The organism is Streptomyces sp. NPDC048481 (assembly GCF_043200075.1).
Classification (GTDB): Bacteria; Actinomycetota; Actinomycetes; order Streptomycetales; family Streptomycetaceae; genus Streptomyces.
Genome location: NZ_JBICXC010000004.1, coordinates 226,630 through 281,656, shown reverse-complemented (window position 1 = coordinate 281,656; position 55,027 = coordinate 226,630). Strand labels below are relative to the sequence as shown.

The 55,027-nt window shown below is 74.2% G+C and carries 52 protein-coding genes (1 of these 52 cut by a window edge); 29 read left to right on the top strand and 23 right to left on the bottom strand.

Going from position 1 to position 55,027, the window contains the following annotated elements:
• Window positions 1–122 precede the first annotated feature (122 nt).
• The 3 genes from ACGFSH_RS15355 to ACGFSH_RS15345 all read left to right on the top strand — a co-directional run bounded on the left by ACGFSH_RS15355 (window position 123) and on the right by ACGFSH_RS15345 (window position 2,652).
• Window positions 123–632 carry a flavin reductase family protein gene (locus tag ACGFSH_RS15355; RefSeq protein ID WP_393348614.1) on the top strand — a complete coding sequence of 170 codons (510 nt, stop codon included), beginning with the start codon at window positions 123–125 and terminating at the stop codon, window positions 630–632.
• 217 nt (window positions 633–849) lie between these two features.
• Window positions 850–1,638, top strand: a complete 789-nt coding sequence (locus ACGFSH_RS15350; protein WP_393348612.1) for an electron transfer flavoprotein subunit beta/FixA family protein — start codon at window positions 850–852, stop codon at window positions 1,636–1,638.
• Between the two features lie 51 nt (window positions 1,639–1,689).
• On the top strand, window positions 1,690–2,652 hold the full coding sequence (locus tag ACGFSH_RS15345; protein WP_393348610.1) for an electron transfer flavoprotein subunit alpha/FixB family protein: 963 nt from the start codon (window positions 1,690–1,692) through the stop codon (window positions 2,650–2,652).
• A gap of 62 nt (window positions 2,653–2,714) precedes the next feature.
• Here ACGFSH_RS15345 and ACGFSH_RS15340 read toward each other — a convergent pair whose 3' ends face one another.
• Window positions 2,715–3,473, bottom strand: a complete 759-nt coding sequence (locus tag ACGFSH_RS15340; protein WP_393348608.1) for an endonuclease/exonuclease/phosphatase family protein — start codon at window positions 3,471–3,473, stop codon at window positions 2,715–2,717.
• A 363-nt stretch (window positions 3,474–3,836) separates the two neighbouring features.
• On the opposite strand from ACGFSH_RS15340, the gene ACGFSH_RS15335 reads away from it, so the two are divergent.
• Window positions 3,837–5,141, top strand: a complete 1,305-nt coding sequence (locus tag ACGFSH_RS15335; protein ID WP_393348606.1) for a DUF6986 family protein — start codon at window positions 3,837–3,839, stop codon at window positions 5,139–5,141.
• Window positions 5,142–5,249: 108 nt separating this feature from the next.
• Here the strand turns inward: ACGFSH_RS15335 and ACGFSH_RS15330 are convergent, their stop codons facing one another.
• The 3 genes from ACGFSH_RS15330 to ACGFSH_RS15320 all read right to left on the bottom strand — a co-directional run bounded on the left by ACGFSH_RS15330 (window position 5,250) and on the right by ACGFSH_RS15320 (window position 7,505).
• Window positions 5,250–5,636, bottom strand: a complete 387-nt coding sequence (locus ACGFSH_RS15330; RefSeq protein ID WP_393348604.1) for a VOC family protein — start codon at window positions 5,634–5,636, stop codon at window positions 5,250–5,252.
• An 86-nt stretch (window positions 5,637–5,722) separates the two neighbouring features.
• Window positions 5,723–6,460, bottom strand: coding sequence for a hypothetical protein (locus ACGFSH_RS15325; protein ID WP_393348602.1), 738 nt, complete (start codon window positions 6,458–6,460; stop codon window positions 5,723–5,725).
• 7 nt (window positions 6,461–6,467) lie between these two features.
• Complete coding sequence (locus tag ACGFSH_RS15320; protein ID WP_393348600.1) at window positions 6,468–7,505, bottom strand: LacI family DNA-binding transcriptional regulator; 1,038 nt, start codon at window positions 7,503–7,505, stop codon at window positions 6,468–6,470.
• Between the two features lie 230 nt (window positions 7,506–7,735).
• Between ACGFSH_RS15320 and ACGFSH_RS15315 the strand changes: the two genes are divergently transcribed.
• Window positions 7,736–8,680 carry an ROK family protein gene (locus tag ACGFSH_RS15315; protein WP_393348598.1) on the top strand — a complete coding sequence of 315 codons (945 nt, stop codon included), beginning with the start codon at window positions 7,736–7,738 and terminating at the stop codon, window positions 8,678–8,680.
• 416 nt (window positions 8,681–9,096) lie between these two features.
• Here the strand turns inward: ACGFSH_RS15315 and ACGFSH_RS15310 are convergent, their stop codons facing one another.
• Window positions 9,097–10,041, bottom strand: a complete 945-nt coding sequence (locus ACGFSH_RS15310) for an ADP-ribosylglycohydrolase family protein (RefSeq protein WP_393348596.1) — start codon at window positions 10,039–10,041, stop codon at window positions 9,097–9,099.
• Between the two features lie 329 nt (window positions 10,042–10,370).
• Between ACGFSH_RS15310 and ACGFSH_RS15305 the strand changes: the two genes are divergently transcribed.
• Window positions 10,371–10,565: a hypothetical protein gene (locus ACGFSH_RS15305; protein ID WP_393348594.1), complete on the top strand. Its 195-nt coding sequence runs from the start codon at window positions 10,371–10,373 to the stop codon at window positions 10,563–10,565.
• 140 nt (window positions 10,566–10,705) lie between these two features.
• Window positions 10,706–11,749 carry an NUDIX domain-containing protein gene (locus ACGFSH_RS15300; protein ID WP_393348592.1) on the top strand — a complete coding sequence of 348 codons (1,044 nt, stop codon included), beginning with the start codon at window positions 10,706–10,708 and terminating at the stop codon, window positions 11,747–11,749.
• Between the two features lie 266 nt (window positions 11,750–12,015).
• On the opposite strand, the gene ACGFSH_RS15295 is transcribed toward ACGFSH_RS15300, so the two are convergent.
• Entirely contained in the window at window positions 12,016–13,371 is a 1,356-nt protein-coding gene (locus tag ACGFSH_RS15295) for a dipeptidase (RefSeq protein WP_393348590.1), read from the bottom strand.
• A gap of 201 nt (window positions 13,372–13,572) precedes the next feature.
• On the opposite strand from ACGFSH_RS15295, the gene ACGFSH_RS15290 reads away from it, so the two are divergent.
• From ACGFSH_RS15290 to ACGFSH_RS15280, 3 genes are all read left to right on the top strand, one after another.
• Window positions 13,573–14,886 (top strand): geranylgeranyl reductase family protein, encoded by a 1,314-nt coding sequence (locus tag ACGFSH_RS15290; RefSeq protein ID WP_393348588.1) that lies wholly within the window; start codon window positions 13,573–13,575, stop codon window positions 14,884–14,886.
• Window positions 14,887–15,173: 287 nt separating this feature from the next.
• Window positions 15,174–16,415 carry a histidine kinase gene (locus ACGFSH_RS15285; RefSeq protein WP_393348586.1) on the top strand — a complete coding sequence of 414 codons (1,242 nt, stop codon included), beginning with the start codon at window positions 15,174–15,176 and terminating at the stop codon, window positions 16,413–16,415.
• A gap of 14 nt (window positions 16,416–16,429) precedes the next feature.
• Entirely contained in the window at window positions 16,430–17,095 is a 666-nt protein-coding gene (locus ACGFSH_RS15280) for a response regulator (protein WP_393348584.1), read from the top strand.
• Here ACGFSH_RS15280 and ACGFSH_RS15275 read toward each other — a convergent pair.
• The gene (locus tag ACGFSH_RS15275; RefSeq protein ID WP_393348582.1) at window positions 17,056–17,343 is read right to left on the bottom strand and encodes a DUF6332 family protein; all 288 of its coding nucleotides are present in this window, start codon (window positions 17,341–17,343) and stop codon (window positions 17,056–17,058) included. The genes ACGFSH_RS15280 and ACGFSH_RS15275 overlap by 40 nt on opposite strands.
• Window positions 17,344–17,426: 83 nt before the next feature.
• Window positions 17,427–18,935 (bottom strand): MFS transporter, encoded by a 1,509-nt coding sequence (locus ACGFSH_RS15270; protein ID WP_393348580.1) that lies wholly within the window; start codon window positions 18,933–18,935, stop codon window positions 17,427–17,429.
• An 85-nt stretch (window positions 18,936–19,020) separates the two neighbouring features.
• Here ACGFSH_RS15270 and ACGFSH_RS15265 point away from each other — a divergent pair, with 85 nt between their 5' ends.
• A complete protein-coding gene (locus tag ACGFSH_RS15265) occupies window positions 19,021–19,425 on the top strand; it encodes a MarR family winged helix-turn-helix transcriptional regulator (RefSeq protein ID WP_393348578.1) in 405 nt (134 codons plus the stop codon).
• 13 nt (window positions 19,426–19,438) lie between these two features.
• Here ACGFSH_RS15265 and ACGFSH_RS15260 read toward each other — a convergent pair whose 3' ends face one another.
• Window positions 19,439–20,185: a maleylpyruvate isomerase family mycothiol-dependent enzyme gene (locus ACGFSH_RS15260; RefSeq protein ID WP_393348576.1), complete on the bottom strand. Its 747-nt coding sequence runs from the start codon at window positions 20,183–20,185 to the stop codon at window positions 19,439–19,441.
• A 113-nt stretch (window positions 20,186–20,298) separates the two neighbouring features.
• On the opposite strand from ACGFSH_RS15260, the gene ACGFSH_RS15255 reads away from it, so the two are divergent.
• From ACGFSH_RS15255 to ACGFSH_RS15235, 5 genes are all read left to right on the top strand, one after another.
• The gene (locus tag ACGFSH_RS15255; RefSeq protein WP_393348575.1) at window positions 20,299–20,877 is read left to right on the top strand and encodes a hypothetical protein; all 579 of its coding nucleotides are present in this window, start codon (window positions 20,299–20,301) and stop codon (window positions 20,875–20,877) included.
• A 90-nt stretch (window positions 20,878–20,967) separates the two neighbouring features.
• On the top strand, window positions 20,968–21,807 hold the full coding sequence (locus tag ACGFSH_RS15250; RefSeq protein ID WP_393348573.1) for a hypothetical protein: 840 nt from the start codon (window positions 20,968–20,970) through the stop codon (window positions 21,805–21,807).
• A 123-nt stretch (window positions 21,808–21,930) separates the two neighbouring features.
• Window positions 21,931–23,859: a molecular chaperone HtpG gene (gene htpG / locus ACGFSH_RS15245; RefSeq protein WP_393348571.1), complete on the top strand. Its 1,929-nt coding sequence runs from the start codon at window positions 21,931–21,933 to the stop codon at window positions 23,857–23,859.
• A gap of 122 nt (window positions 23,860–23,981) precedes the next feature.
• Complete coding sequence (locus ACGFSH_RS15240) at window positions 23,982–24,863, top strand: SIS domain-containing protein (RefSeq protein WP_393348569.1); 882 nt, start codon at window positions 23,982–23,984, stop codon at window positions 24,861–24,863.
• A gap of 9 nt (window positions 24,864–24,872) precedes the next feature.
• The gene (locus tag ACGFSH_RS15235; RefSeq protein ID WP_393348567.1) at window positions 24,873–25,715 is read left to right on the top strand and encodes a ketose-bisphosphate aldolase; all 843 of its coding nucleotides are present in this window, start codon (window positions 24,873–24,875) and stop codon (window positions 25,713–25,715) included.
• Here the strand turns inward: ACGFSH_RS15235 and ACGFSH_RS15230 are convergent.
• Complete coding sequence (locus ACGFSH_RS15230) at window positions 25,702–26,841, bottom strand: methyltransferase (protein ID WP_393349153.1); 1,140 nt, start codon at window positions 26,839–26,841, stop codon at window positions 25,702–25,704. The two genes, ACGFSH_RS15235 and ACGFSH_RS15230, sit on opposite strands and share 14 nt — an antisense overlap.
• A 77-nt stretch (window positions 26,842–26,918) precedes the next feature.
• Between ACGFSH_RS15230 and ACGFSH_RS15225 the strand changes: the two genes are divergently transcribed.
• From ACGFSH_RS15225 to ACGFSH_RS15215, 3 genes are all read left to right on the top strand, one after another.
• On the top strand, window positions 26,919–27,581 hold the full coding sequence (locus ACGFSH_RS15225; RefSeq protein ID WP_393348565.1) for an alpha-ketoglutarate-dependent dioxygenase AlkB family protein: 663 nt from the start codon (window positions 26,919–26,921) through the stop codon (window positions 27,579–27,581).
• A gap of 28 nt (window positions 27,582–27,609) precedes the next feature.
• A complete protein-coding gene (locus ACGFSH_RS15220; protein WP_393348563.1) occupies window positions 27,610–28,854 on the top strand; it encodes an ROK family protein in 1,245 nt (414 codons plus the stop codon).
• A gap of 126 nt (window positions 28,855–28,980) precedes the next feature.
• Window positions 28,981–29,871 carry an NAD(P)-dependent oxidoreductase gene (locus ACGFSH_RS15215; RefSeq protein WP_393348561.1) on the top strand — a complete coding sequence of 297 codons (891 nt, stop codon included), beginning with the start codon at window positions 28,981–28,983 and terminating at the stop codon, window positions 29,869–29,871.
• Between the two features lie 498 nt (window positions 29,872–30,369).
• On the opposite strand, the gene ACGFSH_RS15210 is transcribed toward ACGFSH_RS15215, so the two are convergent.
• A complete protein-coding gene (locus ACGFSH_RS15210; RefSeq protein ID WP_393348559.1) occupies window positions 30,370–30,558 on the bottom strand; it encodes a DUF1272 domain-containing protein in 189 nt (62 codons plus the stop codon).
• A gap of 323 nt (window positions 30,559–30,881) precedes the next feature.
• Here ACGFSH_RS15210 and ACGFSH_RS15205 point away from each other — a divergent pair, with 323 nt between their 5' ends.
• Complete coding sequence (locus tag ACGFSH_RS15205; RefSeq protein ID WP_393348558.1) at window positions 30,882–31,157, top strand: SHOCT domain-containing protein; 276 nt, start codon at window positions 30,882–30,884, stop codon at window positions 31,155–31,157.
• Between the two features lie 107 nt (window positions 31,158–31,264).
• On the opposite strand, the gene ACGFSH_RS15200 is transcribed toward ACGFSH_RS15205, so the two are convergent.
• Together ACGFSH_RS15200 and ACGFSH_RS15195 are read right to left on the bottom strand one after the other, a co-directional pair.
• A complete protein-coding gene (locus tag ACGFSH_RS15200; protein WP_393348556.1) occupies window positions 31,265–31,801 on the bottom strand; it encodes an ATP-binding protein in 537 nt (178 codons plus the stop codon).
• 216 nt (window positions 31,802–32,017) lie between these two features.
• On the bottom strand, window positions 32,018–32,341 hold the full coding sequence (locus ACGFSH_RS15195; protein ID WP_329406915.1) for a hypothetical protein: 324 nt from the start codon (window positions 32,339–32,341) through the stop codon (window positions 32,018–32,020).
• A gap of 344 nt (window positions 32,342–32,685) precedes the next feature.
• Between ACGFSH_RS15195 and ACGFSH_RS15190 the strand changes: the two genes are divergently transcribed.
• On the top strand, window positions 32,686–33,810 hold the full coding sequence (locus tag ACGFSH_RS15190) for a PLP-dependent cysteine synthase family protein (protein WP_393348554.1): 1,125 nt from the start codon (window positions 32,686–32,688) through the stop codon (window positions 33,808–33,810).
• Between the two features lie 71 nt (window positions 33,811–33,881).
• On the opposite strand, the gene ACGFSH_RS15185 is transcribed toward ACGFSH_RS15190, so the two are convergent.
• Both ACGFSH_RS15185 and ACGFSH_RS15180 read right to left on the bottom strand, forming a co-directional pair.
• A complete protein-coding gene (locus tag ACGFSH_RS15185) occupies window positions 33,882–34,352 on the bottom strand; it encodes an SRPBCC family protein (protein ID WP_393348552.1) in 471 nt (156 codons plus the stop codon).
• 51 nt (window positions 34,353–34,403) lie between these two features.
• Window positions 34,404–35,234: a DeoR/GlpR family DNA-binding transcription regulator gene (locus ACGFSH_RS15180; RefSeq protein ID WP_329406906.1), complete on the bottom strand. Its 831-nt coding sequence runs from the start codon at window positions 35,232–35,234 to the stop codon at window positions 34,404–34,406.
• A 289-nt stretch (window positions 35,235–35,523) separates the two neighbouring features.
• Here ACGFSH_RS15180 and ACGFSH_RS15175 point away from each other — a divergent pair, with 289 nt between their 5' ends.
• Entirely contained in the window at window positions 35,524–38,055 is a 2,532-nt protein-coding gene (locus ACGFSH_RS15175; protein ID WP_393348550.1) for a hypothetical protein, read from the top strand.
• Window positions 38,056–38,072: 17 nt separating this feature from the next.
• Here ACGFSH_RS15175 and ACGFSH_RS15170 read toward each other — a convergent pair whose 3' ends face one another.
• From ACGFSH_RS15170 to ACGFSH_RS15155, 4 genes are all read right to left on the bottom strand, one after another.
• Window positions 38,073–40,520 carry a right-handed parallel beta-helix repeat-containing protein gene (locus ACGFSH_RS15170; RefSeq protein ID WP_393348548.1) on the bottom strand — a complete coding sequence of 816 codons (2,448 nt, stop codon included), beginning with the start codon at window positions 40,518–40,520 and terminating at the stop codon, window positions 38,073–38,075.
• A gap of 107 nt (window positions 40,521–40,627) precedes the next feature.
• Window positions 40,628–41,233 carry a hypothetical protein gene (locus ACGFSH_RS15165; RefSeq protein ID WP_393348546.1) on the bottom strand — a complete coding sequence of 202 codons (606 nt, stop codon included), beginning with the start codon at window positions 41,231–41,233 and terminating at the stop codon, window positions 40,628–40,630.
• A gap of 181 nt (window positions 41,234–41,414) precedes the next feature.
• Window positions 41,415–42,239, bottom strand: coding sequence for an MOSC domain-containing protein (locus ACGFSH_RS15160; protein ID WP_393348544.1), 825 nt, complete (start codon window positions 42,237–42,239; stop codon window positions 41,415–41,417).
• Window positions 42,240–42,282: 43 nt separating this feature from the next.
• Window positions 42,283–42,732 (bottom strand): DUF6643 family protein, encoded by a 450-nt coding sequence (locus ACGFSH_RS15155; RefSeq protein WP_329406897.1) that lies wholly within the window; start codon window positions 42,730–42,732, stop codon window positions 42,283–42,285.
• A 297-nt stretch (window positions 42,733–43,029) separates the two neighbouring features.
• Here ACGFSH_RS15155 and ACGFSH_RS15150 point away from each other — a divergent pair, with 297 nt between their 5' ends.
• Window positions 43,030–44,355 carry a TerD family protein gene (locus ACGFSH_RS15150; RefSeq protein WP_393349151.1) on the top strand — a complete coding sequence of 442 codons (1,326 nt, stop codon included), beginning with the start codon at window positions 43,030–43,032 and terminating at the stop codon, window positions 44,353–44,355.
• A 22-nt stretch (window positions 44,356–44,377) separates the two neighbouring features.
• On the opposite strand, the gene ACGFSH_RS15145 is transcribed toward ACGFSH_RS15150, so the two are convergent.
• Window positions 44,378–45,571 (bottom strand): glycosyltransferase, encoded by a 1,194-nt coding sequence (locus ACGFSH_RS15145; RefSeq protein ID WP_393349149.1) that lies wholly within the window; start codon window positions 45,569–45,571, stop codon window positions 44,378–44,380.
• Window positions 45,572–45,610: 39 nt separating this feature from the next.
• Between ACGFSH_RS15145 and ACGFSH_RS15140 the strand changes: the two genes are divergently transcribed.
• Both ACGFSH_RS15140 and ACGFSH_RS15135 read left to right on the top strand, forming a co-directional pair.
• A complete protein-coding gene (locus ACGFSH_RS15140; RefSeq protein ID WP_393348542.1) occupies window positions 45,611–46,396 on the top strand; it encodes a glutamate racemase in 786 nt (261 codons plus the stop codon).
• Between the two features lie 88 nt (window positions 46,397–46,484).
• Window positions 46,485–47,060, top strand: a complete 576-nt coding sequence (locus tag ACGFSH_RS15135) for a hypothetical protein (protein ID WP_393348541.1) — start codon at window positions 46,485–46,487, stop codon at window positions 47,058–47,060.
• Window positions 47,061–47,086: 26 nt separating this feature from the next.
• Here ACGFSH_RS15135 and ACGFSH_RS15130 read toward each other — a convergent pair whose 3' ends face one another.
• A complete protein-coding gene (locus tag ACGFSH_RS15130) occupies window positions 47,087–48,127 on the bottom strand; it encodes an O-antigen ligase family protein (protein WP_393349147.1) in 1,041 nt (346 codons plus the stop codon).
• A gap of 458 nt (window positions 48,128–48,585) precedes the next feature.
• Between ACGFSH_RS15130 and lnt the strand changes: the two genes are divergently transcribed.
• The 3 genes from lnt to ACGFSH_RS15115 all read left to right on the top strand — a co-directional run bounded on the left by lnt (window position 48,586) and on the right by ACGFSH_RS15115 (window position 51,420).
• Window positions 48,586–50,196 (top strand): apolipoprotein N-acyltransferase, encoded by a 1,611-nt coding sequence (lnt, locus tag ACGFSH_RS15125; RefSeq protein ID WP_393348539.1) that lies wholly within the window; start codon window positions 48,586–48,588, stop codon window positions 50,194–50,196.
• A gap of 38 nt (window positions 50,197–50,234) precedes the next feature.
• Complete coding sequence (locus tag ACGFSH_RS15120; RefSeq protein WP_393348537.1) at window positions 50,235–50,714, top strand: NUDIX domain-containing protein; 480 nt, start codon at window positions 50,235–50,237, stop codon at window positions 50,712–50,714.
• Between the two features lie 73 nt (window positions 50,715–50,787).
• Window positions 50,788–51,420: a hypothetical protein gene (locus ACGFSH_RS15115; protein WP_393348535.1), complete on the top strand. Its 633-nt coding sequence runs from the start codon at window positions 50,788–50,790 to the stop codon at window positions 51,418–51,420.
• Between the two features lie 79 nt (window positions 51,421–51,499).
• On the opposite strand, the gene ACGFSH_RS15110 is transcribed toward ACGFSH_RS15115, so the two are convergent.
• Window positions 51,500–52,720 carry a metallophosphoesterase gene (locus ACGFSH_RS15110; protein WP_393348533.1) on the bottom strand — a complete coding sequence of 407 codons (1,221 nt, stop codon included), beginning with the start codon at window positions 52,718–52,720 and terminating at the stop codon, window positions 51,500–51,502.
• A gap of 460 nt (window positions 52,721–53,180) precedes the next feature.
• Between ACGFSH_RS15110 and ACGFSH_RS15105 the strand changes: the two genes are divergently transcribed.
• Window positions 53,181–54,056 (top strand): universal stress protein, encoded by an 876-nt coding sequence (locus tag ACGFSH_RS15105; protein WP_393348531.1) that lies wholly within the window; start codon window positions 53,181–53,183, stop codon window positions 54,054–54,056.
• A 111-nt stretch (window positions 54,057–54,167) separates the two neighbouring features.
• Here the strand turns inward: ACGFSH_RS15105 and ACGFSH_RS15100 are convergent, their stop codons facing one another.
• Window positions 54,168–55,027, bottom strand: the 3' portion of a protein-coding gene (locus ACGFSH_RS15100) for a class I SAM-dependent methyltransferase (RefSeq protein WP_393348529.1). The gene runs 22 nt beyond the window's last position; 860 of the gene's 882 nt are visible here — the last part of the coding sequence; the start codon falls outside the window, past its right edge; it ends in the stop codon at window positions 54,168–54,170.

The window sequence follows — 55,027 nt, the reverse complement described above, 5'->3', positions numbered from 1 at the left end:
TCTGAGGAACCCCTTCTGCGCGGACCGGCCCACCGGGACCTGCTCCGTGTCGCGAGCGCGCGCTGTCCGGTTCGTTGAGCGCCCACGGCCCGACCCGCGACTTCCCACACAAGGACGACCTCATGACGGCCCCGCCCGGCCTCGGCCTCGCCCAGCAGGCCTCTCCCGACCTCCTGCGCTCCGTCTTCCGGCGGCACGCGGCGGGAGTCGCCGTGATCACCGCCGCGGGCGAGAGCGGCCCGGTCGGCTTCACCGCCACCTCCCTCAGCTCGGTGTCGGCGGAGCCCCCGATGCTCTCCTTCGGCATCGGCACCAGAGCCTCCAGCTGGCCCGCGGTGTCGCGGACGGACCACGTCGGGGTCCACATACTCGGCGAGCACCAGCAGGCGCTGGCCGCCACCTTCGCCCGCAGCGGCGCGGACCGCTTCGGCGCGCCGACGGTGTGGCGCGAGGGGCCCGAGGGGGTGCCGGTGCTGGACGACGTGCTCGCCTGGCTGGTGTGCCGTGTCGTCGCACGCGTCCCCGCTGGGGACCACCGCATCGTGGTGGCCGAGGTGGTTCTGGGCGATCCGACGGGCACGGGCCGACCGCTGCTGTACCACCAGGGGCGTTTCACGGCTCTGCGGGATTGATCACTGGGCGGCCGTCCTGCGCGTGCGCCGGGTTCCGATTACGCTGCGTTGCACAGGTCACAGTTCAAAGCGCTTGCTTAGCGGGAACCAACTGGGTGTACTGACGAGTAATATTTCGGTCGGAGCGCAGGCCGCCCCAACCGGGATCGGCCGCCAGAGACGCCTATGCTGCCTGGAAGAAGGCAGCCAGAACTGACGATGCAGTAGGAGAGCCGGCGTGAGCTTGAGGATCGTTGTCACTGTGAAGTACGTGCCCGACGCCACCGGCGACCGGCACTTCGCCGATGACCTGACCGTCGACCGGGACGACGTGGACGGTCTGCTCTCCGAGCTCGACGAGTACGCGGTCGAACAGGCGCTGCAGATCTCCGAGAACTCCGACGACGACGTGGAGATCACCGTCCTGACGGTGGGCCCCGAGGACGCCAAGGACGCGCTGCGCAAGGCTCTCTCCATGGGCGCCGACAAGGCGATCCACGTCGAGGACGACGACCTGCACGGCACCGACGTCATCGGCACCTCCCTGGTGCTCGCCAAGGCCATCGAGAAGGCCGGCTACGACCTGGTCATCTCCGGTCTGGCCTCCACCGACGGCACCATGGGCGTCGTCCCGGCCCTGCTGGCCGAGCGCCTGGGCGTCCCGCAGGTCACCCTGCTCTCCGAGGTCTCGGTCGAGGGCGGCACGGTCAAGGGCCGCCGCGACGGCGACGCCGCCTCCGAGAACCTGGAGGCCTCCCTGCCGGCCGTCGTGTCGGTCACCGACCAGTCCGGCGAGGCGCGTTACCCGTCCTTCAAGGGCATCATGGCCGCCAAGAAGAAGCCGGTGGAGTCCTGGGACCTGTCTGACCTGGACCTGGAGGCCGGGGAGGTCGGCCTGGAGGGCGCGTGGACCAAGGTCGACTCCGCGACCGAGCGTCCCGCCCGCACCGCGGGCACGATCGTCAAGGACGAGGGCGAGGGCGGCAAGCAGCTCGCCGAGTTCCTCGCGGGCCAGAAGTTCATCTAAAGGCCCCACGCCGACCGCCCCTCAACTTCGTTTCGCAGGAGAGCAAATCCCATGGCTGAAGTCCTCGTCTACGTCGACCACGTGGACGGCGCCGTCCGCAAGCCCACCCTGGAGCTGCTGACGCTGGCCCGCCGCATCGGCGAGCCGGTCGCCGTCGCGCTCGGCCCGGGCGCCGAGAACACCGCCGCCGCGCTCGCCGAGCACGGCGCCGTCAAGGTCCTCACGCACGACGCCTCCGAGTACGCCGACTACCTCGTCGTACCGAAGGTGGACGCGCTCCAGGCCGCCGTCGAGTCGGTCTCCCCGGCCGCCGTCCTCGTCCCGTCCTCCGCGGAGGGCAAGGAGGTCGCCGCGCGCCTGGCGCTGCGCATCGGCTCCGGCCTCATCACCGACGCCGTCGACCTGGAGGCCGGCGCCGAGGGCCCGGTGGCCACCCAGTCGGTGTTCGCCGCGTCCTTCACCACCAAGTCCCGCGTCTCCAAGGGCGTTCCGGTCATCACCGTCAAGCCGAACTCGGCCGCGGTCGAGGCCGCTGCGGCCGCCGGCGCCGTCGAGTCGCTCAGCGTCTCGTTCTCGGCCCAGGCGACCGGCACCAAGGTCACCGGCCGCACGCCGCGCGAGTCGACCGGCCGCCCGGAGCTGACCGAGGCCGCGATCGTGGTCTCCGGCGGCCGCGGCGTCAACGGCGCCGAGAACTTCGCGCTGATCGAGGCCCTGGCGGACTCCCTCGGCGCGGCCGTCGGCGCCTCCCGCGCCGCCGTCGACGCCGGCTGGTACCCGCACACCAACCAGGTGGGCCAGACCGGCAAGTCGGTCTCGCCGCAGCTCTACATCGCCAACGGCATCTCCGGCGCCATCCAGCACCGGGCCGGCATGCAGACCTCGAAGACGATCGTCGCCGTCAACAAGGACGCCGAGGCCCCGATCTTCGACCTGGTCGACTACGGCGTCGTCGGCGACCTGTTCGACGTCGTCCCGCAGCTCACCGAGGAGATCAACACCCGCAAGGGCTGATCCCCGCGGTCCCCGACCGCCCGAGGCCCCCGTGACCGCCCAGGTCACGGGGGCCTCGGCCGTCACAGGCTCACGGTCGCCCGCACCGGGAGATGATCGCTCGGGTACCGGCCGTCGACGGCGAACGTGTCGGTCCACTCCCGGTGGACGGTGACGCCGGGCGTCGCCAGGATCCAGTCGATGCGGTCCCCGCCCGGAACCAGCGGCCCGTACCCGTGGAACGTGGCGTACGCCCCCTCCCGCGCGCGTGCCGTGTCCCAGGTGTCCACCAGACCCGCGGCGAGCAGCGTGCCGTGGACCGCGTCGTCGTGCGCGACGGCGTTGAAGTCGCCGGTCAGCAGCAGCGGCAGCGCCGGGTCGAACCGGGCGATCCGCTCGGCGATCAGCGCGGCGGCGCGCACGCGCGCGTACCGGCTCGCGTCGTCGAGATGCGTGTTGAGGACGACGAACTCCCGTCCCGCGTCCCACAGGTCGCGGAAGCGGACCCAGGTGACCATGCGGGGATGGCCGCCGCCCCAGGTGTCGGAGCCGCGCACCGCGGGGGTGTCGGACAGCCAGAAGTGCTCGTGTGCGGTCGGGACGAGGCGGCGCGTGTCCCAGAAGACGGCCACGGCCTCGTCGTCGCGTCCCGCGCGGGGGACGCCGATCCGGTCGTAGTGCGGCCCGAGATCGGCCGCGATGTCGCGCAGCTGACGCCGCCGGCCCTCCTGGGTGCCGATGACGTGCGGGGCCGCGCGGTGCAGCAGGGCGCTCACCACCGGCCGTCGTGCCGCCCAGCCGTCGCGCTTCCAGCGGGACGCGCGGCGGAGGTTGAAGGTCATCACCTCCAGCGGCGGCGCGGGAGTCCACGGAAGCGCTCCCTGCGACGCGCTCTCCCGCCGTCCCGCCGGGTCTGACCGCCTGCCGAACAGCCGGAGGGCGGCCGTGACGGCCGCGGCGGCTCCTGCGGGTCTCCGCCCCGCCCGCCGGTCCGGACCGCTCGTGCCCGTCATGTGTCCTCCTTGCCTCGTGAGTCAGGATGAAGGGGGAGGCCCCGCGCGCGGAAGAGGGCCGGGCGCGGCGGCGCCCGGCGGTGAGCGGAAGGGACCACGCGGTGGACGGGGTGTTGACCCGCCGGAAGCCGCACGGATAACTTCACTGTGCGGATTGTTGATTCCGTACAGCGGAAAACAGGAGGGTGTGGCATGGGTCAGGGCCAGCAGGAGACGGTGGCGACGAGTCTCGCGGGCGCCGTCAGCGACGGGATCAGCGCCTCCCTCGCCCCGGTCGACGCCGAACTGGAGCGCCGCTACCCCGGAGACCCCGGCACCCGCCAGCCCGTCCACACCGTCTACGTCCCCGGTGACGTCTTCGAAGCCGGCACGATCCGCGCGTGGGGGGACCGGGCCCTCGCGGCCCTCGACGAACACGCCCCTGACGCCGCCTCCTTCGCCGCCTGCCTCGGCCTGTCCGACGACCTCGCCGAGCCCGTGTACACGCGCGTGCGGGCCAAGCTGGAGCGGGAGCCCGTGGAAGACCTCCGCGTCGACTTCGAGGACGGCTACGGCCCCCGCCCCGATGCCGAGGAGGACGCGGCGGCGGCCCGCGCCGCCCGGCTGATCGCCCGGGCCTGCGCCGAGGGCAGTGCCGCCCCCTGGATGGGCATCCGCATGAAGTGCATGGAGGCCGCGGTGCGCGACCGCGGCATCCGCACGCTCGACATCTTCCTCACCGGTCTGGCGGAGGCCGGCGGCCTGCCCGACGGGCTGGTCCTGACCTTGCCGAAAGTCACCTACCCCGAGCAGGTCACGGCCATGGTCCGGCTCCTGGAGGCCTTCGAGAAGGCGCGCGGACTGGACGCCGGACGGCTCGGCTTCGAGATCCAGATCGAGACCAGCCAGGCCATCCTGGCCGCCGACGGCACCGCGACCGTGGCCCGCATGATCCAGGCGGCCGAGGGGCGGGCCACCGGTCTGCACTACGGCACCTTCGACTACAGCGCCTGTCTCGGCGTCTCCGCCGCCCACCAGGCCGGCGACCACCCCGCGGCCGACCACGCCAAGGCGGTCATGCAGGTCGCCGCGGCCGGAACCGGCGTACGGCTCTCGGACGGCTCCACGAACGTGCTGCCCGTCGGCCAGGCCGAGCAGGTCCACGACGCCTGGCGGCTGCACTACGGCCTCACCCGCCGGGCCCTCGCCCGCGCCTACTACCAGGGCTGGGACATGCACCCCGGCCACCTTCCCACCCGCTACGCGGCGGTCTTCGCCTTCTACCGCGAGGGCTTCGTCCAGGCCGCCGACCGCCTCTCGCGCTACGTCCACCGTGCCGGCGGAGACGTCATGGACGAACCGGCGACCGCCAAGGCCCTCAGCGGCTATCTGCTGCGCGGCCTCGACTGCGGCGCCCTCGACCTCGCCGAGGTGACCGGGGCGACCGGACTGTCCCGCACCGCCCTGGAGGGCTTCGCCGCACCGCGCCGGGGCGATCTGACGGCGTCCGCGGGCTGACGCGGGCCCGAGCGGCGGCGCCGGGCGGGAAGGGCGCGGAGGCCGCGGAGACCGACGGCCGGACCGGAGGCCGGACGCCCCGGTCCGGCCGCCGGCCGTCGGCGGGGGCTACGCCGGGAAGGTGTACGGGGTGGTGATGATCTCCATCCCGTGCCCCGACGGATCCATGAAGTACAGACCCCGGCCGCCGTGGTTGTGGTTGATCTCGCCGGGCCGACTGCCCTGCGGATCCGCGAAGTACGTGATCCCGGCCCGCTCGATCCGCTCGAAGGCGGCGTCGAACTCGTCGTCGGACACGAGGAACGCGTAGTGCTGCATGACGATGGACTCCGCCGGGACGGTGGCGAAGTCCAGGGTGACGTTGTTGCTCGTGCCGACGGGAACGAACGGGCCCCACCCGGCTCCGACTTCGAGTCCCAGAACGTGGGCGAGGAACTCGGCCGCCTCCCGGTTGTCGCGGGAGTGGACGATGGTGTGATTCAGCTCGACTGACATGTGTGGAATGCCTCCGTAAGGCAAACTCACGGGCGCCTCCATGCCTCACCCGGCCGGTGACCGACACGCGACGCCGTCCCGTCACCCTAACGGACGCGCAGATGCTCCAGACCGGAGACGGTCACCCGATTCTCCTGCGCGAACAATCGCGTGCCCCGCTCGCACAGGCCCGCGTCGGACCGGGCCCGACGGCAGAACTCCTCCGGCGTCCCGCCGAACAGCCCCCTCAACGCCGCTGATTCAGCGAGGAGTTCGGCGATGAGAGCACGCTGGTCCCGATGGCGGCGCGGGGCGCCCGAACCGTCGTGCAGGACCCCGTGATGATTCACGTAGGCGAAGCAGCCCAGCAAGGCCTCGCCGTTCTCCTGCTCCACCCGGACCTGCGGCGCGGGCAGCAGGACCCGGTCGTAGTTCGGCTCCGTGGCGTCCATCGTGGCGAGTTGCTCCGGGTCCAGCCAGATGACGAACAGCTGCCGTACCGTGCCCGGAGAGCCGACGGGCGACGCGGAGACGTATCCGTGCCGGCTGATGTGCGCCGACACGCCCACGTCGATCCCCGTCACCCGCGCCCGCACCATCGGGACGGGCGAGGAGACGCCGGACTCGGCCATCTTGTGCCGGAGTTGGGCGGGACTCGCGTTGGAGCCGACGGCGACCACCGGGGTCCGGCCGGGGTGCGTGAGGCGGTCCAGCGGCAGCAGCCGGTCCCCGTCGAGCAGCCCGGAACCGCTCGGCCGGACGCCGGGGTAGCGCAGCGGATGGTCGCGGGGCGCGTCGGCCAGCCCCAGCGCCTCCAGGGTGTGGTGCTCGTCACGGGCGTCCACGGGCGGCTCAGTCGGCCGGCGGCAGCTCGCCCGAGCCGCGGGTGATGAGCCGGGTCGGCAGCTCGATGCGCTCGGGGACCAGCAGCGTGCCGTCCAGCTGCCGGAACAGGCGCTCGGCGGCGGTCCGGCCGAGCGCGGCCGCGTCCTGCGCGACGACGGTGACCCCCGGCTGGAGCAGATCGGCGAGCTCAAGGTCGTCGAAGGCCACCAGGGCGGTCCGGCGGGTGTGCTCGGCGAGGACCCGGATCACGGTGACCGTCACCCGGTTGTTGCCCGAGAAGACGGCCGTGACCGGCGCGTCCCCCGACAGCATCTCCTCGGCCGCGCGCCGCACCCGCGCCGGGTCGGTGGCGCCCAGCGACATCCAGGCGTCCTCCACCGCTATGCCCGCGTCCTCCATCGCCGCCCGGTAACCCCGCAGGCGCTCCGCGGCGGTGTGGATGCGGGGCATGTCACCGATGAAGCCGATCCGGCGGTGCCCCTGGGCCACGAGATGGGCCACGCCCGCGCGGGCGCCGCCGAAGTTGTCCGACAGCACGCAGTCGGCGTCGATGCCGCCCGCCGGCCGGTCCACGAACACCGTCGCGACCCCGGCCCTGATCTCCGGCTCCAGGTACCGGTGGTCGTCACCGGCCGGGATCACGACCAGGCCGTCCACCCGGCGCGCGCACAGCGCCAGCGCCAGCTCCTGCTCGCGGTCGGGGTCCTCCGCGCTGGAGCCGTTGATGAGCAGCGCGCCGTGCGCGCGGGCGATCTCCTCGACGGCCCGGCTCAGCGGCCCGTAGAACGGGTCCGCGAGATCCTCCAGGACCAGGCCGATGCTGGCGGTGCGGCCCTTGCGCAGCACACGGGCGCTGTCGTTGCGCCGGAAACCGAGCGCGTCGATGGACTCCTGGACCCGGCGCTCCGTCTCGGGCGTCACCCCCGGCTCGCCGTTGACCACACGGGACACCGTCTTGAGGCCGACTCCGGCCCGCGCCGCCACGTCCTTCATCGTCGGACGGTTGCCGTAACGGCTCTCGGGGCGGCGCTGCGTCTCCGGCACGATGCTGTGTCCTGTCCTGTCGTCCGCGGGAGGCCGGCATGCCCGCCGTCCTGTCGGATCTCGCGGACGGGGTGCGCCGCCCCGGGGTTTGTATGAGGATGTGGCGTCGAGCATAGAGCCTGGACAACGTTGTCAGATGCGGGAGAGACTGTCCACCGCAATCCGGCCCGCGTCCCCCAGCCGCAGGACCGGACAGCCCATTTCCAGGTGGACGGGGAGAACCCAGACCTATGCACACCGACCTAGTGGCCGCGCTCGACATCGGCGGCACCAAGATCGCCGGAGCGCTGGTGGACGGCGACGGCACGATCCTGGCCCGCGCCCAGCGCCCCACGCCCGCCCGGGAGGACGGCGACACCGTCATGCGGGCCGTCGAGGCGGTGCTGGGGGAGCTGACCGTCTCGCCGCTGTGGGAGCGCGTCCACGCCGTCGGGATCGGCAGCGCCGGGCCGGTGGACGCGACGACCGGCACCGTCAGCCCCGTGAACGTGCCCGGCTGGCGCGCGTATCCGCTGGTCGACCGGGTCCGGGCGGCGACCGGGAACCTGCCGGTCGAGCTGATCGGCGACGGCGTGGCGATCACGGCGGCCGAGCACTGGCAGGGCGCGGCCCGCGGCCACGACAACGCGCTGTGCATGGTGGTCTCCACCGGCGTCGGCGGCGGCCTCGTCCTGGGCGGACGGCTGCACCCCGGCCCCACGGGCAACGCCGGGCACATCGGCCACATCAGCGTCGACCTCGACGGCGATCCGTGCCCGTGCGGGGCGCGGGGCTGCGTGGAACGCATCGCCAGCGGCCCCAACATCGCCCGCCGGGCACGGGAGAACGGCTGGACGCCCGGACCCGACGGCGACGCCTCGGCCGCCGCCGTGGCCGCAGCCGCCCGCGCGGGCGACCCCGTCGCGCTGGCCTCCTTCGAACGCGCCGCCCAGGCCCTGGCCGCCGGCATCGCCGCGACGGCGACTCTCGTCGAGATCGACATCGCGGTGATCGGCGGCGGCGTGGGCAAAGCGGGCGACATCCTCTTCGCCCCGCTGCGCCGGGCCCTCCGCGACTACGCGACCCTCTCCTTCGTCCGGCGCCTGACGGTGACGCCCGCGCAGACCGGCACGGACGCCGGCCTCGTGGGAGCGGCCGCGGCCGCACTGTCGAGAGGACCGGCGGCAGGGGTCTGAGGGCGCGGGGCTCAGGGACCTTTTGAAGGAACGTTCCACCTTGCGGGGCGTCTGTCTGTCGGCCTCGTCGGCCTCGTCGGCCTCGCCGGCTGGTCGGTTGGCAGGCAGGACCGCCCCGCCCGGTCGGCCGGCTGCGCCGCCTGGCTGGCCGGGGGCCCGTCAGGCCGGGGGTCGGTGTGTCTGTTCGGCCGAGTGGCGCCTGCCCGTATCTGCGTTCACCCGCCGTGCGGCCACCGGTTCGCCCGGCTGGGCATCCGCCCGGTGGCCGCCTGTCGGCGGTCCGGGTCGCGGCCGGCCCTCTTGCTGCCGTCGAGGTGCGCCCCCGTCCGCCCGAGCCGACGGCGAGGGGGCGGTTCTCCGGTGGACGTTCGGGCGGCGTCCGGGAGTGGTGGCTTCGGTCGGCTCTCGCGACCGGTTCAGTCGCCCGTCGGGACGGTCGGGACCGGCGTTGCGGGGGCCGTCCAGCCGCTCCAGGCCGGGATGGGCTCCTGGGCCCGGCGCCAGGCGGACGGGACGGCTGCCGTCCCGGTGCGGGCCGCGACCACGCCTCCCGCGATGGCGCAGGTGGTGTCACGGTCGCCCCATCCGCCAACCGTCTGCCACAGGGCCTCGACGAGGTCGTCCAGGTGCCCGGCGGCGGACCAGAGGGCGAACGGCACCGTGTCCGGCGCCGAGATCAGCGTCCCCGAGCCCAGCACGGACGCGGCATGCCGCACCGAGGTGTGCCCGGGCAGTCCCGCCGCCACCAGCAGGCCGGAGCGCACGTCGCCGTCCGGCACGTGCCCGGCGACCTCGCGCAGGAGGTCCTCCCGTGCCGGGGCGTCCGCGCCGGCACCGGCGGCCGCCAGCGCGGCGGCGACGGCCACCGCCACCGCGCCCGCGACCGCCTCCGGGTGCGCGTGCGTGGTCAGCGCCGACAGACGGGCCTGCTCCCGGACCACCGCCAGGTCGCCGTGGAACCAAGCCCCCAGCGGGGCGACCCGCATCGCCGCGCCGTTGCCGTAGGAGCCCTGTCCGCCGAACTGCCCGGTCGTCACCGCCCGGTGGTCCTCCCCGGCGGCGATCCGGCGCAGCACGCCGTGCATGGACGGCCCGTACTTGCGGCCCGGGTCGCGGCCGTACTCGGCGGCGAACTCCCGCGCGAGGCCGTCCGGACGGACCTCCCCGTGCGTCGTCAGATGGGCGAACAGGACGAACGCCATCGCCGAGTCGTCCGTCCACGGCCAGGGCGCCGGACGCGGCTCCCGGGCCGCCCACAGAGTCTCGGTCGGCTCGTCGGACCGGGTGAACCAGCTGTCGCCGAAGGCATCGCCGGCGACGAGACCGTCCAGACTGGCGTGGGCGTGCTGCGGACCGGTCATGACAAGGCTCCTCACGGACGTGACGGCGGGGCGATCGCCGCATTCTCGCCGCAGGCCCTGCCGCCGGGCGAACGGATTACCCCACGCGCGGGGAACATCTCCGTATCGCGCGGGCCGAGCCGGTGGAACGCTCGGCCGGATCGCCGGATCGCCGGATCGCCGGATCGCCGGATCGCCGCATCGTGTGCACCGTGCGCGTCGCACGGACCCCGCGCATCGGACGGACCGCGACGACCGGGCGGATCTCGTGGACCCCGCGCGCCCCGCGGATCGGGCGGATTCGGGGGATGGTGCGTGACCCCGCGCGTGTGCGCGCAGTTGATCCGCACATGAAGAAGCGCAGCATGCTCGCCATCGCCTCCCTCGCCACCGGCTTCGTCGTCGCGGCGATCACCCCCTCGCACGGTCTGGGCGCCGAGGACCTCGACGGACTCAACGTCGGCGACACCCTCAGCGCGCTCGACCACACCGTGGCCAGCGACAGCCTGGCGGTCGACGACGGCGCCCTGGGGCAGAACGACTGACGGCACGCCACCTGAGTCACGGCGCCGGCGCCCCGAGGGGGGTGCCGGCGCCGTGACGTTCGGACGCCCTCAACGGGAACTGGTTTCCGTGGCAGGGTGGAGCGGGCAAGCCACAGGGGGCCAACAGAAGAGGGGGAACCGTGACCGTCGTCTGGATCAACGGCGCGTTCGGTGCGGGGAAGACCACCACCGCACGGGAATTGATCGACCTGATCCCGAACAGCACGCTCTTCGACCCCGAGGTCATCGGGGCGGCGCTCCCGCACCTGCTGCCCGCCAAGCGCCTGGCCGAGGCCGGCGACTTCCAGGACCTGCCGATCTGGCGTCGGCTGGTGATCGACACCGCGGCCGCACTCCTCGCCGAGCTGGGCGGCGTCCTCGTCGTTCCCATGACGCTGCTGCGCGAGGAGTACCGCGACGAGATCTTCGGCGCTCTCGCCGCCCGCAGGATCCCCGTCCGGCATGTGCTCCTCGCCCCGGCGGAAACGATCCTGCGCGAGCGAATAGCCCGGCGGGAGGTCCCCGCCGACCTTCCCGACGGCGAGATGCGGGTCCGGCAGTGGTCGTACGACCACATCGAGCCCTACCGGACCGCCCTCGCGACCTGGCTCACCGCCGACGCCCATCCGGTCGACAACGGAGCCCTCACCCCGCGGGAGACGGCCGCCCGGATCGCCGAGGCCGTCGGCAGCGGCGCCGTCGCCGCGTGCGACATCGTGCAGACCCCCGAGCCCACGGCGGAGACGGTGGCCGCGGGCGTGCTCCTCTTCGACGAGCACGACCGGGTCCTGCTGGTCGACCCGACGTACAAGCCCGGCTGGGAGTTCCCGGGCGGGGTGGTGGAGCCCGGCGAGGCGCCCGCGCGCGCGGGCATGCGCGAAGTGGAGGAGGAGACCGGGATCCGGCTGGCGGACGTGCCCGCCCTGTTGGTCGTCGACTGGGAAAGACCTGTGCCTCCCGCCTACGGCGGTCTGCGCATGCTCTTCGACGGCGGTCTGCTCGACCGGTCGGCCGTCGCCGGGCTCCTGCTGCCCGGCCCCGAACTGCGCGCATGGCGCTTCGTGACGGAGGAGGAGGCCGCCGCTCTCCTCCCGCCGGTCCGCTACGAGCGCCTGCGCTGGGCGTTGCGAGCCCGCGAGAACCGGTCCGCGCTCTACCTGGAGGCCGGCGTTCCGCAGGGCTGAGCGCTCCGCACCAGCCACCCCGGACCGGGAACCGGCCGCACGGACCACACCCCGGTGGACGCCCGGGGTCCGCGTCGTTCGCGCGTCCGCCCGAGTCGCCCCGGCCCTGGCTCCGGACCGCGCTCACCCCGCCGCCGACCACTTCGGCCCCCCCGGGGCCGCCGGACTCCCGCTCCCTCGTCGACGCCGGCGGAGGAGGGAGTGCGCGGAGGGCCCCGTCCGTCGGACGGGGCCCTGAGCCGACGCGGGTCGGGTGACGGGTGGGGTCAGCTCGCCGCGTAGGCGCGCAGGAACAGCGCCTCGGCCACCGACAGCCGCTCCAGCTCCTGCGGAGAGACGCTCTCGTCGACCGCGTGGATCTGCGCCTCGGGCTCGCTCAGGCCGATGAGGAGGATCTCCGCGTGCGGGTAGAGGGAGGCGAGCGTGTTGCAGAGCGGGATGGAGCCGCCCTGGCCCGCGTACTGCATCTCCTGGCCCGGGTAGGCGACCGCCATCGCCTCGGCCATCGCCGCGTACGCGGGGCTGCCGGTGTCGGCGCTGAACGGCTGCCCCTGGCCGACCTGTTCGGTGCTCACCCGGGCGCCCCACGGGGTGTGCGCCTCCAGATGGGCCTCCAGCAGCTTGGTCGCCTGCGCCGCGTCCACGCCCGGCGGCACCCGCAGGCTGATCAGCGCGCGGGCGCTCGCCTGCACGGAGGGCGTGGCGCCCACGACCGGCGGGCAGTCGATGCCGAGGACGGTCACCGCGGGGCGGGCCCAGATCCGGTCGGCGACCGTGCCGGAACCGATCAGCGAGACGCCGTCCAGCACCTTGGCGTCCTGGCGGAACTGCGCGTCGTCGTACTGAAGCCCTTCCCAGCGCGAGTCGTCGCTCAGACCGTCGACCGTCGTCGAACCGTCCTCGGCGCGCAGCGAGTCCAGGACGCGGATCAGCGCGCCCAGCGCGTCGGGAGCGGCCCCGCCGAACTGGCCGGAATGCAGGTTGCCCTCAAGGGTGTCGATCCGGACCCGCATCATGGTCATGCCGCGCAGCGTGGAGGTGACCGTGGGCAGGCCCACCCGGAAGTTGCCCGCGTCGCCGATGACGATCGTGTCGGCCGCCAGCAGGTCGGGGTGCTGCTCGGCGTACCGCTCCAGCCCGCCGGTGCCCTGCTCCTCGGAACCTTCCACGATCACCTTGACGGTCACCGGGACGCCGCCGTCGGCCTTCAGGGCGCGCAGCGCGAGCAGGTGCATGATCACGCCGCCCTTGCAGTCGGCGCTGCCTCGCCCGTACCAGCGCCCGTTCCGCTCGGTCAGCTCGAACGGGGGAGTGGTCCAGGAGGCCTCGTCCAGCGGCGGCTGCACGTCGTAGTGCGCGTACAGCAGGACGGTCTTCGCGCCCGCGGGGCCGGGCAGGCAGCCGTACACCGACTGGGTGCCGTCGGGCGTGTCGAGGACGGCCACGTCCTGGAAACCCTCGGCGCGCAGCGCGGCGCAGATCCAGCCGGCGGCCGCCTCGCTCTCGCTCCTGGGGAACTGGTCGAAGTCCGCCACCGACTTGAAGGCCACCAGTTCGGTGAGCTCCTCCCGCGCCCTCGGCATCAGCGAGGCGACGGTCTCGGCGATCGGATTCGACGGCATGGGCACGCTCCTTGTGGGTGCGACGTTGTACTGGGTGGCACTGGTCCGTTCGAGGGACCGTGCGAGCGTACGCGTTGCCGGGTGGGGGCGCGCACGCCGCCGATCCTGCCACAGCGGACCGTCATCGGGCCGTGGCGATCTCCGCCGTAGGATGCGGGGGACAGGTGCGGCAAGCAGCTTGATCGGGAGCAGTAGACCATCGTGAGCAGCGAGAACTCTTCGGCGGACGACGAGAACTCTTCGGCGGACGCCCGGCAGGTGTGGGACGTCGTCGTGGTGGGCGCGGGACCCGCGGGGGCTTCGGCCGCCTACGCGGCGGCGGTCACCGGGCGGCGGGTGCTGTTGCTGGAGAAGGCGGAGCTGCCCCGCTACAAGACGTGCGGCGGCGGCATCATCGGTCCCTCGCGCGACGCGTTGCCGCCGGGCTTCGAGCTGCCCTTCCGCGACCGGGTGCACGCGGTGACGTTCTCGAACAACGGGCGCTTCACCCGGACCCGCCGCTCGCGGCAGATGCTGTTCGGGCTGATCAACCGGCCCGAGTTCGACCAGCAGCTCGTCGAGCACGCCCAGAAGGCGGGAGCGGAGCTGCGCACCGGCGCGACCGTGCAGCGCGTCGAGCAGCACGGTTCGTCGGTGCCGGACCGGCGCGCGGTGGCGGTGGTCCTCCAGGGCGGGGAGACGCTGCTGGCGCGCGCGGTGGTCGGGGCGGACGGCAGCGCCAGCCGCATAGGGGCGCACGTCGGCGTGAAGCTCGACCAGGTGGATCTCGGCCTGGAAGCGGAGATCCCGGTTCCCGACACGGTCGCCGAGGACTGGAAGGGGCGCGTCCTCATCGACTGGGGGCCGATGCCCGGCAGTTACGGCTGGGTGTTCCCCAAGGGCGACACCCTGACCGTGGGCGTGATCTCCGCGCGTGGCGAGGGCGCGGCGACCAAGCGCTACCTGGAAGACTTCATCGGGCGGCTCGGCCTCGCCGGTTTCGAGCCGAGCATCTCCTCCGGCCATCTCACCCGGTGCCGGGCGGACGACTCCCCGCTCTCGCGCGGGCGGGTGCTGGTCTGCGGGGACGCGGCGGGTCTGCTGGAGCCGTGGACGCGCGAGGGCATCTCCTTCGCCCTGCGTTCGGGGCGGCTCGCCGGCGAGTGGGCGGTGCGCATCTCGGAGGCCCACGACGCGGTGGACGCGCGGCGCCAGGCACTGAACTACGCCTTCGCGGTCAAGGCGGGACTCGGCGTGGAGATGAGCGTCGGCAAGCGGATGCTCGCCGCGTTCGAACGCCGTCCCGGACTCTTCCACGCGGCGCTCACCGGGGTGCGCCCGGCCTGGCGGGCGTTCACCGACATCACCCGCGGCAGGACCACGCTGGGCGAACTCGTCCGCTCGCATCCGATGGCCCAGCGGGCGCTGACCGCGATGGACCGGCGGCAGGCGGCGGTGTCGCCGGCGACGCAGCCGTCGTCCCGGTCGTCGTCGCAGCCTGCGGCGGAGTCCTCCGCGGAGGACGGCGAGTCCTGACCGGCCCCCGTTCAGGTCGCCCCGCCCCGGTCTCCTGCCGGGTGCGTGACCGACGGGCGGCGGCGGAGCCCCGGCCGTCGCACGTCCCGCGCCTTGTGAGGCAGCGGTCCCCTGACGTCCTCCTGCCCCCCGTTTCCTCGTCCCCGTTTCCCCCGTGCGCCATTCGCCGCTGGCGACATACGGGTCGCTGCGGGCGTCCACCGTCCACGCGTACGTCCAGGGGAGTACGGCCGCGCACCTCGCCCGGCGGACGTCCGGGCCGGTCCGGGGCGTCTAGCGTGGCCCGTATGGACGATGAGCGGGTGCACGGGCCGGGCGGCCCGCAGAGGCGGCGGCGCCGGCCGTCCCCGTGGCCGCCCCCCTGGGCGGGCCGGGAGGGCGCGGAGCCGGACGCGGGGCGTCTGCCCTGGCGGTCCACCGCCCTGATCACCGTGCTGGTGTTCGCCGGGTCGGCGTTCGCCGCCCGCGCTCAGCAGGACCAACGGGCCCCGCTGGACCTCTTCGCGCGGGTGCTGCTGGTCGTCGCCTGCGCTCTGCTGCTGGGGCGGCTGCGACGGCCGGTGGCCGTGGTGTTCGGCACGGCCGCCGTCGTGGCGGTCTACCTCGGCGCGGGGTACGCGTACGGGCCGGTCTTCCTCACCGTGGCGGTGGCGTGCTGCTCGGCCGTGGTGTCGGGGCACCGCCGGGCCGCCTGGACCGCCCTGGGCACACTGTGGGCCGTCCACCTGCTGGTGGCGCACTGGCTGTACCGGTGGCTGCCGCCCGCCGGGGACGACCCCGCCCCGTTCTGGCAGGAGATCGTCGTCGCCGGCTGGGCCGTGGCGATCGTGGCGATCGCGGAACTCGCCCGGATCCGCCGTGAGCAGTGGGCCCGGGAGCGGGCCGAACGCGCTCAGGCGGCCCGCCGGCGCGCCGGTGAGGAGCGGCTGCGCATCGCGCGCGAACTCCACGACGTCCTCGCCCACAGCCTCTCGGTCATCAACGTGCAGGCGGGCGTCGGCCTCGCGCTCCTCGACTCCGACGTGGAGCAGGCGCGCACGGCGCTCACCACCATCAAGGCCGCCAGCAAGGAGGCGCTGGGCGAGGTGCGCCAGGTGCTGGACACCCTGCGTACGCCGGGCGACGCACCGCGCGCTCCGGCCCCCGGGCTGGACCGGCTGGCGGAGCTGGTGGAGCAGGCGGCGCGCGCCGGGCTCACGGTCGACGTCACCGGTCGTGCGCCCCGGCTGCCGCCCCACACCGATCTCGCCGCCTTCCGCATCGTGCAGGAGGCCCTCACCAACGTCGTCCGCCACTCGGGCTCGCGTCACGCTCGCGTGCGGGTCGAGGACCGCGGTTCGACGCTGCGTCTGCGGATCGACGACGACGGGCCGGCGACCGGTGCGGAGGCGGGCGGCAGCGGCAACGGTCTCGCCGGGATGCGGGAGCGGGCCGCCGCGCTGGGTGGCACGATCGAGGCGGGGCAGCGGCCCGACGGCGGGTTCCGCGTGCTCGCCGTGCTGCCGACCGGGGCCGGGGGGAACCAGTGAGCGAGGGAGGACCGGTGATCCGCGTACTGCTGGCCGACGACCAGTCGTTGGTCCGGGCGGGGTTCCGGGCGCTGCTCGGCGCGCAGCCGGACATCGAGGTCGCCGGCGAGGCCGCCGACGGTGCCCAGGCGGTGCGCGCGGTGCGGGAACTGCGGCCCGACGTCGTGCTGATGGACATCCGGATGCCGCTGCTCGACGGACTCGCCGCCACCCGCCGGATCACCGAGGACGACGCTCTCGCCCAGGTCAAGGTGGTCATGCTCACCACCTTCGAGCTGGACGAGTACGTCTTCGAGGCGATCCGCGCGGGGGCGTCCGGCTTTCTGGTCAAGGACACCGAGCCGGAGGAACTCCTGCGTGCCGTGAGGGCGGTGGTCGCCGGGGACGCGCTGCTCTCACCGGGAGTGACGCGCCGGCTCATCGCCGAGTTCGCCGCCCGTTCCAAGGAGCCGGCGGCCGCGGGCGCGCTGGCCCGGCTCACCGAGCGGGAGCGGGAGGTGATGGCGCTGGTCGGGATCGGCCTGTCCAACGAGGAGATCGCCCGCCGCCTGGTCGTGAGCCCGCTCACCGCCAAGACCCACGTCAGCCGCACGATGGTGAAGCTGGGCGCCCGGGACCGGGCCCAACTCGTGGTCCTGGCCTATGAGTCGGGGCTGGTGCGGCCGGGCTGGCTCGGCTGACCGCCGCCGCGGAAGCGGACCAGGACCGAGACCACGCGGACCGTGAACACCAGGGGAGCGAGCACCAGACCGCTTCGCAGCGACAACTTCTCCGCCAGGGGCGGCAGTTCGAACAGCAGCGCCGGTCCGGCCGCCGCCCCGAACAGCACCGCCGCCGCGAACGCCGCGCTGAACAGCGCGTATCCGATTTCGACGGTGATCGCGTCCCGCTCGGCCTGCGACCGCCGCCGTCCCCCGTGACCGCTCATGGGAAGAGTGTCACAGGGCTGCGCCCGGCAGGCCGGTCCGGCCCGCCGGGCGCACGCGCCGGCCGACGACGCGCGGGGCTCGGTCAGTCGCGTGCCCCCGCGGCCGCCGTCTCCTTCGCCTCCGGCCGGGCCGTGCTCGACCCGGCGACCACCACCGAGCCGGGGGAGCGGCGGGTGCGCAGACCGGGGAGGGTGATGAGCAGGCCCGCGGCGGCGATGACCGTCACGACCGTCAGTCCGGGCCGGTAGCTGTCGAGGACGGCCTGCGGGGTGGGGTCGGCGGGGGCGCCGGCGGTCACCACGGCGGTGACGACGGCGAGGAAGACCGCCCCGCCCACCTGGACCGACGTGTTCAGCAGACCGGAGACCATGCCCTGTTCACGGTCCGCGACGCCGTTGGTGGCCTGGATGTTGAGCGAGGGGAAGACCAGCGCGCAGGCCGCGCCGATCAGCAGCATCGACGGCAGGATGACGGTCGCGTACACCGGGTCGAGATCGACGCGCAGGAACAGCGCGTACCCGGCGACCATGAGCGTGAAGCCCGCGGCGATCAGCCGGGGGGTGCCGAACCGGTCGACGATCGAGCCGACCTTGGTCGAGGAGACCGCCACCAGCGCGCCGGCCGGCAGGAAGGCGAGCGCCGTGTGCAGCGCCGACCAGCCGAGCAGCGTCTGCATGTACAGGGTGGCCAGGAACTGGAAGCCGACGTACGAGCCGAAGAAGGCCATGGCGCCGAGCTGGGCGCGGACCTGGCTGCCGGAGCGCAGCACGCCGAGCCTGATCAGCGGACCCGCCGAGCGGCGCTCGACCGAGACGAAGACGGCCAGCAGGACGGCGACCGCGAGGAAGGACAGCAGCGTGCGGGCGGACGTCCAGCCGGACTGCGGGGCCTGCACCACCGTGGAGACCAGCAGCAGCATGGACGCCGTGCCGAGGACGGCGCCGGGGACGTCGTAGCCGTCGTGGTCCTTCTCCCGTTCGCTGCGCGGCAGCAGCTTCAGGCCGGCCGCCAGCGCGGCCAGGGCGATCGGCGCGGGCAGCAGCATGGTCAGCCGCCAGCTCGCCTCGGTGAGCAGGCCGGAGAGCACCAGCCCCATCGAGAAGCCGGTGGCGGCGCAGGTGGTGTAGATGGAGAGGGCGCGGTTGCGCAGGGGGCCCTCCGGGAACGTCGTGGTGATGATCGACAGGCCGGCCGGGGCGGTGAAGGCCGCGCTCAGGCCCTTGACGAACCGGCTGGCGATCAGCAGCGGTCCGGAGTCGACGAGGCCGCCGAGCAGGGAGGCCAGCGCGAAGACCCCGAGGGCGACCAGGAACACCTGGCGGCGGCCGAGCAGGTCGGCCGCGCGGCCGCCGAGGAGGAGAAGACCGCCGTAGCCCAGGATGTAGCCGCTGACGATCCACTGAAGGGTCGAGGTGGAGAGCCCGAGGTCGGAGCCGATGGACGGCAGGGCCACGCCGACCATGGACACATCCAGCGCGTCCAGGAACATCGCGGCGCACAGCACCAGCAGGGTGCCCCACAGGCGGGCGTTCCAGCGGCCTTCTGGCCCCTCGGGGAGAGGGGGCGCGGAGGAGGAGAGCGGAGAGGTCATGGCGAAGACACTACATGCGCATGCATTGAATGCAAGGGCATTTAATTCTGATGCAATGAATTCTGTTCCCTGCTACGGTGCGCCCATGGCGGCGACGGAGAGCGAGCCCGACGACGGACGGACGCTCGTGCGGCAGTGGCGGGACATGCTGGCCCTGCACGCGCGCACCCAGTGCGAACTCGACCGGGCGCTGCACCGGCACGGCCTGTGCGGAAGCGACTTCGAGGTGCTGGACGTCCTCGCCGGATCGCGGGCGCCGGACGGCTCGTGCGCCTACCGCGTCCAGGAGATCGCCGAGCGGGTCCACCTGAGCCAGAGCGCGCTGTCGCGGCTCGTCGCACGGCTGGAGAAGGACGCTCTGGTCGAGCGCCGGCTCTGCGCCGAGGACCGCAGAGGGGTCCGGGTCGCGCTGACCGCCAAGGGCCGCACCCTGCACGCCGACGTGCGGCCCGTGCAGCGCGCCGTGTTGGCGCGCATGCTCGCCGACTGACGGCCGGGAGCGCTCAGATCACGCCGGACGTCTCCCGCCACAGCGCCGCGAGCGAGGCGTCGCCGGACACGGCGGGCAGCGGCAGCCGGTTCCACAGCGACAGGCAGAGAGCCGCCGCCGGACCCGACACCTCGCAGTCGGCCGTCCCGTGCGCGCCGCGTTCCGTCACCGGCGGTCCGGCCGACAGACGCACCGTCCACACGGCGTCGGCGAGGTCGGTCGCCCGCACCCTCAGGACCGCGGGTTCCGGCGTGCGCACCCGGCTCTTGGGGCGCGCGTGGAAGCCGCGCAGCAGTTCGTCGATCCCGTCGGCCGCGAACCCGGCGTCCGTCTCGCGCGCGATCTCCGCGACGTCACGTCCGCGCGCCGCTTCGGCGTCCACGCGGTGCACGGCCGTCTCGTGCGCCTGCCGCCGCGCCCAGAACGCGAGCGGCGAAGGAGCGGGCAGGAAGTGCCAGCACTCCACGTCGGGCGACGCCCCGGACAGGGTGTCGACCAACCGCACGAGCCCTTCGCGGAACCAGTCCAGCAGCGGCTCGCCGTCGAGGTCCGGCTCCTGCCCGAACGGCCGGAACGAGGTGTGGCCCACGGCGACGAACGACGTCGCCCAGCGATGCACCGTGCCGGTGTGCCGCAGCAGATCCCTCACCTGCCACTCCGGGCAGGTCGGCACCTTCGCGTCGGGCCCGGCCTGCGCCGCCGCGGCGGCCAGCGCGCGCCCCTCGCGGTCCAGGACGCGTATGAACTCGGCAGTCTCCATGGCGGGAGTCTGCCGGACGACGTGCGATCACGAGCGAAATTTCTCGTCCTGCCGGTGGCCGCCCGCCGCGGTGCGCCCACGACGGACACGGCGCGGGGTGGGATCATCGGGGGATGCGGATGAGCGGACCCCGGCTGCGGGCCCGGGCGGGAGCGGTCCTTGCGGCGGGCGCGCTGGCGGCGTGCGGCGCGCCGGAGGGCGGCGCGGCCACGCCGCCCCCCGCGACGGCGACCCGGGTCTCCCCGCATCCCGCGCCCCGGTTCGACGCGGAGATCACGCTGTCGGACGGCCGTCACGTGGGCGTCGCCTACGTCGCCGGACGCGGCCTCGCCGAGCGGCACCGGAGCGCCACGGGGGAGTGGAGCCCGCCGCACCTCGTGTACACGACCCGGACGGACCGGTGCGGGAGCGTCGTCCTGAAGGCGTTCGGCGACACCGTCACCGTCATCGCGGACTGGGGCGACTACTGCTACGACGGTGAGCCGCCCACGGAGTCGGTCGCCGCCGTCGGCACGAACGACCTCACCCACTGGGACACACACCTCACCGCGGACTTCGACGGCTGGACGAAGGTCCACGCCGCCGGCGACGCACAAGGCCTGCTGTTCACCAGGGACTCCACCGAGTCGTCCACCCGCCTCCGGTGGAGCCGTGCCGACGGGTTCGCACGGGTGGAGGAGATTCCGCGCTGATCCCGGCGTATCCCCGGCGCACCCCCGCACGGCCACTAGGATTCCGCGACGCGTCTCCATGTCAGCCGCGACCCCGGGGGAACCGAACTCATGAACGCCTGGAACCAGCAGGGCGGCCGACCGCCCTACGACCCGTACCACCCCTACGGCCCGTACGGGCCTCCACCGCCCGTGCCCCGGGTGGGGTGGGTGCGCCGGACGTGGCGGGCCGTCGGTCCCATCGCGGCCGGCCGCAAGGTCTTCCGTCCCTCGCGCCCCGGCCGCGTCGACGATCCGGCGGTCGCCCGCATGCAGCGCGTCCGCACCGCCGTCGGACTGGCCGCGGTGGTGTGGGTGACGTTCTCCTACAAACTGGCCGCCTCCGTCACGGACCTCGCGGACGACCGCCTCGACCAGTCCTGGAACTCCGTCCTCGTCCTGTCGGTGACGTTCCCGGTGGTCGTCGGCGTGCTCATCGGCATGGCCCGTCCACCGGCGCGGCGCGAACTGCTGCGGCGGGCCCGCAAGCCGCTCGGCTCCATCCTGGCGCTGATCGGCAGTGTGGCCCTCTTCCCCGCCGCCGTGCTCACCGGCCTCCTCGACGGCAAGCTCGCCACCGGCGCGGTGACGACCGTGCTGACCGTCGTCGTCGCCGTGCTCATGCTGGTGTGGGTCCTGCCGTTCGTCGCCTACGGCATCGGGATGTCCCTCGTGCACGTGTTCCGCACCGCGGACATCCACGAGACGGTCCCGCCGCTGCTGGCGCTGGTCCTCGTATGGGAGATGGCGCTCGTCGACGTGCTGACCGGGGCGTACGAGGGCGTGCCGGGGCCGCTGCGGATCCTGCTGGTCCTGGGCGCCCCCTGCTCCGTGACCGCGGTCGCCCTGTGGGAACTGCGCCGGCTGCGCGTCGGCTACGGCCTCACCCTGCGCGGCGCGCTCATGCGCTGACGGCCGCCGGCCGGCGCCGCCGGCCACCGCGGCGAGAATGCCGGTCGGCCCGCCCTGACTTGGTGTTTTACAGTGGCTGTCGCCAGTCCAGGAGACTCCGGAACTGTGAGGTACACGCACATCATGTCGACCGAAACGTTTGAGTTCCAGGTTGAGGCCCGCCAGCTGCTCCAGCTGATGATCCACTCGGTCTACTCGAACAAGGACGTCTTTCTCCGCGAGCTCGTCTCCAACGCCTCCGACGCGCTGGACAAGCTGCGCCTCGCCGCGCTGCGGGACGACACGCTCGACGCCGACGTCTCCGACCTGCACATCGACATCGAGACCGACCCCGAGGCCCGCACCCTGACGGTGCGCGACAACGGCATCGGCATGTCCTACGACGAGGTCGGCCGGCTGATCGGCACCATCGCCAACTCGGGCACGGCCGCGTTCGTCAAGGAACTGCGCGAGGCGCAGGACGAGGCCGGCGCCGAAGGGCTCATCGGACAGTTCGGCGTCGGCTTCTACTCCGGCTTCATGGTGGCCGACGAGATGACGCTGCTGACCCGGCGGGCCGGCGAGGGCCACGGCACCCGCTGGTCCTCGCGCGGCGAGGGCACGTACACCCTGGAGCGGGTGGACGACGCTCCCCAGGGCACGACGGTGACCCTCCACCTCAAGCCCGCCGACTCCGACGACCAGCTGCACGACTACACCTCGGAGTGGACGATCAGGGAGATCGTCAAGCGCTACTCCGACTTCATCACCTGGCCGATCCGGATGGTCCCGAAGGCGGCCGCGGGCGACACCCCCGAAGACTCCGACGACGAGGCCGCCGCCCCGCGCGAACCCGAGACGCTGAACTCGATGAAGGCGCTGTGGGCGCGCTCGCGCGAGGACGTGTCCGACGACGAGTACCACGAGCTGTACAAGCACATCAGCCACGACTGGCGCGAACCGCTGGAGACGGTCCGGCTCCAGGCCGAAGGCACCTTCGAGTACCAGGCGCTGCTGTTCGTCCCCTCGCACGCCCCGCACGACCTGTACAACCAGGGCTACAAGCGCGGAGTGCAGCTCTATGTGAAGCGCGTCTTCATCATGGACGACTGCGAGGCGCTGCTGCCGCCGTACCTGCGCTTCGTCAAGGGCGTGGTCGACGCGGCGGACCTCTCGCTGAACGTCTCCCGTGAGATCCTCCAGCAGGACCGGCACATCCGGATGATGCAGCGCCGCCTCACCAAGAAGGTCGTCTCCACGGTCAAGGACATGATGACCGCGGCCCCCGAGCGCTACGCCACCTTCTGGCGGGAGTTCGGCGCCGTCCTGAAGGAAGGGCTGCTCACCGACGCCGACAACCGCGACGCCCTCCTCGCCGTCTCGTCGTTCGCGACGACGCACAGCGAGGACGAGCCGACCACGCTCAAGAGCTACGTGGAGCGGATGAAGGAGGGGCAGGACGCCGTCTACTACCTGACCGGCGAGTCCCGGGAGAGCATCGAGAACTCCCCGCACATGGAGGCGTTCCGCGCCAAGGGCATCGAGGTGCTGCTCCTGACCGACCCGGTCGACGAGGTGTGGGCCGACGCGGTCGGCGAGTTCGAGGGCAAGCCGCTGCGGTCCGTGGCCAAGGGCGAGGTCGACCTCGGCGGCGAGGACGACGAGAAGGCCGACGGCGAGCGGGAGAAGCAGGGCGAGGAGTATGCGGCCCTTCTCGGCTGGATGAAGGAGCACCTCGACGACGACGTCAAGGAGGTGCGGCTGTCCTCGCGCCTGACCGTGTCGCCGGCCTGCATCGTCTCCGACGCGCACGATCTGACCCCGGCGCTGGAGAACATGTACCGCGCCATGGGACAGGAGGTGCCCCGCGCCCGCCGCATCCTCGAACTCAACCCGGACCACGTGCTGGTGAAGGGCCTCAACCAGGCGTACAAGGAGCGCGAGGACCGCACGGGCCTCGCCGAGACCGCGGAACTGCTGCACGGACTCGCGGTCCTCGCCGAGGGCGGCCGCCCGAAGGAGCCCGGCCGCTTCGTGAAGCTGGTCGCCGACCACCTGGAACGCGCCCTGTAGTCCCCGCGCGCCGAGCCGGGCGGGCGGCGGCCCCCGCCCGGCTTCGGAGCGCCCGCACGGTTGTAGAGGCGGGAAGCCCGGCCCTACCGTGCAGGCACGACTCCGTCGGCGAGAGGTGGGGCATGACGCACGTCGAGGACGAACTGACCGACCAGCCCGCGTGCTGGAGCCGGGCAGCGGCCCAAGCCGACGCCTGCGCGAAGGAGTTGCCCGAGCCGGGGGAGCGGGTGGCGATCGTGGGCTGCGGCACCTCCTGCTTCATGGCCCGGTCCGCGGCGGCGCTGCGCGAGAGTGCGGGACACGGCGAGACGGACGCCTTCGCCGCCTCGGAGTTCCCTTACGGCCGCCGCTACGACCGGGTCGTCGCCCTGACCCGCTCCGGCACCACCACCGAGATCCTCGGCCTGCTCGCCCGGCTGCACGGACGCACCCGCACCACCGCGATCACCGCCGACCCGGACAGCCCGGTGACCACCGCCGCCGACCACGTGATCGTCCTGGACCGTGCCGACGAACGCTCCGTCGTGCAGACCCGGTTCGCCACCACCGCCCTCACCCTGCTGCGCGCCCGCGTCGGGCTGCACACCGACGCCGTCGTCGAGGACGCCCGCACCGCGCTCGCCGAGCCATTGCCTCAAGGCCTCACGGAGTGCCGGCAGTTCACCTTCCTCGGACAGGGCTGGACGGCCGGACTCGCCGACGAGGCCGCCCTGAAGATGCGCGAGGCCTCGCTGTCCTGGACCGAGGCCTACCCCGCCATGGAATACCGGCACGGGCCCATCAGCATCAGCACGCGGGGCACGGCCGTCTGGATGTTCGGGAAGGCGCCGCACGGCCTGGCCGACGAGGTGCGCGCCACCGGCGCGCTGTGGCTCGAGGGCACGCTGGACCCCCTCGCCGAACTGGTGCGGGCCCAGCGCCTCGCCGTCGCCGTGGCCGCGGCGCGCGGCCTCGATCCGGACCGGCCCCGCCACCTCACCCGCTCGGTGATCCTCGCCCCCTGAGGAGGTGCGATGCCCCTCACCACCACCGGCGAACTGGTCACCCGGGCCCACGCCGCCCACACCGCCGTCGCGGCCTTCAACATCGTCGCACTGGAACACGTCGAGGCCGTCGTCGCCGGGGCGGAGGCGGCCGGCGTCCCCGTCGTGCTCCAGATCAGCGAGAACGCCGTCGCCTTCCGGCAGGGGCAGGTGCTGCCGCTGGCCCGTGCGGCCGCCGTCGCCGCCGAACAGGCCCTCGTGCCCGTCGCGCTGCACCTCGACCACGTCCGCAGCGACCTGCTCCTCGGCCAGGCGGCGGAGGCGGGCTTCAGCTCCGTCATGTACGACGCCTCCCGGCTCCCCTACGAGGCCAACCTCGCCGCCACCCGCTCGGCCGTCGAGCGGGCGCACGCCCAAGGACTATGGATCGAGGCGGAGTTGGGAGAGATCGGCGGAAAGGGCGCCCATGTCGCCGGGGCTCGCACCGACCCGGCCGAAGCGCGCGCGTTCGTCGCCGGATCGGGCGTGGACGCCCTGGCCGTCGCCGTCGGCAGCGTCCACGCGATGACCGCCCGCACCGCCGCCCTGGACCACGGGCTGATCGGCCGGCTCGGCGCGGCACTCGACGTGCCCCTCGTCCTGCACGGCTCCTCCGGAGTCCCGGACCACGAACTGCGGGCGGCCGTCGCCGGCGGCATCGCCAAGGTCAACATCGGCACCGCGCTCAACCAGGCCATGACCGGCGCCGTCCGCGCGCACCTGGCGGCGCACCCCGACGTCGTCGACGCCCGCCGCTACCTCGCCGCGGGCCGCGAGGCCATGGCGCACGCCGTCGAGCGGATCGTCGCCGGGGCGGGTCTCACCGCGGGCTGACCGCCTTCAGCACCACGAACTTGCGGTCGCCGGCGACCGTCTCACAGGCGCCGAACAGCCGCTTGAGCTTGACGTGGTAGCCCAGATGACGGTTGCCCACCACCCACAGCTCACCGCCCGGCCGCAGCGCGCGCCGCGCCCCGGTGAACATGCGCCAGGCCGTCGCGTCGGTCGTCGCCTGGTGCGAGTGGAACGGCGGATTGTTGAGCACGACGTCCACACTGCCGTCGGCGACCCCCGCGAGCCCGTCGCCCACCCGGAACTCGGCGTGCCCCGGCACCCCGTTGGCCTTGTACGTGGCCTCCGCCGACGCCACCGCCTGGAACGACTCGTCCGTGAACAGCACCTCGGCTGCCGGGTCGGCCAGCGCCACCGCCGTGCCGACGACCCCGTTGCCGCAGCCCAGGTCGACGACCCGCCGCCGCCCCGAGGTCCGCGGCAGATGCCCCAGGAAGAACCGGGTGCCGATGTCGAGCCGCTCCGCGCAGAACACGCCCGCGTGATTGACGACCGGCCGGCCCGCGAGAGCGCCGCCGACGTCGTCGGGCAGGTCGTAGGTGTGCGGCCACGGATTGCGGGGGCGCTTCAGCGACGGGTCCGGGGTGCAGAACACCAGCCGGGCCTTCTGCTCGGCGAGAGAGGTCCGTGTCGGCCCGATGATCCGCTCGAACAGGCGCAGCGTCGACGTGTGGATCTCCTTCACCATGCCGGCGCCGACGACCACCGTGTCCGCGTGCACCGCGGGCGCGAGCCGCAGCAACTGGTCCTCCAGCAGCGCGAGGCTCTTGGGCACCCTGACCAGCAGCACGTCGATCCGCTCCGGCACCGGGTCCTGCGTGGTGAGCAGCCCGACGGCGCCGGTTTCGACGCCGGCCCGCGCGAGGTTCGCCCGGGTCGCCTCCTGGCCCAGCCACGAGTCCGTGATCTGGGTCGGACGGTGCGCCGCGAGCGCCGTGACCAGCGCGCCCCAGCGGTCGCCGAGCACGACCACGGAACCCGTCCACGGCACGTCGCGCTCGGCGAGGTGTCTGAGCAGGTACGCGTCGGCGGCGTCCCACGCGCGCAGTGTCTCGCGCGGGTCCTCGGGGAAGCGGGCCAGGGAGACCTCGCCCCACGGCGTCCTCATAGCGTCGTTCATCGTGGCCCAGGCTAGCCGAGCCGCAGATCAGGCCGGGTGCCGGAGCCGAGGAGGAGGATGGGGACATGGACACCGGACTGTTTCCGCGCGAACGGGCCCAGGTCGCGCCGGGCGCGGTGCATCTGCCCGACTGGCTGGACGACGCCCGGCAGCGCGAGCTGCTGAAGGCCTGCCGGGAGTGGGCCCGCCCCCCGGCCGGCCTGCGCACGGTCCGCACGCCCGGCGGCGGCGTCATGACCGCGCGCCAGGTCTGCCTGGGCTGGCACTGGTACCCCTACGCCTACGCCCGCACGGTCGCCGACGGCGACGGAGCGCCCGTCAAGCCGTTCCCGGACTGGCTGGGCGAGCTGGGCCGGCGCGCCGTGTCCGACGCGCTGGGCCCGGCGGAGGCCGAGGGCGCCGACTACGACATCGCACTGGTGAACTTCTACGAGGGCGACGCCCGGATGGGCATGCACCGGGACGCCGACGAGCGCGCCACGGCGCCCGTCGTCTCCCTCAGCCTCGGCGACGCCTGCGTCTTCCGCTTCGGCAACACGAGGACGCGCACCCGGCCCTACACGGACGTGGAACTGCGCAGCGGCGACCTGTTCGTGTTCGCAGGAGCGTCCAGACTCGCCTACCACGGGGTGCCCCGGGTGCTGCCCGGCACGGCCCCGGCCTCACTCGGACTGACGGGACGGCTGAACGTCACCCTGCGCGTCAGTGGATTCCCGGACGCCGCCTGACGAAGCGGATCATGGGAGACTCGCCCTCATGAGCGGCAAGGCGGACCCCCGGGCGGCGGGGGAAGGGACCACCTCGAGGGCGCGGTTGGACCGGGGGCGTGGAGCGCTCGGCCCCGCGCTGGAGCTCGTGCACACCGGACGGGCGCCCACCCGGGCCGTGCTCACCGCGGAACTCGGCGTCACGCGGGCCACGGCGGGCGCGGTCGCCGCGGAGCTGGAGGCGCTGGGGCTGATCCGGGTGGACGCGCGGCCCGCCGCGGCGGCGGGATCGCAGGGCCGTCCCTCGCACCGGCTGGAAGTCGCCCGCGAGGGGCCGGTCGTGCTGGCCGCCCAGGTCCACTCCGACGGGTACCGGGCCGCGCTGGTCGGCCTCGGCGGGCGGATCGTCGCCACGACGCCCAGCTGCGAGACCGTCGACGCCGACCCGGCCAAGGTCCTCGGCGCGGCCGTCGACGCCGGGGCGGAACTGCTGCGGACGACCGGCAGACGCTGTGTCGGCGCCGGGCTCGCCGTGCCGTCCGCGGTCACCGAGCCCGAGGGGCTGGCGCTGAACCCGCTGCACCTGGCGTGGCCGGTGGGAGCGCCCGTGCGGGAGATCTTCGCCGAGCGGGTCCGGGCGGCGGGCGTCACCGGCCCGGCCTTCGCGGCCAACGACGTCAACCTCGCCGCCCTCGCCGAGCACCGGCACGGTGCGGGACGCGGCGCCCGCGATCTGCTCTGCGTGGCCACGGGGCACCGGGGCGTAGGCGGCGCACTCGTGCTCGACGGCCGTCTGCACACCGGCAGTTCGGGCCTCGCCCTCGAGGTGGGCCACCTCACCGTCAACCCCGAGGGACGGCCCTGTCACTGCGGCAGCCGCGGCTGTCTCGACGTCGAGGCCGATCCGCTCGCGCTGCTCACCGCGGCCGGCCGCGAGCCCGGCCCGGAGGGCTCCCTGCTGCACCAGGCCAACGAACTGATCCGCGAGGAACACGGCGATCCGGCCGTCCGCACGGCCGTGGAGAGCCTGATCGACCGGCTCGGTCTGGGCCTGGCGGGCCTGGTCAACATCCTCAATCCCGACCGCATCGTCCTCGGCGGCCTGCACGGCACCCTCCTGGACGCCGACCCGGGCCGGCTGCGCGCGGTCGTCTCCGACCGCAGTCTGTGGGGGCACAGCGGAGGGGTGCCCATCCTCGCCTGCTCCCTCGACCACAACAGCCTGGTCGGCGCGGCCGAACTCGCCTGGCAGCCGGTGCTGGACGACCCGCTGGGAGCGCTGCCCGCCGGGTGAGGCGCACCGCGCGGGTTGCGCGACGGCACGCCACGCTGCCCGCCGAGCGGCGGAATCGGGGAGCCCGGCCGCCCAGCGCGCGAAGCGGGACCGTCTTCCGCGGTCCCGCCGACGTAGGTTGACGGTATGACAGACAACCTGACCGTGAGCGTCCTCGGCACGGGCATCATGGGCGCCGCGATGGCGCGCAACGTCGCCCGGGCCGGACACACCGTGCGGGCCTGGAACCGCACCCGCGCCAAGGCGGAGCCGCTCGCCGAGGACGGCGTGCTCGTGGCCGACACCCCCGAGGAGGCCGTCGAGGGCGCGGACGTCGTCCTGACCATGCTCCACGACGGCCCCGCCGCGCTGGAGGTCATGCGCCGGGCGGCGCCCGCGCTGCGGTCCGGGGCGGCCTGGGTGCAGTCGACGACCGCCGGGATCGAGGCGGTCGGCGACCTCGCCGCCTTCGCCGGCGCCCACGGCCTGGTGTTCTTCGACGCGCCCGTGCTGGGCACCCGGCGGCCCGCCGAGGCCGGTCAGCTGACCGTGCTCGCGGCGGGGCCACAGGCCGGGCGCGCCGCGGTGGCCCCCGTCCTGGAGGCCGTCGGCGCGCGGACCGTGTGGACCGGCGAGGACGGCGCCGAGGGCAGCGCCACCCGTCTGAAACTGGTCGCCAACAGCTGGGTGCTCGCGGCCACCGCGGCGGCCGGCGAGGTCCTCGCCCTGTCGGAGGCGCTGGACGTCGACCCCCACGCGTTCTTCGACCTCATCGAGGGCGGCCCGCTCGACATGGGGTACCTGAAGGCGAAGACGGCCCTGGTCCTCGACGACCGGCTTTCGCCCGCCCAGTTCGCCGTGACCACCGCCGCCAAGGACGCGCGTCTGATCGTCGAGGCCGGGCGCGCGAACGGCGTCCGGCTGGACGTGGCGGCGGCGACCGCCGAGCGGCTGGAGCGCGCCGCCGCCCAGGGGCACGGCGACGAGGACATGGCCGCCGCCTATTTCGCCAGCTTCGAGGAGGCGGAAGGGGCCTGACCGGCGGAAGGGGCAGGTCCGCGGCTGGGGCAGGTCCGCGCAGGTGACGGGCTCGGTCCGCGGGCGAGGGCCGACCGCACCAGGTGGCCTGTCGGCACCTGGTGGGCGATCCGGACCACTCGGCCTGATCACGGGGCCGGCGGCGACCGCCCAGCGGGAAGTCCGCGCCCGGACCTCGGCCTTGGGCCCCGCCGCCGCCCCCCGGCGGGCCGCGGGACGGTGTCCGGGCGTTGGCCGTGGGCCCCTTCCGTCGTCCGGGGGGTGCCGGGCGTTGCCCGGACCTCGTCCGTCGGCCCCGCCTGCGTCCGGCGGGTCGCGAGGCGGTGTCCGGGCGTTGGCCGTGGGCCCTTCCGTGGTGCTGCGGGTTGCCGGGTGTTGCCCGGACCTCGTCCGTCGCCCCGTCGCCCCCCGGCGGACCGCGAGGCGGTGTCCGCGGATTGCCGGGCGTTGCCCGGATCTCGGGCGTCGGCCCCGCCGTCTTCTCGCGGGCCGTGGGCGTCAGGCGGTGGTGGGCGCCCGGCGGGGCCGGGGCGTCAGTTCGCCGGCGCAGTTGGGGCAGACGTCCCGCAAAGCCTCGGCGCACGGCACGCAGTACGTGCACTCGTAGGAGCAGATCCGGGCCGCAGCGCCGGGCGGCAGGGCGGTCGTCGTGCACCGCTCGCAGTGGTCGCGCATCTCCAGGGCCATGGCCGTCCCGCTCCTCACCTGTGGCTTCACCGGTCGTCCGGCTTCGTCGGCCATCCTCACGCGGTGAGCCGCGCCGGACAGCATGCCTGCGGGACAGACCTCGACCCGATCGGGCCAGGGCGCGTCAGCGGGCCCCGGCGATCAGGCCTGAACGGCCGCCGCCCGTGCGGCCATGTCCCGCTCGCGGCACCGCCGGGGCGCGTCGCGCCTACTCCCGGGGAGGTAGGCGAACTGCCGCTGACCGTACGACGCCCTGGACCCCCGTCCGGCGGGAGTCTCGAAGCATCACCGTGCACGAGAACTCACCGAGGAGATGACCCGAGATGAACACCCTGGCGAACTGGGGCGGCGGCGGGCCCGGCCCCTGGATCCTGTTCCTTCCGTTGATCTGGGCGGCCGTCGTCGTCGGCGTGGTCACCTTCGTACGCCGCACGGCCGGGCGGGGCCGCCGCGGGCCGTGGAACACGATGGACCGTCCCGCTGGCGACTCCCCGCTCGCCGTGCTCGGCCGGCGCTTCGCCTCCGGTGAGATCGACGAGGACGAGTACTGGCGCCGGGTGTCGGTCCTGGACGAGCAGTTCGGCCGGCCCGCCCGCTGAACCGGCGGGGCCGCCCGCCGTGCGCGGAAAGCCGACGCCCGCCCGGCGGCCGCCCCTCGGGGGCTGGCCGCCTCGGGCGGGCGGGTCCGGCGGCGGTCACCGCCCGGTCAGCCGACGACGGCCGGCCGGGCGGGGGCATGGGCGGGAACCAGGTCGTCGACAGGTCCGACCTCCGCGAACAGCGGCACGGTCTGCTCCCTGGGGGTGCGCCGGGTCGGCCGCGCCGACACCTCGCGGGTGGCGCTGGGCGCGGGCAGCGTGAACCACACGACCTTGCCGGACTCCCCGTCCGGCCGGGCGCCCCAGCTCTCGCTCACCGCGGCCACCATCGCCAGCCCGCGTCCGCAGGTGGCGAGGGCCTCCTGCTCGGCGGAGCCCATGACGGGCAGCCGCGGATCATGGTCCCGCACGGAGACGGTGAGCCGGTCCAGCAGCAGCTCCAGCTCCACGACGCACGTCTTGTCGGGCTGGGCGTGCAGGTGGACGTTGGTCAGCAGCTCCGTCACACCGAGCGCGGCCCGGTCTATCAGCGGGTCCATGTGCCAGTAGCGCAGTTGCGCCGATACGATTCTGCGGACCTGTCCGATCCGCGACGGCAGGGCCTGAAGCTCCACCATGCAGTGCCTGCTTGGGTTGGTGATCACGGCTGCGACTCCCCGACTGAGGTCCGGAAGAACACGGAGTTCGGATCGAGCAGGGCGTCTGCGCAAGGCGGCCGCCTGCTGTCATGGCCGGCGGGCTGGTTCGCAGCGTTATCGCCGGTAAACCCAGAGTGACGTGAGACCAGAGTGACGCAGCGGATGCCGTACCGCAACTCGCGGTGATCCGGCCACGGGAACGTCGTCCGGTTTCGCGCGGTCTCAGCCGCCGCGTCCCGCCGCCCTGCGCACGGCCTCGATGAACCGGCGCGCCGCGGGCGGGCCGGGCTCGCCCGGCGCCGGGTCGTGGTCGCCGAGGGTCAGCAGGTACCGCTTGCCGTTGAGGTCGGCCAGCGCCCGGTCCTCCGCGGCGAACCAGGGCCTGGAGGCGCGGACCGCCTGCACGGGCGCACTGTCGATCTCGCTGCCGTAGCTGGTCAGCAGCTCCAGCCTGCCGTCGTTGATCCGGACCTGGCCGGCCCGGGTGAGCGAACGCAGCCGCTTGCCGATACGCACGCCCGTAGCCGTGAACTCCGGCTCCGCCATGCCTTCCCGCCCCCTCGCGATCGGTCTCTCTCCCCTGCTCCGGTGTGCGCCCCCGACCGGGAGCCGGCTCCGGGCCGGGGCCCTCGCCCCGTCCGGGGCCGTCGCCCCGCCCGGTGCAGTCTGCCCGCGCCCGGCGTCGAGCACCAGTGCGCGCGACGACCCCGGCGCGCCCGCCCGGAGCACTCGCGCGAATGCGCCCCCCGCCCGCGCCCATCCGCTCCCCAGGCCCCTCTTTGAGGACGTCAAAGGTGTGTTTATGCAGGTGAGAAGCGTGCGCAAGGTGTTTATGATCGATGCGTCGGCCGCGCGGACCACCGTCGGCGCGAAGCCTGAAGGAGCCCGTCGTGACCACCTCCCCACCCGCCAGGACCGGCGCCACCCTCGACGTCGACCGCAGCGACAGCGCCTACCGCGACTGGCTGAAAGAGGCCGTCCGCAAGGTGCAGGCCGACGCCAACCGCTCGGCCGACACGCACCTGCTGCGCTTCCCGCTGCCCGAGCGGTGGGGCATCGACCTCTATCTCAAGGACGAGTCGACCCACCCCACCGGCAGCCTCAAGCACCGGCTCGCCCGCTCCCTCTTCCTCTACGGTCTGTGCAACGGCTGGATCCGGCCGGACCGCCCGGTGATCGAGGCGTCCAGCGGCTCGACGGCCGTGTCGGAGGCCTACTTCGCCAAGCTGATCGGCGTGCCCTTCATCGCCGTCATGCCGCGTACGACGAGCGCGGAGAAGATCCGCCTGATCGAGTTCCACGGCGGCCGGTGCCACTTCGTCGACGACTCGCGCACCATGTACGAGGAGTCGGCCCGTCTCGCGGCGGACAGCGGCGGCCACTACATGGACCAGTTCACCTACGCCGAACGGGCCACGGACTGGCGCGGGAACAACAACATCGCCGAATCCATCTTCCGCCAGCTGGAGTCGGAGCGTTTTCCGGAGCCCGCGTGGATCGTCGCCACGGCCGGCACCGGCGGCACCTCCGCGACCCTCGCGCGCTTCATCCACTACACGCAGCGCGACACCCGCGTCTGCGTCGCCGACCCGGAGAACTCGTGCTTCTTCGAGGGCTGGACCACCGGCGATCCGGACGTCACCTGTGACTGCGGCTCGCGCATCGAGGGCATCGGCCGCCCCCGTATGGAACCCAGCTTCGTGCCCGGGGCCGTCGACCGGATGATGAAGGTCCCCGACGCGGCCAGCGTCGCCGCCGTGCGGGCGCTGGAACAGGCCATCGGCCGCAAGGCGGGCGGCTCCACGGGCACCGGACTGTGGAGCGCGCTCAAGATCGTCGCCGAGATGGTGGCGGACGGCCGACGGGGCAGCGTGGTCACCCTGCTGTGCGACCCGGGCGACCGCTACCTCGACAAGTACTACTCCGACGCCTGGCTCGCCGAACAGGGCCTGGACATCGCCCCGTACACGGCCGCGATCGAGTCACTGCTGGCCACCGGCGTCTGGCCGCGGTGACCGCCCGACAGATGAGGCACGGCGGATGACGCCCCGCCGGTGACGCCCCGCCGGGAGCGCCCGGCGGGGCGTCACCCGGCGAGCCGCCGGTCCAGGGCGGCGACGGCCTCCCGGAACGACCGCCCGAGTCCCGGCCGGGCCAGCCGCGCCCCACCCCGCAACACCGCCGTCCCGTCCACCGCGAACGTCCACCGCACCCGGGTGCCGACGCCCGCGGGCGCGAGCCGCCACTCCTCGACGAGCGCCCGCATCCCCGGCACGTTGGTGGCGTCGACGCGGTACGCGTACAGCTCCGACGGCTTCGCCGCGAGGACCGTCTCCCGGAACCGGGCGCCGCCCCGCAGCCGCACCTCGCGCCCAGCGCCGCCGTCCAGCGGCTCGACGGCGGTCACGGCCGTGAACCATTCGGGCCAGCCGCGGACATCGTCCGCGAGCGCCCGGTAGACCCGTTCGACGGGCGCGCGCATGTCGCGGGCGAAGACCATGCGCACGGGAGCGATGTCGACGAAGCCGAGCCCTTCAGGGCGCAGACGACGGACCATGGCGAGACGAACCCCCTCGGTCGGCGGGGGGTCACCCTAGCGGCGGCTCCGTCAGATGTCTGCATCCTCGTCGGGCTCGCCCGCGACCACCAGCCGCCGCAGCTGCTCGGAGATCTCCACGCGCGCCGCGCCCGGCAGCCCCGCGTCGGTCACCAGCGTGTCCACCTGCTCCAGCGCGGCGAACGAACTCAGCCCCACCACACCCCACTTGGTGTGGTCCGCGACCACCACCACGCGCCGCGCCGACTGCACCAGACGCCGGTTGGTCTCCGCCTCCGCCAGGTTCGGCGTCGACAGACCGGCCTCCGCCGATATGCCGTGCACACCGAGGAACAGCACGTCGAAGTGGAGCGCGGCGATGGCCTGGTCGGCCACCGGCCCCACCAGCGAGTCCGACGGCGTGCGCACCCCGCCGGTCAGCACGACCGTGGCCGCGCCCTGCCGCGGGCCGGAGGAGCGCTGCGCCACGTGGAAGACGTCCGCCACCCGCACCGAGTTGGTGACCACCGTCAGGTCCGGCAGGTCCACCAGGTGATGCGCCAGCGCGAACGTCGTCGTGCCGCCCGACAGCGCGATCGCGCTGCCCGGGGTGACGAGCTGCGCCGCCGCCTTGGCGATGTCCTCCTTGGCGGTCAGCTCCAGGCCCGACTTCGCCTCGAAGCCCGGCTCGTGCGTGCTCGCCTCCATCACCGGGACCGCGCCGCCGTGCACCTTCTCCAGGACGCCCTGGCGCGCCAGCGCGTCCAGGTCGCGGCGCACCGTCATGTCCGACACGCCGAGCTTGCGCGTCAGCTCGTTGACGCGGACACCGCCACGGCGACGGACCTCGTCCAGGATGAGGGCGCGGCGCTGCTCCGCGAGGAGGTTCTGATTCTCACTCACGTACGCTCCGGTCCTTTCCCTCAAGCCGTTCGACAGGCCCGCTCACCTGCTTCGACGAGGCTGAGCCGGCCGACGTCGGTGTGCGGGCGTCCCATCCTCGCACGGCCCGTTCACAGCAGTGCCACCACCCCGTCGCGGTCATGTCACCCACGGTGTTCCCGGCCCGCCCGCGCGTGCGTCGCACAGCGCGGGGATATTCCGTGACGGGAGGTGTATCACGCGTCGCGGGCGGCGATCATATGCCCGCACGGACACATGTCGACGGCGTGTCACGGGGGAGGTGCCCACGGTGAAACGTGCCGGTACCGACGGAGCGGCCCTGGAACTCCTGGTCCACGGCGTGGGCGGCGCCACGCCCGAGAAGATGCTGAACGATCCGCGCACCGAGCGGATCACCGGCGACGACACGGCGGCCGTCTACCGGCGGACCGACGACGTCGGCGCCGAGGCCCGCCCCGCCGACGACCGCCGCAGCGACACCCCCGTCCCGGAGGCCTACGTCTGGTCCAACCTCACCTCCGGCGACGGCACCCGCGCCCTGTGGCTGCTCCTGCTGCCCTTCATGGTCGTCAACCTCGCCCACTGGATGCGCCCCGCCGCTCGCGGGCGCGTCCGCACGGTCCGCCTGTACGGCCTCCTGGTGCGGCTGGCGGCGCTGAGCCTGACCGTGCTCCTCGTCGCCGCGGCCTGTGAGGTCGCCCTGGACCTGACCGCCTGGCAGTGCGCGGGCACCTCCGCGTGCGCGCGCCGCCACTCCTGGCTGGGCTTCCTGTCGCCGGCGGTCTCGGACGACGGCTGGTGGAGCCCGCCGGGCCGCCGCCTGGCCCTCGCCGCCCTGGTCCCCGCCGCCCTCGTCGGCCTCCTGTGGTACCTCTCCCACCGCACCTGGCGGGCCTACGAGTCGCAGGAGCCCCTCGACCGCGCGCCCGAACCGGAGGACGGCCCCTCGGACACCGCGCTCGGCCGCCCCGGCTTCTGGTACGGGCGCCGGCTGGTGGCCCGGCTGCGCGCGGCGCACACCGCGGCGGGCCTGCTGACGGTGGCCGCCGCGGTCGGCGCCGCCGCCGTGCGCCAGGACCGCGAGGCGGGCGGTCCGGCCGTTCTCGACGTCCTGGGCCGGCTGCTGGAGGCCTCCCTGATCGCGGGCGCGCTGGCCACGGTGTGGGTGGTGTGCCGCCGCGGCCGCAGCGAGCACCGCCTCGACCGCCGCCTCGACGCCCACCTGGTGCGCCGGCTGCCGTCGGCCGCCCTCGCCCTGCTCGCCCTCACGCTGGTGTACGCCGGCTGGGAGCGTCCCGGCTGGCATTCCGAGGGCCGCCTGCCGGGCGACGCGACCTTCGGCGCGCTCGCCCTCGCCCAGGGTGCGCTGGTCGTCGCCCTCGCGGTCGCCGCCCGCCTCCTGCACCACTGCCCGCAGGAGCGCTCGGCCGCGGCGGGCGGCACGGAAGAAGCCGGCGCCGGCCGGTGCAAGGCGGCCGGGCCGCGCGCCCCCGAGCCGCCCTCCGCCGTCCCCCTCGGCGCCCCGGCGCCGCGCGGGGAGGACCGGGCCGACGGCGGCCCGCCCGGAGCGTCACAGCCCACCGATCCGGACACCGACACCGACCGCGTCGGCGCCGGCGTCGGCGGGCGGAACGAGGTGGGGCCGGAAGGGAGCGCGGTCGCCTGGTTGGAGCGCTGCGCGCTGCACGGGCTCGGCGGCCCGGCCGTCGCGATGCTGGCCTGTGCGCTGGGCGGGGTCATGTCCGGGGGCGTCGCCCAGCGCGTCTCGGACTGGCTGGACGGCACCGGCACCGGACTCGACGGACCCCCGGTCGTGCTGACCTGGCAGGCGTCCGTGATCCCGGTCCTGCTCGTCGTCCTGCTGGTCCTGTGCGCGCTGCTCGGCCGCCAGGCCTGGCTGCTCACCCGCGCGGAACAGACCGAGGTACTGCGGGAGTACGGGGTGGAGCACGGCGACCCCGCGCGCACCCGCCGTATCGCGCGGGCCCGTGCGATGGCCACCCTCACCGACCGTGGCCCGCTCCTCGTCGCCGTCGTCTCCACCGCGACGCTCCTGCTCGGCGGGGGAGCCGTCGCCGGCGCCCTCGGCACCGCGAAGACGCCTGCCCGGGCCGCGGAGCAGGCCCCGGCCTTCGTGCACGGCGCGGCGCAGACAGCGCAGGCGCTGGGCTCCTGGCTCATAGGGCTCGGCTTCGTCCTGTTCGTCACCTGGGGACGCCGCGCCTACAAGGACGCCTCCGCGCGGCGCACCATCGGCATCCTCTGGGACGTCGGCACCTTCTGGCCACGCGCCGCGCATCCCTTCGCCCCGCCCTGCTACGCGGAGCGCGCCGTGCCCGACCTGACCTGGCGGGTGGCCACCTGGACGCGGGCCACCGGCGGGCGCCTCGTCATCTCCGGCCACTCCCAGGGCAGCGTGCTGGCGGCCGCCGCGGCCTGGCAGCTCAAGCCCTCCGACCGCAGGCGGGTCGCCCTGCTCACCTACGGCTCACCGATCGAGCGCCTCTACGGCCGCTGGTTCCCGGCCCACTTCGGCCCGTCCGCGCTCGCCGCGCTGCACGAGGACATCGCCTGCTGGCGCAACCTGTACCGGCTCACCGACCCCATCGGCGGACCGGTCCGGCCGCCCGGCGACCACCGCGGCCCGCAGGTCGACCGGCCGCCCCTCGCGGACCCGCTGGCCTACGGCCGGGACGCGGCGCACCCGTTGCCCGCACCCGTCCTCGGCCACTCCGACTACCAGGCGGACCCCGCCTTCGCGCAGGAACGCGAGCTGCTGCTGGCCCGGTTGCGGTCCGGGGTTCCCGCGCAGCGCGCGTGAGCCGCGGCAGGGCCGGGTCAGGGCAGCTGCGGCAGGTCCTCCGCGTACAGCAGCGTCAGGTCGTCCTTGCTCGGCTCCGTGACCTGCGCGACCCGGCTCGCGTGCCGCTCCACCATCGCCTCGAAGGTCTGGCGCGCGGTGCGTCCGTTGCCGAAGGCGGGGCCCTTGGGCAGCTCCGTGAAGTACTTCAGCAGCGCGTCCGCGGTGCCCGGTCCGAGCCGGTACTCGTGCTCCTCGGCCTGCTGCTCCACGATCCGCAGCAGTTCGTCCGGCCCGTAGTCGCCGAAGGTGATCGTCCGTGAGAAACGGGACGCCACACCGGGGTTGACCGACAGGAACCGCTCCATCTCCGCCGTGTAGCCCGCCACGATGACGACGACGGAGTCCCGGTGGTCCTCCATCAGCTTGACGAGGGTGTCGATGGCCTCCTTGCCGAAGTCCCGGCCCGCGTCCTCGGGCGACAGGGCGTACGCCTCGTCGATGAACAGCACCCCGCCGTGGGCCCGTTGGAAGGCCTCCTGGGTGCGGATCGCGGTGGAGCCGATGTGCTCGCCGACCAGGTCGACGCGGGACACCTCGACCAGGTGGCCCTTCTCCAGGACGTCGAGCGCGGCGAGGATCTCGCCGTACAGCCGCGCCACCGTCGTCTTTCCGGTGCCGGGGGAGCCCGTGAAGACCAGATGCCGTTTGACGGACGCGGCCTTGAGCCCGGCCTGCTGACGGCGCCGGCCCACCTCGATCATGTCGATGAGGGCGCGCACCTCGCGCTTGACGCTCTCCAGGCCGACCAGCGTGTCCAGTTCGCCGAGCACGTCCTTGGACGTCCGTACCGACGCCCCCGGCTCGTTCCCGGGCGTGGCCGCCTCGGGGGCGGTGGCGCGCTGCCCGGGGATCGAGCCGAGCAGTCCCGGCGACTGGGCGCTCGTCTGCACGGCGGGCTCCGGCGCCGCCGCGAGGCCCGGGGTGCGCGCGCCCGCGCTCTCGTCGCTGGTGCAGTCCTCGACGACGGGCGCGGACCCGGACGCGGCGTCCGTCCCGGCGTCCGCGAACTCGTAGCCGCCGCGCGCGCAGCGCTCCGTGCGGCACTTGCGCAGAGTCGTGCGGCTGCCGTCTATCACGTGGAAGCCGTAGCCCCCGCTGTTGGTGACCCGGCAGTTCAGGAAGCTGCCCCGGCCGCCGGCCGAGACGTAGAAGCCGGCCTCGGCGGGGGAGTCGACCGTGCAGCGCTCCACGGTCGGGTCGGCGCCCTTGGTGACGATCACGCCGGTCTGGGTGGCGTCCACCGTGCAGTTGGCGAGGGTGCCGCCGCTGCCGTGGTCGCGGAACCAGGCGCCGGTCGCCGCGTCGCGGATACGGCAGTCGTCGAGCTGGGCCGTCGCCCCGTCGCTCACGGACACCGCCGTGTTGCGCACCTGGAAGAGGTCGCTGTCGACGACGTCCGCCCGGGAGCCGCGGTCGAGGACGAACAGGGCGTCCGGCACGTCGTGCACCCGGCACGAGTCCAGCACGGCCGTGGCGCCGTCGCTGACCCAGACGGCCGGGTAGTCGCCGGTGCTGTCGAAGATCTCGCACTGGTTGGCGTCCACGCGCGTGCCGGGATCCCACACCGACAGCCCGTTGCGCCCGAACTGACGCACCGTCGTGCGGGTCAGCGTCAGCACGGAACGCGAGCGCAGGTCGACCGCGTTCTCCGGGATGTCGTGGATGCGGCAGTCGGCCAGGGTGAGCACCGCGTCGGTGTCGAGGGTGACGCCGTCGGCGGTCGTGCGGTGCACGTCGCAGTCGGTGAGATGCGCGGTCGCGCGGGCGGTGACCTGCACGCCGCTGCCCCTGATCTCGTAGACCTCGCAGCCGACGGCCTCCAGCGCCGAGTTGTCGCCGGTCGCGCTCAGGCCCGCGCCCGAGGTGTGGTGCACCCTGCAGCGCTCCAGCCGGGGGTGGGCGCCGCCGCGCACGGCGACACCGGCCTGACCGGCCGCGACGATCTCGCACTCCTCGAAGACACCGCCGCCGCCGTCGACCACGGCGATGCCGATGCCGGCCGGGTTGTCGACGGTGCACCGCCGGACCGTGGGGCGGGCGCCGCCGCGCACCTCCACACCCGCCGAGGACCGGGTCACGATCCGCAGGTCGAGGAGTTCCGGGGCGCCCTCCTCGACGAGCACCGCGGGCGCGGCCGCGTCCTGGCCCTCCACGTGCAGGTCCTGGACCACCGCCGAGGCGCGCACGGTCAGCGGCACGCCGTCCGCGGGAGCCAGCCGCACCGAGCCGGGGGAGCCCTCGGGGCCGCGCAGGGTCACCGACCGCTGGACGACGAGGTTCTCCCGGTAGGTGCCGGGAGCGATGGTGAGGACGTCGCCCTCGGCCGCGGCCTCCAGGGCGGCGGCGAGCGACGCGTACTCACCCGTGCGGCGCCGCCACCGCGATGTGCCGGTGTGCGTCACCTGGACCGTGCCCTGTGCCATGGCGTTGCTGTGCCCCCACCTCGTGGTACGCGGGTTGATGCCGAATGGTTCGGCCGGACCACCGTAGCGTGCGCGCGGGTGGTGGGTTGACCAGAGACGGAAGGCCGTCAACTGCCGGCGCCGGTGCGTCCCCAGTCCGGGCCCGCCCGGTCCCAGGCCCGGTCCCACCCCGCGTACCGGCGCAGCACCATGCGCCACATGACCACCCGTCGGCCGCCCTCGACGGCGCCCGCGGTGAGCAGGGCCGCGCCGATGCCGGCCAGCACGGCGTGCGTGGTCGCGGTGGCGGAGTCCAGCGGCCGTGCCACCAGACGGCCGTGCGCGTCCGTCCATATGCCGAAACGGTCGCCGCTGTGCGGTCTTTCGAGGCCCGACAGGACGGTGCCGTGCCGCCTGGCGCCGTCCGGAGCCGTCCAGCCCGCGACGACCCTGGTGCGTGCCTCGCGGCCGGTGGCCGTCTCGTAGTCCGCGTCCGGCGACGAGACGCCCGTCCTGCGCAGCACGGTGGCCGTCACCCGGTGGCGGGAGGCGTGCTGTTCGCGGACCGACCGCTGTAGCGCGCCCTGCGCCGCCCCGCCGACGAGGAAGCCCACGAAGGGAGCGACGAGACAGACCAGCAGCAGGGCGGACAACGCCACCCAGGCCTCGGCCAGATCCGTGCCCCGGCGCAGCGGATTGTGCCGCCAGCGCCAGAGTCCGCCGATGACGCCCATCGCGCGCACCCCCCTCCCCCCGTGACGATCCCGTCGCGGCCGTCCACGCGCGGGCGCCGGCGACGCGGAACCGCACCGCCGGGGACCCGGGCCCTCTCATGAACGTCCCACGTCGTCCCAACGCCTCACCGCCGGGCGGAGGTTCCCGGGGGCGGACGCGGTCGGCCGGGCGGGGCCGGAACTACGCGACGACGCGCACCGGATCGCCCACCCGGACCGTGCCGCGGGAGAGGGGGACCAGGTTCTGCCCGAACACCAGCCCGTCGTCGAGGCGCCGGTGACGGCCCAGGGTGGACAGGGGCTCCTTGCCGCGAACCGCGGTGTCCTGGTCGGTGGTGGTCACCACGCACCGCCCCGACGGCTTGACCACCCGGAACTCGACCTCGCCCACGATCAGCCGCGACCAGTGGTCCTCGGCCCAGGGCTCGGTGCCCCCCACGACGAGATTGGGCCGGAAACGGTTCATCGGCAGCGGCCCCTCCGCAGCGTGGGGGCCTTGCGCGATGAGGGAGTTGAGGGCGTCCAGGGAGGCGGACGAGACGGCGAGCAGCGGATAGCCGTCGGCGAAGGAGACGGTCTCACCGGGCAGGGCGTACGCGGGATCGACCGGTCTGCGGGCCGCCGGGTCGTCCATGTGCACCAGCCGCACGTCGGCGCCGACGTAGTCACTGCACCAGCGGTGCGCCGCGGCGCCGGCGAGGACCGCCTCCACCTTGTCGCCGAACACGTCCATGGACACCGTGCCGACGGGCTCCGGCACCGGAACGGTCAGCGGTTCCCGGCCGGGCGCCGACAGACGGACGCCGCCGCCGGGCACGGGCTCGGCGGCGGCCAGGGCGAGATGCGGCTGCTGGCGTTGGGTGACGACCTTTCCCCCGTCGTCGATCAGCGTCCATCGCCGGTCAGCGGCCAGCCCCCAGGGCTCCACGACGGCCTCACGGAGCGCCTGGCCCCGGAACGCCTTGACCGGATGGACATGTATCGACAGCAGTTCCGCATTCCCCATGGGGTCATCCTGCCAGGTGACGGCGGGAACCCCGGAGCGGTTTTCAGTAACCGCGGTACTGCTGGTTGTTGTACGGATCCTGGTACTGGGGCGCGGGCGGCCGGGGCGCGGCGGGACGCATCGCCTCGTAGCCGGCCGGGGCCGCCGGGCGCATCTGCTGCTGCGCCTGCGGACCCGGATAGCCGCGCGGCGGGCCGGCCTGCGGCGGAATGTACGCCGCCGGGGCCTGCTGAAGCGGTGCGGGCTGCTGCGCCTGCGGATAGCCGTAGGAGCCGTACGACCCGTACGAGGCCTGGGAGGGGCCCGCCGGGAGAGCCGGCAGGGCCGAGGGGAGCGCGGGCAGATGGCTCGCGCCCATGTCGTACGCGGCGGGAACCCGGATCGGGGCGATCTGCGGGGTGCCCCGCTCGGCGACGAGCGAGTCGTAGATCGGGGTGTCCGGGAAGGAGGCGGAGTAGTAGCCGCCGCCATAGGTGGAGCGGGGGGAGGTCATGGCACATAAGTTAAGCCCACGATGTGCTGGTTGGGGAGACCGATAAGAGGGTTGATTTCCGTGTCCGCGGTGGCCTTGGATCCCCAATGCGAGCGAACATGGGGAAAAGGGACGGCAAACGGACCGTGGATCGTGTAAAGCCCGAGATCCGAGCGGGTTACCCGCGGTTTGGCGGAGCCGTTCCCGTGCTCCGGATGGGCGTGCGCCGTCCCGCGCCATAGGTTGACGGGTAGACAACCCGAGGAGCGCCGGCGCGCCGCCCGGCGCATCCGACCGACGATGGGGGCGTACATGTCCATGCCGAAGGGCTCCAATGCTCCGGTGCCGACCACGGCACTGCGGGTCGAGCTGGGGTGGCGCCAAGGGCCGGGCGTCCCGGACGTCGACGCCTCGGCGCTGGTGCTCGTGGGCGGAAAGGTCCGGTCCGACTCCGACTTCGTCTTCTACAACCAGCCCGCCCACGCCTCCGGCGCGGTCCGCCACGAAGGCAAGGGCGCCGCCGCCGGCCGCACGACCGACAGCCTGCTCGTCGACCTCGCGCGCGTGGAGCCCGCCGTCGAGACCGTCGTCGTCGCCGCCTCGGCGGACGGCGGCTCGTTCGGCCAGGTCCCCGACCTCTACATCGAGGTGCGGGACGCCGCGCAGAGCACCGTCGTGGCACGCTTCGACAGCACCGGCGCCACCGTCGAGACGGCTTTCGTCCTCGGCGAGTTCTACCGCCGCCAGGGCGCCTGGAAGTTCCGGGCCGTCGGCCAGGGATACGACAGCGGCCTCGAAGGACTGGCCACCGATTTCGGCATCACCGTCGACGAGCCGCAGCAGACCGCCGCGCCCACCCCGCCGGCTCCGCAGACCTCGCGGACTCCGCTGCCTCCCGCCGCGCCGCCCTTCCCCCAGTCGCCGGCCCGGCCCGCCTTCCCGGCCACGGTCCCCCCGCCCTCGCACCAGACCCCGCCACCGCCGCCGGCGCCGCCCGCCGCACCGGTACGGCTGACCAAGGTGACGCTCACCAAGGCCGCCCCCTCGGTGTCGCTGACCAAACAGGGCGGCACCTCCGGCTCCCTGCGCGTCAACCTCAACTGGGAGGTGCGCAAGCAGTTCTCCGGGTGGGGCAGCAAACGCGGCCGCGCGGTCGCCCTGCACAACGACCTCGACCTCGACCTGTGCGCCCTGTTCGAACTCGCCGACGGCCGCAAGGGCGTCGTCCAGGCCCTGGGCAACGCCTTCGGCTCACTGCACCAGCCGCCCTACATCCACCTCGACGGCGACGACCGCACCGGCGCGGTGTCGAGCGGCGAGAACCTCACCGTCAACCTCGACCGGCGCGACGACTTCCGCCGCATCCTGGTGTTCGTCACCATCTACGAGGGCGCCCGCTCCTTCGCCGACCTGCACGCCACGGTCACGCTCCAGCCCCAGCACGGCGCACCGGTCGACTTCTCCCTCGACGAGTGCACCGTCCCGTCCACCGTCTGCGCCCTCGCCCTCATCACCAACCACGGAGGCGACCTCGTCGTCCAGCGCGAGGCCCGCTACCTGGTGCCGGAACGCGGCGTGAGCCCCCAGCGGACCGTCGACCACGCCTACGGGTGGGGCATGAACTGGACGCCCGGCCGCAAATAGAGCCCGCGCCCGCCCGCGCGGATCAGCCCTCGTCGGCGACGGCGTCCGGACGCGCGTAGGTGCGGCCCTTCCAGGCCGCACCGCGCCCCCGGTAGTGCTGCACCGCGGAGTCCACCGTCATCAGCAGATAGAGGAACGCGGTGCACGGCAGCAGGGGAGCGAGCCACAAGGGCTGCCCGTAGTAGCGGAGCATCGGCACATACGTCCCCGCCATGACCAACCACGCCAGAGCGCCGCACACCGCCGTCGCCGCGCTGCCGGCGGCGAGCCCGGCCGGCAGGGCGAGCGGCGGCACCAGGTACACCAGGACGAGGCCGAGCACCGTGCCCGCCAGCAGGAGCGGGCTGTGCCGCAACTGCGCGTAGGCGCTGCGCGAGACCATCCGCCACAGGTCGTGCAGCCGCGGGTACGGGCGCACGCTGTCCACCCGGTCGGCAAGCCCCAGCCAGACGTGACCGCCCGCCGCCTTCACGGCACGGGCCAGGGCCACGTCGTCGATGACGGCGTGCCGGATCGCGTCCGGGATCCGCGCCCGCACGGCCGCGTCGTCGCGCAGCAGGACGCAGCCGCCCGCCGCGGCCGCCGTGCGCGATCCGCGCCGGCCGATCCGGCGGAACGGGTACAGCTGCGCGAAGAAGTAGACGAACGCCGGGACCACCAGCCGCTCCCACACGCTCTCCACCCGCAGCCGCGCCATCTGGGAGACGACGTCGAACCCCCCGGAGCGCGCCGCCGCCACCAGCTCCCGCAGGCTGTCGGGCGCGTGCGCGATGTCGGCGTCGGTGAGGAGGAGGTACTCGGGCTCACGCGCGCGTGCCAGCGCGATCCCGTGACGCACCGCCCACAGCTTCCCGGTCCAGCCCGCGGGCGGCTCCCCGGGCGAGTCCACGGTCAGCGGCAGTCCGCCGTGCCGCCGGGCGAGGGTCCGCGCCAGCTCGCCGGTGCCGTCGCCGCTGCCGTCGTCGACGAGGAAGACCTCCGCGCGGCCCGGATAGTCCTGCGCGAGCAGGGTGGGCAGACTCGCGGGCAGGACGGCGGCCTCGTCGCGCGCGGGGACGACGACGCAGACGGAGGGCCATCGCTCCGGCGCCGTGCGCGCGGGCAGTCTGACGTCCGTGCGCCAGAAGAGGCCCTGACAGAGCAGCAGCCACAGCCAGGCGGCCAGGGACAGGGCGGCGATCCACACGACGGCGCTCACGCGCGCAGTCTGCCCCACCCCGCCGGGCCGCCGGGGCACATCGTCTATGGTGGCCGGGTGAAGATCGCGCTCATGGACTCCGGGATCGGCCTGCTGGCGGCCACCGCCGCGGTACGACGTCTGCGGCCCGACGCCGATCTCGTGCTCTCCCTCGACCCCGACGGCATGCCCTGGGGACCGCGCACCCCGCAGGACCTCACCGAGCGGGCCGTGGCCGTCGCCGAGGCCGCCGCGGCCCACCGGCCCGACGCGCTGATCGTCGGCTGCAACACGGCCACCGTGCACGCCCTGCCCGCCCTGCGCGCCCTCCTCGAACCCGCCGTCCCGGTGATCGGCACCGTCCCCGCCATCAAGCCCGCCGCGGCGGCCGGCGGCCCCGTCGCCATCTGGGCCACCCCCGCCACCACCGGCAGCCCCTACCAGCGGGGCCTCATCGACGACTTCGCCGGCGGTGTCACCGTCGCCGAGGTGCCCTGCTGGGGGCTGGCCGAGGCGGTGGAACACGCGGACGAGGCGGCGATCGACGCCGCGGTCGCGGCGGCCGCCGCGCTCACCCCCGACGAGGTGACGACCGTCGTCCTGGGCTGCACCCACTACGAGCTGGTCGCCGAACGCATCCGCGCCGCCGTGAGCCGCCCCGGCCGTCCCGCACCGGCCCTGCTCGGCTCCGCCGGCGCCGTGGCCGCGCAGGCGCTGCGCAGGATCGGCGCCCGTCCCGGGCCCGGCGCGGCCGCCACCGGCGCTGTGACGGTCATCCTCAGCGGCCGCCCGGGCGCCCTGCCCGCACCCGCCCTGGCCTACGCCGAGGGCCGTCTGCTCCAGGCCGTCGCCCCCGCCCGCTGAACGACCCGGCGGGGCGTTCCGCCCGGGCGGAGCAGTCACTCTGCGCCACGCGGTACCGGCGCAGCGAAACCTGAGTAACCTCATGGATATGAGGGACCACCCCCACGACGAGAGCATCCCGCTTCCCGACGTCCCGCACAGCGACGCGCCCCACCCCGACGTCTGGAGCGGCCGCGCCACCAACCGCTTCCAGTGGCTGCTCGCCCTCGTCGGAGCGGCCTGCCTGGGACTCGGCGTCGAACTCGCCATCGACTCGGCCTGGACGTCCGGCATCGCGCCCCTCGCCATGTCGGTCGTCGGCTGCATCGCCGCCGGTCTGCTGGTCCTCTTCGGCACCCTCGCCTTCGTCCACGTCGACCTCAGACTCGACGGGGAGTGCCTCGAAGTGCGCTGCGGCCACATCGGCCTGCCCCGCCGCCGCATCCCGCTGACGCACGTCGCCGGGGCCGACTTCGCACCCCTCGTCACCCCGCGCCACTGGGGCGGCTGGGGCTATCGGTGGCGACCGGAGAAGGGGACCGCGGTCGTCGTGCGCCGGGGCGAGGGCGTGGTGCTGCGCCTCTGGGACGGGCACACCTTCACGATCACCGTGGACGACGCCGAGTCCGCCGTCCGCGTCATCAGGAACCGGCTGCGGACGGGCGCCGCCGACACCGCGCACTGAGCGCCCCGCGCGCGGGACCCGCCCCCTCAGCCGGCCGGTCGGCCACCGTGCAGGTCACGCCCGCACCGCGGCGCGGCCCCGGACGTCCGGGCGGGCTCGCGGACCGGGAGCGCCTCCGTGAGCGGCCGCGCCGTGGCCACGCCCGCCAGCAGCCCCGCGCCCGCCGTCACCGTCGTGAAGCTGAGCGCGTTCCCGGCCGAGGCGACGACGGCGAGCGCGGTGAGCGAAGCGGCCGCGGTGAGGACCACCGGCGTCGGACGCGGCGCACGCCACAGGGCGAACAGCACCCAGCAGAAGACCGCGCCGAGCAGCAGCACGCCCACCACCCCCTGCTCCGCCGCGAGCTGCAACGGCGCCGAGTGCGGCTTGCCGTCCGGCGGCGACGACCGCGCGGCCGTCTCGCTCAGTTCCCCGAAACGCCCCGGGCCGACACCGAGACCGCTCGCGCGACGGGCCATGCCCAGGGCGTCCCGCCACAACTCGGCCCGCCGCGACGTCAGCGCCTCCCGCACGGCGCCCGCGAGGCCGCCCGGCAGCACGTTCCCGGCGACCGCCCAGGTCAGCCCCGTCACCAGGGCGGCGAAGAGCGCCAGCCCCGCGAGCACCGGTCCCCGGCGGAACCCCCGGCCTGCGGCGAGCGAGCAGAGCAGCACGGCGCCACAGGCCACCACGGCCGTCGCCGACCCCAGCGACGCGCCCACGACCACGACGACCCCGGCGAGCAGCCACAGCGCGAGCCGCACCCTCGCCACCGGCGTCGTCCGGGCCGCGCAGCACGCGGCGCCCGCCGACAGGATCAGCAGCGCGGCTGCGGCGCCGGCATGGCCGAGCGGCACGACGGCCTCCGGCCCCGGGGCCGTCCGGGGCAGGAGCACGGCCTGCACGAGGCCGGCCGCCGCTCCGGCGCACGGCGCGGCTACCGGCGTCAGCGCACCGAGGATCCGCCCCGCCGCGTACCCGGCGGCCAGCGCCAGCACGGCGAGCAGCACCCCCTCGGGACGTCCGTCGTGGACGGCGGCGGTGACCAGGGACCAGACGGCACCGGATCTCAGAACGACCGCGCCCACCACGTCCGAAACGTTTCGTCTTTCCCCGTCCCCGGCCGTGCCGGCAGACGTCGTGCCCGTGGAACCCACCCCGCCCCCGAACCCGGCCGCCCCCCCGACCGTGAGCCTGAAACCCGCCGCGGACCTGAACCGCGACGGACCCCGGCCGCGCTCGCGTGCGATCGGAGCTCCGGCACACCGTATCCGCCGATGGGCGGTTTGTGGATGACTTGCGCCGGGTTGTACGACCGCACCGACCGCCCGGCGTGCGCCCGGCGGCCGAAGACCACGGCGCACAGACGGACGGCGGACGGACGGACGGCGGACGGACGACGGCCGGACCGACGCCGGAGGACGGACGCCGGACGACGGACTGCGCACGGCGGCCGGACGGCAGTGCGGGGCCGGGCCCTCGGCGGGGCGGTCCGCCCCGCCGACCGCGCTGTCGGCCCGAACGTCACCCGCCGTACACTCCCGGAGTGACCGTCACCGCAACTTCCGTCGGCCAGCCGGACCAGCTGGAGCCCCCCACCGCGTCCCCCGCACGCGGCACACGCCTCCTGCGTTTCCTCCCGGCCGCCGCCGCGGCTCTCTCCGGAGTGCTGCTCTACGTCAGCTTCCCGCCGCGCACCCTGTGGTGGCTTGCGCTGCCCGCCTTCGCGGGCCTCGGCTGGGTGCTGCGCGGACGCGGCTGGAAGGCGGCCTTCGGCCTCGGCTACCTCTTCGGCCTCGGCTTCCTGCTGCCGCTGCTGGTGTGGACCGGGGTGGAGGTCGGACCCGGTCCCTGGCTCGCCCTGGTGGCGATCGAGGCGGTCTTCGTCGCGCTGGTCGGCGTGGGCATCGCCGCCGTCTCCAGGCTCCCGGCCTGGCCGCTGTGGGCGGCGGCGCTGTGGACCGCGGGGGAGGCGGCACGCGCGCGTGCGCCGTTCGGCGGCTTCCCCTGGGGCAAGATCGCCTTCGGGCAGGCGGACGGCGTGTTCCTGCCCCTGGCCGCGCTCGGCGGCACCCCGGTGCTCGGCTTCGCGGTCGTCCTGTGCGGGTTCGGCCTCCTCGAGGTCGTGCGGCTCGTCCTGGACCGGCGGCGCACGGGCGAGCTGCGACGGCCGGCGGCCGCGGTCGCGCTGCTCGCCATGGCCGTTCCCGTGGTCGCGGCCCTGGCCGCCCGCGCGCTGGTCAGCGACAAGGCCGAGGACGGCACCGCGACGGTCGCCGTCATCCAGGGCAACGTCCCCCGGCTCGGCCTGGAGTTCAACGCCCAGCGCCGGGCCGTCCTCGACTACCACGCGCGGGAGACCGAGCGCCTGGCCGCCGAGGTCGCGGCCGGCAAGAAGCCCCGGCCCGACTTCGTGCTGTGGCCCGAGAACTCCTCCGACATCGACCCCTTCGCCAACGCCGACGCGGCCGTCGTCATCGACCGGGCGGCCAAGGCGATCGGCGTGCCCGTCTCTGTCGGCGGGGTCGTCGAACGCGACGGCAGGCTCTACAACGAGCAGATCCTGTGGGACCCCGTGAAGGGACCGACCCAGACCTACGACAAGCGCCAGGTCCAGCCGTTCGGCGAGTACCTCCCGCTGCGCTCCGTCATCGGCGCGATCAACGGCGACTGGACGGCCATGGTCCGCCAGGACTTCAGCCGGGGCACCAAGCCGGGCGTCTTCGACATGGACAGCGCCAAGGTCGGCCTGGTCACCTGCTACGAGGCCGCGTTCGACTGGGCCGTGCGCTCCGAGGTCACCGACGGCGCCCAGATGATCTCCGTGCCCAGCAACAACGCCACCTTCGACCGCAGCGAGATGACCTACCAGCAGCTCGCCATGTCCCGCGTCCGCGCGGTCGAGCACAGCCGGACCGTCACGGTGCCCGTGACCAGCGGCGTCAGCGCGATCATCATGCCCGACGGCAGGATCACCCAGAAGACCGGCATGTTCGTCGCGGACTCCCTGGTGCAGAAGGTGCCGCTGCGCTCCTCGCAGACGCCGGCCACGAGGCTGGGGATCCTGCCCGAGATGCTCCTGGTGCTCGTCGCGGCGGGTGGTCTGGGATGGGCGGTCGCCGCCGGTGTGCGCGGCAGGCGGGACCCGGCGGTCTAGCGGCCGGGGGTGCTGACGCACCCGGTTAGGGTCGGATCATGGCGACTCCTGACTTCATCACCGACATCCGCGCCTCCGCCGGACACCACCTGCTCTGGCTTCCCGGCGTGAGCGCCGTCGTCTTCGACGACGAGGGACGGGTGCTGCTGGGCCGGCGCGCGGACAACCGCCGGTGGACCGTGATCGCCGGCATCCCGGACCCCGGCGAGCAGCCCGCGGACTGCGCGGTCCGGGAGGTCTACGAGGAGGCGGGCGTGCACTGCGTCCCCGAGCGCGTCGTCCTGGTGCGCGCGGGCGACGCGGTGGAGTACCCGAACGGCGACCGGTGCCAGTTCATGGACATCACCTTCCGCTGCCGGGCCGTCGGCGGCGAGGCGCGCGTCAACGACGACGAGTCCGTCGCCGTGGGGTGGTTCGCGCTCGACGCCCTGCCGTTCATGCAGGAACGGCAGCTCTTCCGCATCAAGCAGGCGATCGCCGACGAGCCCACCTGGTTCGAGACCACGGTCCCCGAGTGAACGGGGGTGCGGGCCGCACGGCCCTCGTCGCTCGCCCCTCGAACACCGGCAGTCGGGCCGGTGGCGTGCGGTGGTGACGGGGCGCGAGTACGACGCGGCCGACATCGAGGTCCTCGAGTTCGACGCCTCGGTGCGCAGTCGGATGGGCATGTTCTTCGGCGTGGGGCGGGGGGATCCGAGGCTGCCGGTCCGCGTGCTGTGCGCCGTGGCGCGCCACGCGCTGCACCCGGCGACGGGGGTCGCGGCGGAGCACACGCTGCACTCGGTCGTGGAGATCACCGGGGATCTCGGCTTCACGGTCGTGATGGACCAGCCCCACGCGTGGGGCGGCTCGGACACCGCCACCCCTGCCCTCGGCTACTACGACTCCCTCCTGGGTCCCGAGTGGTGGCTGCCGGCGGCCGTGGCGGCGCTGTCCGAACGGGTCACGGTCGACATGTGGTCGGCGGGCCGGGGCTTCACCCAGGACCTCGCGGGCATACGCCCCCTCTCCGGGCCCCGGCGGTACGACGCGGGGGAGGGCAGCGGCACGAAAGTGGCCTTCGCCCTCGACCCGGCGTACGTGGGCCCGGACTTCGTCCTCCCCGCGGATCTCGAAGACCTCGACCTGCACGGCCCGTACTGCGCGGCGCCCCCTGGCTCGGGTCGCGTGCTGATCCGGGATCTCCGCCCCGGATCCGCCGGACGCGAGGTCGTCCACCACTAGCCGAGGCGCACGGCTGAGGCGGACGTCGCGCGGGCCTGCGGCCCGTGCGGCCCGAGCGGCAGCCGGCCGTTCCGTGTCCCTACGCCGAGGCGGGCGGTTGGGGGGAGCGGAGTACGAGCAGGGTGATCTCGCTGGGGGCGAAGACGCGGAACGGCGGGCCCCAGAAGCCGGTGCCGCGGCTCGTGTAGAGGAGGGTGCGGGCGCCGTGGCGGCTCAGTCCGGCCACGACGGGCTGGTCGAGGCGGACCAGATGGTGGAAGGGCCAGATCTGGCCGCCGTGGGTGTGGCCGGACAGCTGGAGGTCGATTCCGGCGGCGGCCGCCCGGTCGACGAACTTCGGCTGGTGGGCCAGGAGCAGGACGGGCAGGCCGGGGTCGGCCCCGGTCAGGGCTCCGGCGAGGTGGGCGCGGTGGCCCGCCAGGCCGGAGGACTCGGCGGTGACGTCGTCGACGCCGGCGACCACGAGGGTGTCGCCGCCGCGTTCGAGCAGCAGATGGCGGTTGCGCAGCGGTTCCCAGCCCAGCTCGTCCATCAGGTCGACCCAGCCCTGGGCCTCGCTGTAGTACTCGTGGTTGCCGGTGACGTAGACCCGGGCCCGGGTGGCCCGCACGGTGCCGAGCGGGGCGGCCTGGGCGCGGCGGCGTCGCGCGGTGCCGTCCGCGATGTCGCCGGTGTGGCAGACCAGGTCGGCCTCCAGGGTGTTCACCGTCTCGCACACCCGTGCCGACCAGCGGGCGCGATCGAGGGGGCCGTAGTGGGTGTCGGTGATGAGGACGACGCGCGTGCCGTCCAGCCCGGCTCCCAGCCGCGGCAGCCGAACGTCGAGCCGGCGCACGCGCGGCACCCGGCGCGCCTCGGCGTATCCCCAGGCCAGCAGTACGACGGCCACGCCGAGGACGGCCCACGTGACGAGGCGGGCCCGGTCCTGGCTCCCGCCGACGCCGGCCACGGTCAGGGCGAGGCGCAGCAGGACGCCGAGCAGTACGGACCAGGTGAACAGGACCCAGCTCGCGCCCAGCAGGGTGTCACCGGCGATCGCGGCCCGGTCCCGCTGGCGCCGGCCGTGGCCGTGCACCATGGCGAGCGGCATGCCGACGAGCCCGAGGACGAACAGCGCGGTGGCGGCCGCCGTGACGGACAGCGGCCAGTGCTGGCCGGTGTACAGGAGCACCCAGCAGGGCACGGCCCACAGCAGGACGGGGGCGATCATGGGGAGGTAGCTCATCAGGCGGAGCAGCGGACTCCGACGCGCAGTCTGCGGCGCGCTGTCGGCGGGCCGGGTGTCGCTGGTGTCGGTCACGCTTCGCCTCCTGGCAGGGCTGCCGTCCCGCGCACTCTATCCGGTGGTCCCGGCCCGGGCCGGACCGGTGTTCGGGGCCTCGGCACCCGCCGGGCCGGTGGCGGATCCCCGGGATCCAGGGATGCGGTCCCGGTCGCCCGACCGCGCATCGGGCCGGGCCCGGCAGTGCCCGTCTTCGACGTCGCACGCTCGCCGAGGACGGTCGCGCCGGCTCGGCCCACACCCGGCCTCCGGGACCGGACCCCGCCCCCGCCTTCGAGGGCTCCGGCTCCGCATGCGGCGGGGAGGGGATGGAGTGATTCTCGAAGGAGGGAAGCGAGGAGGGAAGCAGCCTGTCCGGCATGCAGGCGGCTTCCCGAGTGGTCGGCCTTCGGAGCCGTGCACCGCGGGGCGCCCGCCCTCGTCCACCCGTCGTGTCCTGACGTTTTCCATCCGCAGCAACGAGACGGAGGCCGCCGCCATGGAACCGGTCGTCACTGTGGGCCTCGACGGCTCACCCGAGAGTCTCGCCGCCGCGCGGTGGGCCGCCGACGAAGCCGCCAAGCGCAGGCTCACCCTGCGTCTGCTGCATGCCTGGCCCCTGTTGTCGCCGGAGCCCGCGCACGCCACCTCCGCGGTCGACCAGAACTACTGGGCCAAGCGCCTCGTGCACACGGCGCGCGCGGAGGCGCAGGCCCGTCACCCGGGCCTGACCGTCGTCGGGAGTCTCGTGGCCGACGACGCGCACGCCGCTCTGCTCAAGGCGGCGTCGGAGTCGGAGATGACCGTGCTCGGCTCCCACGGGATGGGGGGCGTGGAGAGCTACTTCATGGGCGAGGTCAGCATGCCGGTGGTGGCGCACGCGCCGTGCCCGGTGGTGCTCGTGCGCGGCGCCGGAAAGGGGCGGCACGGGGGAGTGGATCCCGGGCCCGGCGGGCGGGTGGTCGTGGCCGTCAAGCTGAACGGCTCCTGTGAGGGTCTGCTCGATTTCGCGTTCCATTCGGCGGCGGCCAGGGAGGTGCCGCTGGTGGTCGCGCACGGCCGGAGCGTGCCGCTTCACGCGCGGGTGCCCTGGGGGGTGGACCACCAGGTGACCGAGGAGATGACGAAGGACGCACAGCACGAGCTGGACAGGGTGCTGGAGCCCTGGCGGGGGAAGTACCCGCAGGTGGAGGTGGTCGAGAGCATCCGTCTCGCGAGCGCGGCCAAGGTGGGCGTCCAGGCCTCCGAGGGCGCCGGACTGCTGATCGTGGGCCGGCGTGCGCCCCGGCACAGCGGGGCGACCCACCTCGGTCCGGTCGCCCACGCCGCCATCCACCACGGGCGCTGCCCGATCGCCGTCGTCCCGCACGACTGAGACCGAGCGGGACGCGGACCGTTTCCGCCACCGCCACCGCGGTCATCACGGCGGCGGGGGCCGGACGGACCTCGGGCATGGCAGCCGGGTCGGTACGCCGGGCGGCCGTGATCAAGGCGTGCGCATCCGGCCCCCGTCCTGCGGGGTGGCCGGCCGGTCCGCCGTGACCAGCCAGGACGTGCTGCGCAGCCGCACCGTGCCGTCGGCCGCCGTGTGACGGCGCAGATGCTCCGTGAGGGTGCCGCGAGCCCGGATCCGCGCGTCCGGTCCGGCCTGTTCGAGCAGGTGGCGGCCGGGGCCCGAGTCGAGCAGGAACTCCGCCGCGTCCTCGGCTCCGTGTCCCCAGTTCCCGAGGGCCTCGGCCCGTTCGACGGCGACGTCGCCGAATCCGGCCGTCGTGAGGACCTCACGGATGTGATCCGGACCCGCCAGGGAGAACATGCCGGGCAGTCCCGGCCTCCCGAAGTCGGCGACCGGCAGGATGCCGCGCAGCGACTCCACAGCCGCCACCCAGTCGTTGAGCCGGGCGTCCGCCGGGCAGACGAACGCCAGACGGCCGCCGGGCCGCAGTGCCCGGCCGACATTGCCGAAGGCGGCGACGGGGTCCGCGAAGAACATCACCCCGAAGCGGCTGATCACCGCGTCGAACGCACCGGCCGGGAACGGGTGCGTCTGTGCGTCGCCCCGGGTGAAGGAGACGTTGGCGACGCCCTCCCGTTCCGCGCGGGACCGCGCCTCGGCCAGCATGGGCGCGGACAGGTCGAGGCCCAGGACACGGCCTCGGGGCGCGCGCAGTGCGGCCCGGCGCGTGGTCTGCCCGGAGCCGCAGCCCAGGTCGAGGACCCGGGCGTCCGGCGTGAGGGCGGCGGCGTCGAGCAGCGGCTCGTCGAATCCCTCGTTCACCGCGTTCCAGCGGTCCTGGTTGCGTGCCCAGTGGGCGCCTTCGGGGCCGTTCCAGGCCTTCTCCTGGT

What these genes read in the sequence shown, in the direction of transcription:
- ACGFSH_RS15295 (WP_393348590.1), bottom strand. Translation starts at nt 13,371, where the DNA reads ATGCCGTCGAATCCGATCGCCGAGACCGTCGCCTCGCTGATGCCGAGG.
- ACGFSH_RS15355 (WP_393348614.1), top strand. Translation starts at nt 123, where the DNA reads ATGACGGCCCCGCCCGGCCTCGGCCTCGCCCAGCAGGCCTCTCCCGAC.
- ACGFSH_RS15335 (WP_393348606.1), top strand. Translation starts at nt 3,837, where the DNA reads ATGGGTCAGGGCCAGCAGGAGACGGTGGCGACGAGTCTCGCGGGCGCC.
- ACGFSH_RS15330 (WP_393348604.1), bottom strand. Translation starts at nt 5,636, where the DNA reads ATGTCAGTCGAGCTGAATCACACCATCGTCCACTCCCGCGACAACCGG.
- ACGFSH_RS15305 (WP_393348594.1), top strand. Translation starts at nt 10,371, where the DNA reads ATGAAGAAGCGCAGCATGCTCGCCATCGCCTCCCTCGCCACCGGCTTC.
- ACGFSH_RS15170 (WP_393348548.1), bottom strand. Translation starts at nt 40,520, where the DNA reads ATGGCACAGGGCACGGTCCAGGTGACGCACACCGGCACATCGCGGTGG.
- ACGFSH_RS15345 (WP_393348610.1), top strand. Translation starts at nt 1,690, where the DNA reads ATGGCTGAAGTCCTCGTCTACGTCGACCACGTGGACGGCGCCGTCCGC.
- ACGFSH_RS15265 (WP_393348578.1), top strand. Translation starts at nt 19,021, where the DNA reads ATGGCGGCGACGGAGAGCGAGCCCGACGACGGACGGACGCTCGTGCGG.
- ACGFSH_RS15230 (WP_393349153.1), bottom strand. Translation starts at nt 26,841, where the DNA reads ATGAGGACGCCGTGGGGCGAGGTCTCCCTGGCCCGCTTCCCCGAGGAC.
- ACGFSH_RS15215 (WP_393348561.1), top strand. Translation starts at nt 28,981, where the DNA reads ATGACAGACAACCTGACCGTGAGCGTCCTCGGCACGGGCATCATGGGC.
- ACGFSH_RS15210 (WP_393348559.1), bottom strand. Translation starts at nt 30,558, where the DNA reads ATGGCCCTGGAGATGCGCGACCACTGCGAGCGGTGCACGACGACCGCC.
- ACGFSH_RS15250 (WP_393348573.1), top strand. Translation starts at nt 20,968, where the DNA reads ATGAACGCCTGGAACCAGCAGGGCGGCCGACCGCCCTACGACCCGTAC.
- ACGFSH_RS15105 (WP_393348531.1), top strand. Translation starts at nt 53,181, where the DNA reads ATGGAACCGGTCGTCACTGTGGGCCTCGACGGCTCACCCGAGAGTCTC.
- ACGFSH_RS15315 (WP_393348598.1), top strand. Translation starts at nt 7,736, where the DNA reads ATGCACACCGACCTAGTGGCCGCGCTCGACATCGGCGGCACCAAGATC.
- ACGFSH_RS15260 (WP_393348576.1), bottom strand. Translation starts at nt 20,185, where the DNA reads ATGGAGACTGCCGAGTTCATACGCGTCCTGGACCGCGAGGGGCGCGCG.
- ACGFSH_RS15235 (WP_393348567.1), top strand. Translation starts at nt 24,873, where the DNA reads ATGCCCCTCACCACCACCGGCGAACTGGTCACCCGGGCCCACGCCGCC.
- ACGFSH_RS15195 (WP_329406915.1), bottom strand. Translation starts at nt 32,341, where the DNA reads ATGGCGGAGCCGGAGTTCACGGCTACGGGCGTGCGTATCGGCAAGCGG.
- ACGFSH_RS15225 (WP_393348565.1), top strand. Translation starts at nt 26,919, where the DNA reads ATGGACACCGGACTGTTTCCGCGCGAACGGGCCCAGGTCGCGCCGGGC.
- ACGFSH_RS15120 (WP_393348537.1), top strand. Translation starts at nt 50,235, where the DNA reads ATGGCGACTCCTGACTTCATCACCGACATCCGCGCCTCCGCCGGACAC.
- ACGFSH_RS15150 (WP_393349151.1), top strand. Translation starts at nt 43,030, where the DNA reads ATGCCGAAGGGCTCCAATGCTCCGGTGCCGACCACGGCACTGCGGGTC.
- htpG (WP_393348571.1), top strand. Translation starts at nt 21,931, where the DNA reads ATGTCGACCGAAACGTTTGAGTTCCAGGTTGAGGCCCGCCAGCTGCTC.
- ACGFSH_RS15220 (WP_393348563.1), top strand. Translation starts at nt 27,610, where the DNA reads ATGAGCGGCAAGGCGGACCCCCGGGCGGCGGGGGAAGGGACCACCTCG.
- ACGFSH_RS15165 (WP_393348546.1), bottom strand. Translation starts at nt 41,233, where the DNA reads ATGGGCGTCATCGGCGGACTCTGGCGCTGGCGGCACAATCCGCTGCGC.
- ACGFSH_RS15135 (WP_393348541.1), top strand. Translation starts at nt 46,485, where the DNA reads ATGAGGGACCACCCCCACGACGAGAGCATCCCGCTTCCCGACGTCCCG.
- ACGFSH_RS15185 (WP_393348552.1), bottom strand. Translation starts at nt 34,352, where the DNA reads ATGGTCCGTCGTCTGCGCCCTGAAGGGCTCGGCTTCGTCGACATCGCT.
- ACGFSH_RS15275 (WP_393348582.1), bottom strand. Translation starts at nt 17,343, where the DNA reads ATGAGCGGTCACGGGGGACGGCGGCGGTCGCAGGCCGAGCGGGACGCG.
- ACGFSH_RS15155 (WP_329406897.1), bottom strand. Translation starts at nt 42,732, where the DNA reads ATGACCTCCCCCCGCTCCACCTATGGCGGCGGCTACTACTCCGCCTCC.
- ACGFSH_RS15270 (WP_393348580.1), bottom strand. Translation starts at nt 18,935, where the DNA reads ATGACCTCTCCGCTCTCCTCCTCCGCGCCCCCTCTCCCCGAGGGGCCA.
- ACGFSH_RS15240 (WP_393348569.1), top strand. Translation starts at nt 23,982, where the DNA reads ATGACGCACGTCGAGGACGAACTGACCGACCAGCCCGCGTGCTGGAGC.
- ACGFSH_RS15285 (WP_393348586.1), top strand. Translation starts at nt 15,174, where the DNA reads ATGGACGATGAGCGGGTGCACGGGCCGGGCGGCCCGCAGAGGCGGCGG.
- ACGFSH_RS15255 (WP_393348575.1), top strand. Translation starts at nt 20,299, where the DNA reads ATGCGGATGAGCGGACCCCGGCTGCGGGCCCGGGCGGGAGCGGTCCTT.
- ACGFSH_RS15340 (WP_393348608.1), bottom strand. Translation starts at nt 3,473, where the DNA reads ATGACCTTCAACCTCCGCCGCGCGTCCCGCTGGAAGCGCGACGGCTGG.
- ACGFSH_RS15160 (WP_393348544.1), bottom strand. Translation starts at nt 42,239, where the DNA reads ATGGGGAATGCGGAACTGCTGTCGATACATGTCCATCCGGTCAAGGCG.
- ACGFSH_RS15310 (WP_393348596.1), bottom strand. Translation starts at nt 10,041, where the DNA reads ATGACCGGTCCGCAGCACGCCCACGCCAGTCTGGACGGTCTCGTCGCC.
- ACGFSH_RS15205 (WP_393348558.1), top strand. Translation starts at nt 30,882, where the DNA reads ATGAACACCCTGGCGAACTGGGGCGGCGGCGGGCCCGGCCCCTGGATC.